This window comes from Tritonibacter litoralis, from assembly GCF_009496005.1.
In the GTDB taxonomy this organism is placed as follows: domain Bacteria; phylum Pseudomonadota; class Alphaproteobacteria; order Rhodobacterales; family Rhodobacteraceae; genus Epibacterium; species Epibacterium litoralis.
Genome location: NZ_WIBF01000016.1, coordinates 1 through 54,758, shown reverse-complemented (window position 1 = coordinate 54,758; position 54,758 = coordinate 1). Strand labels below are relative to the sequence as shown.

Below are 54,758 nucleotides of genomic sequence, written 5' to 3'. Positions count from 1 at the left end.
GTCCAACGATGTCCATCTCTCCGGATTGCGTGCGCCTTGGCGTAAGCCCCGCCCACGGTCCGACATCCTTCGACCGCGCAAAGCGGGTCGGATCATCAATCGCAGATTTGACTGTCAGGGCGACGATCGGACCGACACCTGGCATCGTTATCATCAAACGGCAAACATCGTCGTGTTTTGCCAGACCCGCGATTTTGGCATCCAAGTCAGCCAACTCGGCGCGCAACTGGGAACGCGCGCGCAGAAGAGCCTCAGTCGACGCCGACAGGATTTCATTCTGCTCAACCAGTTCCCTCACCCGGGCCTCGTACCTAATCCGGGTGACATGCCCCAGCTTCATGCCAAAGTTTCGCAGAACACCCCGCATCGAAAGCTCAAGGTTGATGATGGCCTGCTGAACTGACTTGCGCGCCGTCAGCAACGCGCGGATTTCCTGGGAGGACACAGATTTGCGGTGCACGGGCCTGTACCATCCCATTTGAAGCAAGCGCGCAATGCCCTGGGCATCGCGCCTATCGGTCTTGATCGGCATGGCTTTCAAGGCTGCCTTCACCAATCGTGTTTCCATCATGACCACGTCAAAGCCAGCTTCTTCCATTCCCTTGCTCAGCCATTGGGACAAAGGTCCGGCTTCGAGCCCGATCGCATCGATCGAATATGACAATGACGCTATTGCACGTACCAATGCCTCAGGCTCGCTCTCCGCCTGTAATTCTTCAACGATCCTCCCCTGTGGCCCCAGCACACAAATCGCAGTGCTTGCCAGAGATACATCCAATCCGATAAATACATTCATGTCGTTGCCCTTCTATTCTTAGGAATTGAGGCGCATGGAAACATACGACCTCGTAGACGCGCTGCAGGCGCATCAAGGGCAACGGCACTTCAGATCATGCTGACAAACAAGCGAAACGTGCTCGATTCGCCGAAAGCCCCATTACGGCATCTTTGCCTTTTGAGTGGGCAGCGGGCCTTAGGAGGCTGAGAAATAGGTCTTGAGGCTACCCCTCGCCTACCAGTCGCGCGCCATCATGATGGTCAGCACACGCATGGTGGTGGTAGAATTGTCCGGGGCCTCGGCCCCGTAGCGGAAGTCGGAATCCGCCTCGTAGAGATCGATTTTCCAGAACACGGTCTCGCCCCGGATCTCGACCGCCCCGAAATCATGCCATCCTTCGGGATCATTCTCGGGCTCGAAGGTCTCGAACATGCCCGTGGCCTTCACCGCCTCGGCCATGAAGCCGTCACCAGCCTCCATAATCGAGCGGGTGACATGCATGCGGCCCTGGATCGGCTGCGCAGGTGCCACTCCGAGGCAAGCCAGCTTGCGGAAGGCGTCATTCTGGGCGGCAATAACAACGCTGTCGGGGCGGTCTATCTGAGGCTGTGCGGTGGTGGTCATGGGTTTATCCTTTGAGAGGTTTGAAACACCCTTCCCAAAGCCCACTTTTCCTTTACCGGCGCGTGTCCCCTCAAGCGGCCCGGTTGGCCTCCCCTGCCCTACCCGCCTCCGACCGCGCGATCAGGTAGTCGCAGGCACGCTGCGCATCAGCGGCGTGCTTGAAGATCGCGCCCTTGTCAGAGCGCAGAACCCGTAGCCAGTTGTAGAGATACGCTGCGTTCATCTCGAGCGTATGCGCTGTGAATCCGAGCATCTGGCCAAGGAACACCGAGGTCAGCTCTGCGACTTATCCTGACAGTCAAGCTCGAAATATGCCTTGTCAGTGACCGCAGACATTCGTGCGAGCTGCGGCTAATGCCCGGAAAGAGCCCAAAGTTCCAAATGCTGCGGTTTACATGGAAGTCGGCTTCACGCGCTCAATCTCGAAGGTCACATGTATTCAGATGGTCATTCACGATGCCGACTGCCTGCATCCAAGCATAGACAATGGTTGGCCCGCAAAACCGGAAGCCTTTGGTTTTCAGGTCTTTGGAAATGCGTGTAGAGAGAGGCGTTGATGTCGGTATGTCCTGGGTTCGGTCCCAGGAACTGATCAAGGGTTCTCCCTCTACATAATTCCAGCACCATTGGGAAAAATCTTCGATCTGAAGGTAGGCGCGGGCATTGCCTATCGTGGCGGCAATTTTCCCACGGTGTCTCACTATCCCATCGTTTGTCAGCAGGCGTTCAATTTCAACGTCTCCCCACGACGCAATGACCTCTGGATCAAATTGGCAAAACGCCTCTCGAAAATTCTCACGCTTCTTCAGAATCGTAATCCAACTAAGACCCGCCTGAAATCCTTCAAGAACGAGCATTTCCCACAGGGCGCGGCTGTCTCTGACAGGTACGCCCCACTCAGTATCGTGATAATCAACCTCAATCTGTTCAGTGCTGACCCAATCGCATCGCACGATAGTGTTTTTTGTATCCTCTGCCATTATGCACTCTCTGGCAGGGAAAGGAACTCGATGGAAACGCTGGTGGGATCGATCAGTTCCGTCAGGGCCAGAAAGGACGGGCGCGCGGCCATCAGATCATTGGATGCAACACCCTGTTCGTGTGTCTCCCAGTGATAGAGGTCAACCCAATACCCCTCATCATCAATGTACAATGTCTGGCTGATGAAGCCGGGGAGTGTTTCAAGGTCGGACAAAATGCCGTTTACGGCAGAGACCATTTCATCATTTGAAACTGTTGGCTTTGCCTTCCATTTTACAACTTCGACAACGTGTTTGCTCTCCATTATCGCGTCCCTTCATATGTTTGTTTGCCCAAGGTCACCGCTTCTTAGCTTTTCTAGATGTTCTTGATTAGAGATAATTTCTGAACCATTGTCGCGAAACATGAACAGTAGATTCTACGCTCAAGCTGAAGTTCTCGTTGAGGTCGTCCGGCAAGGCTCGATGACAGCGGCGGCGGCGGCGCTTCGGCTTTCCAAGTCAAATGTCAGTCAAAAAATTGCAGAAATTGAGAATGATCTCGACGCTGTGCTCTTGAAGCGCAATACGCGTGCGATTGAGCTGACGCCCGCGGGTAAAAGAGTATTCGATCTCTGCGTGAAGGCCGTGGATGCACTACAACTCGCTAGGGGAGAAGTGGAACACGAACTTCAAAGTGCAGTCCCTCAGGGAGTGGTGTGTCTTTCTGGTTCTAACCTTTACCTGTCTGAATTCATCATGCCGTTGCTTCCAAGCTTGCGTGAAAACCTTCCATTGGTTCGTATCGATCTGGTTGGAGGTGATCACATTGTAGATCAGCGCGCCGAAGCGGTCGACCTTCGTATCAGGGTGGGAACCGTGGATACCGATGGTGTAAAAGTTTACCCGCTTGCACCATTGGAACGCGTGTTATGTTTGCACAGAGACTTTCTGCGTGATGCAAAAGTACCCACCGACCCGAGCGGCTTATCTGGTGTCCCACTTATTCTGCGCTCACAAGAAAACCCTGAATGGGTGCTCCGAAACAATGGCAAGTCAACAAAGCAGAGTGTCACCAACCCTGTATTGCGGGTGAACAGTTATGAATTGTGCGTTTCCGCTGTTCGCTCTGGTTTGGGGGCCGCAGTGCTGGCCAAGGCTATTGTACAGAAAGATATGGATGATGGAAGCGTCGTTGAACTACTGCCCAGTTGGAAGATCGATCCAATTCCGGTTTCACTGGTTGTGCCAGTTTCCAAGCTGCGCAGGCCAGAAGTGTTAGCGGTTTCTCGGTACATCGTTAGTAGATTTCACAGAGGTCGTGATTTCTGAATGCAGCCATTGGAAAACCGTTTGGGAAAGTCCGTTTCGTCCCGCAGTGCGGGAGTTCGTGACCGCCCTGGCGAACGGCCGGTTAGCCAACGTACATGAAAACTCTCATTGCTCCGAAAACTCCCTGATCACATCGCGAATACGCTCCCGCTCTGCCTTTAACGCGGATCGCTGTGCGCCCGATAATCGCTTCTCTTTCAGAAGTAGTTTGGCGTCAGCCTCCGCCCTCTTCCAAGCCGGAAGATGCCGGGCCCGGATACAGGCGTTGGGACACTTTGTCGGCTGGCAGAGCGCAGTTTGCGGCTTGCTCTGGTCGGTGGCCGCCTTGAGACAAAGGGCCATCGTGGGATCGAAGAAACAATCTGCCAAAACGCCAATGTGAAACGTGCGGGCAAGATCGCCCAGCATCGTCCGCAGCCGTCCCCGATCGGCGATACGCGCGGGAAGCGAGTCAAGTTCGTTGACTGTTTCCTCGAACGAGACCGTCAGACGGGCCGCCGCCGGGCCACCGAACGTGTCACCGACCCGGTGTGCGTCGAAATATTCCAGGATGTCATCCAGTTGGCCGTACCGATGCTCTTGATCGACCTGTCGCATAAATCCGGACGGGCTCGATCCCGCATATCCTTCGAAGGCGGCGACCGAGGCGTGCTTGTACTGGATCATGCCAGCGATCGTGCCAAAGGGCCGGTTGGCGATGTGCCACGCGAGAGTGCGGCGAAACTGGCGGGTGGTGATCTTGAACACCTTGTCCATGTGCGTCGTCGGGATCGACTCGACCGGATCGTTACTCGCCAATTCGGCATTGATATGGTCTCGGAAAGCGTTGAGGGAGCGCACGATCTCCGTCGACAGATGGGTCTTGCCCGCAGCCTTCACGTCGAGAACGGGCCAGAGCGTGTCGATGCCGTGCGCGACGCAGGCGTCCTTCGAGAGCCGTTCGAGGACACCGATCACCTCGGCGACTGGCTCTATCGTGATCCAATCTGCCGGAACCCCCGCCGCGCGCTTCCATTTGTACGCCGTCGAGCGCACCCGGTATCGCTCGATTAGCCCGTCCTCGCTGCGCTTGATGTCCAGACAGCCGGGGCGCATCGCCTGGACTTCGCAATCGCGCATGCCGGTCAGATAGGCGCAGAGGATGTATCCCGCTGCCTGCAACATACGCTCTTCGCGCTTCACCGCCAGATGATCGAAGCCCGAACGCCACGGCCGTTCGGTATCCGGGTCGCAAGAGACGGGCGTGTCGAAGCCGCCCCGTTCGACCCCGTGTTCAGCCATGTGGCGTTCGACCATCTGCCTCGCAGATTTCCGCATCCTGAGATGGCTTCCGGGGCTCATCCGCACATCAACACCCGCAACAAGATTCAGCAGATGCCAGTTAATCGGTGGGCTGTCCGCACTGTCGCGCGTCGCTCCGTTCGTCGGCTGCGCCCAGATCGGCACCCCGCGGCCTTCCCGCGCTCTTGCTGCGAGCCAGCGCTCAATCCGGGCGTAGCGCAAAGCAAGTGCATCTTTCCGGGGGCGATCCCGATCCGTCTTTACAAGACGCTCGGCACGGTCTGCTATTGCAGACAACTCGGCACGCGCAGCGAAGATGTCGCCCGCGAATACCTGCACGTATTTGAACGCCCAGTTCAATAGAGGCATCAGGATCGGCTCTGGAATGCGGGCCGTCCGGTTCTCCTGCGATTTCGAAGAATACCCCACGACGGACGCAGAACTCTGCCCTGGCCAGGGCTCGAATTGCAGACCGCCGCCGGGAAGGTGCATGCGATAATGATGCAGATGCCAGATCGGCTTGAGCAGCAGGGCGTTAACCGCCGGCTGCCGTGCCTTCGAGGTCATGACGGATTTTGCGTATCGATCCAGCAGCGCCTGATCGACTCCGGCAAGATCGACCGCGCCCACTTCATCATGAACAAACTCGAAGAATGGCCGTAAGTGATTGAAAGCCTGCCGGATACTCGCGGGTGGCAGGGGAGGTGCCCAGCCTGGAATGCGGATGTTGAGCCGTGCATGGAGATATGCCCGCATAGCTGCAGCCATCGCCGGGTCTGGCAGCGTGTCGAACCTGACGGTGCAATGGCATCGCCGCGCATTCTCCCGGAACACCGCCGGGCTCAGATCCCAGTGCTCGTCATCGTATCGCGAGAGCGCCCGCCGGTCATATCCGGCACGGAGCGGCGCATGCGTCAGGACCGGCCAGTAGGATCGATTCTCGAAATCGGGCTCAGGATATGATGTTTGCACTTCGATCATTGTGTAGCCTCAGGCGGCAGATATGTCGGCGGCGGATCGACTGCGAGTGAGGCCCGTGCCGTCGCGATCACCTCCTCCGGGAACGACGGCAGCACCTGCTGCGTGATCCGCGCGTGGACATGCCCGAACTTGGCGGCCCACTCCTCCGCGCCAAGCGCAGCCCTTTGGGCAACGATGAAATCCAGAAACCCCAGGATGGCGGGCAGCTTGCGTTCCGAGATGACCGCGTTGCGACAATCGAGACAGCCCCAGAAAGGATGGCTGCATGGCGCGCCGGGACTAGAGAACGGGCTGTCATAGAAACCCGAACAACTCGCAAGCCAGACATCCTGAATGTCTGCCGACGCGACGTGACCATCCCCTTGCGGCGGGATGCAATGCCGTGTGTCCGTGTGAGAGTCATCAACCGCTGGAACCGGGTCGGTCGTCACCGCCGCACCCGGTCGTATCGCGTCCTCCAAAGCATCGACGACGGTCGCCTCGTGAAGCGGACGCAAAGACGGAATATCGGCATAGTGTCGGGCGGCGATATCGACCGAATGTCCGACCGCGAAGCGCGCCATGTGGCCGCTGGTCTTGAGATACCAGAGCGCCTTGTGCGTCTTACGTAGCCGCGAGAGCAGCAGTGTGAGGGGGTGCCCGTCGTCATCGACGATGCCGTGGCGCGCTATCCAGTGGCTCAGCGTCAATTTGGGGTGCCGAACGACCGAACGGAAACCGCAGGCATGGTAAAACACAAAGAGCGCATCGGACGACTCGAACTGTCGCGCAGTTTGGGTCATCTTCACGATGGCGCGGATCAGACCACCGGGTGTCGTCGGTCCACCGTCCCGCACGCGCATCGCCTTTTGCGCAAGCCCGTGGGCGCGGCGTTTGGTGTAGCGAAGGGTGACAGTGCCAGCCGACGCATTGCTCAGGCAGTTGGTCTTGAGAGCCTTGACGCATTCGATCTCAAGGCCGGTATCGAGACTGAGCAATGTCAGTAATGGCGGAAGGTCGTGAACCGTCAGATAGAACCGGGCATAGATACCGTCGAGAAGCGATGACGTTGGCAGACCGCGTGAATAGAGCGCGCGGTAGAGGGCGGAGCTCGCCTTGTCATTGCGCGGAAGAAAGCCGCGTCGGGCGACCGCTTCATGCAGGGCGACGGCCCTCTGCCGAATGACCGGATCGGTGTGCGCAATCAGCGTCTCGGGCAGGTGCCCATCTATTCGCCGCATCATCATTGCGACATCGGCACGGGCCGCATCGCGCAATTGCCGGGCGACAAAGGGACTGTAGGCATCACGTGATCGGGGGCGCTCGAAGGGCCGTGCGTTGGTATATCGCAATCGGTCGCGCAGGCTTTGCGACACCCGGTCGGGCTGGTCCGCGTCGATCTCGCGGAAAACGACAACGGCCTTCGACAGGATCGTGAATGCATGGACCCGGCTCTTGCCTTCGGCATCCAACCAATCCTCGAACCCGTCGATATGCGCGGCTTCGATCTGACGACACGTCGTAAGGTTGGGCGCTTCCGACGCCAGAAAGGCGAAGAAAATGCGTACTGTGTTGGCATAGGCCATCACAGTCGAACGCGCGCCAAGCGGACCGCCGACCTCGGCCAGTCTACGAATGGCCTGGGCGGCGTCAATCGCCAGCGGCCGAGGCCGCAGGTCGGTGAAATCGAGCTGGGCGGTCCCGCCTGATCGGGCCACGATACTGAACCGCAGACCAGTCACCGAACTGGGTTCATGCGCGTCGACGGTGCCATCATCGGCTGAGAAGGCGGCAACGCGGCCCTTGCGCGGTCTGGCGGTCATAGAACGTCACCATCGCTCACAAGCGCAAGAAGCCTTTCCACGGCAGTATCCACCGTATCCGCCTGCGCCGCAATCTGGTCGAGATAGACATAGGTCGTCGTGATGCTCGCATGACCGAGCAGCCGCTGCACCTGTTGCAGCGGATCGCTCAAAAGCTGGCGGTAGGCCTCCATGCCGCTGACGTCATGTGCGGTATGACCGATCTGTTGTTCGATCAGCATGGCCAGCATATGGACGGCGAACGTATGCCGGAGCTGATGGGGCGACAGCCGGATATCGAGGCCCACACCGCTACAGCGCCGGCTTGCGCGCAGAAATATCGCCTCCCAGGAATTGAACCGAACCGGCAGCCCGATCTCTGACAGCCACAGCGCGGCTGGCGCATAAGGCACGCCCGCCTTGCAAAGAACAAGCCGCTGACGTTCTTCCGGATCGAACCGGTCGATACGGGCGCTGGAACCGTCTGGCAACGTGAGCATCGTCCGATTGCCTTCGGACCACTCGACAAAAATCGGCCGTGTGGTCCTGGTCCAAACCGATCGCGCCTTGAATTTGGCGATGGCACTGGCGCGCTCGATCTCGATGTAATCCTGAAGCCGCGCGATGACGCGGCGCGGGATCAGGATCGTCCGGCCACGATTGCCTTTGGAAACCGGTGGCGGCAACTCGAATCTGATTTGTCGCGGAGACCCTTCGCCAATGTCCTCGGCATCGACTTCGCAGGCCAACAGAGATCCCGCCTCTTCGAGCCGTAGCCCAGTCGAAACCAGCAGATCGGCAAAGAGCGCATTCCGCGTACCATTGCGGTCCCGCGCACCGGGCCGCTCGTGTCCCTTTCGCGTCAGGCCCCGGAGACCGAGCCTGTTGAACAGCCGATAGGTCTCCAGTGAAGCAAAATGAGGATGGGACGGCGCGGCGGATGGCTCATAGGCCATGTTGCGTTCTGTTTGGGCCGAGCGGCGCCCAGCAATACCACGCTTCCAGACTTGCCGGTGCCGAAATGGACTGACAGCAATCAACTCCCGATCCACGCCCCACCGATAGAGCTTGTCAAGCGATGCGACGGAACGGTTCCAGGACGACGCGGAAATGCGATGAGAAGCACCGCTGCGTCGTCTTGTGCCGTGAAAGGCGACGACGTCATCATGTGACACAGACCAAACGGAAGTCGTGCGAGCCTGTTCCAGAAATCGAAGCCAGACAACAATGTCGTAACCGATGGCACGCAGCGTGTGCCGGGACCGCGTGCCGTTCAACGGAAGTTCCAGGAAAAACCGGTCGAGGTAGGGGTCATAAATTGTTCCATCGGCAAGGATCGTCGGAATGTCCCGATCAAGACCATCTACGTTGCGGGTCTCCTGAAGCCTAATATCACGTTCCACACCACTGCCCGCCCAAATAGCCCATGCCTGTGCACTTCATCCGACGGCGGTGATCAGGCCAGCCACCGCCAGCTTTGTGGTGAGCGCGGCGTCTGGCCTGACCACCCCCTGCGTTGCGCAACTGGCCTTGAAACCAGAAACGAACAGATGGTGCAGACTGTCAAGATAACGCGACGATCTCCTCGCGCGCGTAGGCCGTGTTGCCGAATTTCGAGAACCCGAAATCGCGATTGAGCCGATGCGGGGCTTTCGTGGCATGGGCCAGCTCATGCGCCCAGACCCCGTAGAAATTGCGCGGATCGTGGAACCGGGTGATGGACGGCATATAGACCTTGTCCACGGGCGGTAGGTAGTAGGCTTCCGTTCCCGTGAAGACGGTCGTGATGTCGATCGCGTCGAAAAACGCCTTCATATGCGGGATGGGCTCGGACGGCGGATGCTCGGGCGTTGGCTCCGGATCGGGGAAGAAGCTCTCGGGCAGGCCCTCGATCTGGCAGGCATTGAACACGCGGTAGGATTTCTGGAAGCGGAACACGCGGGCCTCCTCTGAGTGGTCATCGCTCTCCGCGTGCTCATCCTCGCCGCCGGCGTCTTTCCGGCTTTGGCCGTAGTAGACGACGACAGAGGACTTCTCGCCCTTGCGAACCTTCGCGTCCAACGCATTGGCCTGCGGCAGCGTCATCCAGAATGGCGAGCTGTGGCCCGCCATCACGGTGCGCATGGTCAGCAGGAAGTTGTTCACTCCTTGGTAGGGTTCACCGCCCACGCGCAGGGGGCGCGAGCTGCCGCCTGCCGTCCAGGGCTTGCGCCATGGCAGGACGCCGCGCTCGATGATGCGGATGATTTCGTTCGTGATGACCTCGGAGGCATCGAATTTGGGCGTGCGGGAACGGGCCATCGCGGGCGTCCTTTCGAGTGTTGGTGAGAGGGAATGGTGATCAGGTTGACTGGCGGGGGCGCGGATCGTTGGCGATCCTCGCACCGAGGGCTTAGACCATGTCGATGTAGGTGGTCAGCGAGACAGACTGGCCGGCACCTGAGTGGTCAGCGTCGACCGATCCGCCTCGCGCTACTCGCGGCAGGCTCGCGAAGGCGATGACGTCACTGATGGGTCGGATATCGATGAACGGGGTCCCTCGAGCGACCGCAAGCGCGGCCAAGGGAAAGCGCTCGATCGGCGCGAAACTCGACACGGTGGTCCAACCGAGATGGAGGAATGGCCCACCCTCCCCGCAGATCACACGCGCGTTTGGTAATGACGCCGCCTGCTTCAGATAGCCGAGATCACGCAGGACGGTCTGGCGTTCGAGCCGCTGTGCCAGCGCCGTCTGGCCAGCTCGGCGCAGCTCTCTATGTCGCCACCAGGAGGCGGCGGTTGCGCGGAGCACGCGCAAGACACCTGTTTGCATGGGAATGCCCTTCATCCGGAACGGCAGACCGGAACCCGGCCCGGACCCATCTGAGGGACCCCAAAGGCCCTCATCCGTCAGTCACAAAACCCGAAGAACACTTTCACTTTTCCCGGCCCCACCAGCCCGGGAAAAGAACTTCAGGGGCCGGCACGGCCCCAGTTTTCTTCATTGCACGCAGAAACTCCGGATCGGCAACGAACATCGGCAATGCCAGACCTAAGAGTTCCATTTTTAGAATTTATATCAATGAATAATGGCAAATCTCAGATCGGCAATTTTTTCTGGCGACTGTCTGACATATCCTGGCGGTGCTTGTCCTGAGCACCGGATGCGACAAGCCTCTTCACTTCGCTGACAGGGAATAGCTGGTACTACGTCCACCAGCGTCATCTTTCTCAAGTGCTCCCAAGTCGATCAGGTCCAGGATGTCGCGATATGCGGTGTCCTGCGAACACTTCTCGATCTTCGCATATTTCGACGTCGTGAGTTTTCCTTCGAACCCATCCAGGAGGCGGTTAAGCATGTCCCGCTGGCGGTCGTTTATGTTGGCCGTTCCGTATTTCTCCCAGAACCGCGCCTTTTGAAACACGGCCTCCAGAATGATCTCTGCGCCATCAAAAGCACGGTCGAGGCAATTGAGGAACCAATTGAGCCAGGCGGTGACATCAAGCCCGCCCTTCTGCGTCGTCTCGAGCATATCATAATAGGCGCTCCGCTCCTGCCGGATTTGGGTCGACATGCTGTAAAACCGCTGTGAACTGCGTTCGGATCGAGCCAACGCCATATCCGCGATCGCACGCGCAATGCGCCCGTTGCCATCGTCGAAGGGGTGGATCGTGACGAACCACAGATGTGCAATTGCGGCATGAACAACTGGATCCGTGTCAGGGACCTGATTGAACCAGGTCAGAAACCGCCCCATCTCTGTATCAAGCCGTGCTGCTCCCGGCGCCTCAAAATGCACGCGTTCACGACCCATAGGTCCTGATACAACTTCCATAGGGCCTTCACGCCACTGCCCCACGGTGATCCGGGTCATTCCGCTTCGCCCGGTTGGGAAAAGGGCGGCATGCCAGCCGAACAATCGCTCTGCGTCCAGTGGTTGGTCATACGCTTGCGTCGCGTCCAGCATCATCTCGACGACCCCATCGACATGGCGATCAGACGGGATCAGCCCGCCGATTTCGAGCCCCAGCCGTTTTGCGATAGACGACCGAACCTGATCTTTGTCGAGCGTCTCGCCTTCGATCTCGCTGCTCTTGACGACATCACTGGTGAGAGTTCGCAACATCGCTTCGTTTCGAAGATCAAAGCCAAGGCCTTCCATGCGTCCCAAGAGCTTGCCTTGTCGGTGGCGGACAGCGGCAAGTTGTGAAGACAGCTTGGCCTTGTCCCAAGAAAACTGCGGCCAGTCAGTGATTTCGTGAATGTAGGTCATATTTTGCGCATTCCTTGCGGAGATTATACCGCATAATCTCGTCAAGACAACAATAACTGCCGCAAAATCTGCGGAGAATACAGGCGGCAATCTCCGCATGCCCCACCTGGAACTCTGAACGTGGAAAAACTGCGTCCCCATCCCATCATGCCGCCTGCCCGCTCAATCGACCATAGAAGCTGCGCTCGAGATGCAGCTCCCCTGCCCCGGCTTTCTCGACCATCCCACGCAGATATCCGCCCGGTGACGCCACTTCGCCGGCGCAATGCTTGTCGAACGTGAGAACCAGCGCCGCAGTCGCGATTTGTGGCCCAAGTCGGTCCTGCGCAATGTTCCAGGCGTGCTCTGAGACGCCGATCATCGGCCTCAACTGCCCTGCAACACGGTGCAGATCGCCCCAATCCTTCAGATATCCGCCCATATTGCGCGCCCAGGACGCAAACTCAGGACAGGCTTGCATGACTGTCGGCAGATCCAAGGCGGCCCCGCGTTTCTTGCGCGTTTCAGCCACCCAATCTTCCAACTCCCTATCAATTAGCTCCTCCGGTGGCGCATTGGGCACCACGCCCGCCGCTTGCTCAGTTTCTGAGCGATTACAGGTTACAGGATTAAGTTGTGTTGTAATTAGTATGTGAGGTTCGGAAATGACCTCCTTGGGGTCCATTTTTTGAGTCTTCTGAAGTACTTGCTCGGTGGCTTCTGCGGTGTTTTCCACAACCTCATCCGCTCGAACTGCCTTGAGGTACGTGGCCTCTACACGTTCCTGGAGCTCTTTGAACCACGCCAAGAGTCGTTCCAGTGCCTCAGAGGCCGTGTTCCTGCGCGGAAGGCAATCCAAAAGATCCTCGAAAAGGCCTGTGAGCTGCGTCCACGGGCCTCTCAGCGCGCCGCTGAGCGCAGCCTCGATCCGCGCCCGGATCATCCGGCGGGACACAGTGATCTGCCGCTTCAGGCGCTGACAGTGCGCGCGCTCGGCCTGCAGCTCAGCGTGTAGCTGCTGAAACTCTTCTACGCGAGCGGACAGCGGCGACAAATCAAAGCCGTAGGCCTCAATGATACGGCCCTCTGCGTCCCTGTGGCCCCAACGCTTGCCATTGGGGCTGTCTTTGAAGGCGATTACACCGCTCTCGGCCAGGCGACGGGCATGGCGCTTGAGCGCAGAGAGTGAAAAGCCCGTCTGCTCCATCAGATAGGCATTGGAGGCCCAGACGATCGGGCGCTGACCCTCTTCCCAATCTTGCGCCTGCGTGAAGGCCCCAAGCGTATCGAGGAGCATCATATCCCCTGCCTTGAGGCCGATATGCGCACCTACGCGTTTCACGGCGACAAAGGCCTGTGTTTTGGGCACGGCTGCTCTTTCACCAGCCTGTGCGTGCTGTTCAGCGACGGCGAGTCCGGCTGTCGCCTTCCGCCACCCCGTGGGTTGGTTGATATTGGACATACCTTCACCGTTCTGAGGCATGACTGTCCCAGTCACTCCATGCGGAGCATCATTGAATTTCGTCATTTTTTAGCTAGGCACAGAAAACCTGTTCGCCCGAAGACGTTTTTCGTTGTTTAGCGATTCGCGGGCTGCTAGGATTGTGGTGTGAAAACAAATCGCGCCTTGTGCGCAGCAGCCCTCGGGACTTCGGTTTCGAGGGTTTTCTTTTTGGTGCCGTTCTCCTTTTTGCTCGTTGCCTCTATCTTGGCGGTTAACAGCTGTTAACCGCCGCTATCCTTCGTGGCTCTCTGATTGGAACCGATCGAAGGAATCCTGAATGAGCTGGTCCAGATTCTGATCCAGCCAATCCGCGAATCTCGTGTTCTCCCCTGCCCGCTTGACGGTGACTGAGAGCCCAGATTTACCGCTTTTGATCTGCACACCGGGAACGGGCGAGCGCTCCTCGACAGATCGTTCTTGCTTACCTCGCTTGCCAATTTCCTTGAGAACGAGGTCCAGCCGTCCGTCGGAGTCGAGATCACCAGATTGACCAAGAACACCCATAACACCCTCCTCCGAGAGTTGTACTTTCTCAAACGCCGTTGCGAGTGTGGTCCATTTCGGGCGCCCTGCCCCTGGAGCTGCGCCAATGGCTTCACCGACAGCCAAGGGTACTAGCCGATTGATACGCTCAAGCTGCGAAAGAGTGTTCTTGCTGATAGCCAAAGCCTGACACGCCTCCGCACGTGAGTAGCCTTGCTCCAGGATCGCGTGCGCGAACCGGACACGTTCATAATAGCTCAGCTCCGCACGGCCGGCATTTTCGAGGCCTTTCGCCATCAATGCATCAGTATCATCGAGCGTCCGGATCAGAGCCCGCACTGGTATCCCCAAGTGGCGGCAGGCAAGTATTCGTCTCTGACCGTAGATGATCTCAAAATGCCCATCACGATCCTTCGAAGGACGTAGAAGGACGGGGACTTGCTGCCCGGCATCAGCGATGCTGGTTGCGAGATCCTTGATCGATTCATTCGGTGCGGCGCTGTTAACAGCTGTTAACTCGATATCCAGCCGGTCCTTGGGTCCCCAAGCCAAGATAAGATTTGTATCGATATCCTGGATGCCGCCGAGACCCGCACGAACAGAGCCGATAGTTCCCTTCGGCAATGTTCGATGAGCTCTATCAGAAGCCCCATCTTTCGACGTCTCAGTCGCCGCAGTAATCGCAGCCATGATGCCGGTTTTGTTTTTACCCATAGCCATGATTACCGCCCCCAAGCCTGTTGAAGCATTCCCGCAATCTCAGCACCAACCGCATCCATGCTGTTCTTTGCGCGATCATAGGTCGATCTGGTCATCTCGGATCGCGCAACCTCGTAGATCGACATCTTGAGCATCGATGCGTCGCCAATAGCCGTACTACGCAGTCCGGTCGCCCCAACAACACGATCCTGAAAAAGAGCGCGCATAAGGCTCACGATCTGCTGACTGGGGATATCGCTCGGATCGTCCCGCGTAATGAGGAAGGAGAAAAAATCATGATCGAGTTTGACGCCCGTGTCCTCGATCACACCAAGATAAGCAGAAGTCATTTCGACAAACTGCTGGGTGGAAGCAAGGTCGAGCATGCTCGGCGTCATCGGCACGATGACCGAAGTCGCAGCGTAGAGGCCGGTCAAAGTCAAGAATCCGAGAGCTGGTGGGCTGTCGATAACCACCACGTCGTAGTCACCCTCAACGGACTGGATCGCCAGGCTGAGCTTCTCAAAGAATGCAACGCCACGACCTGCATTGACCGCAGTTTCTGTTTCAAACTCGCTTAGAACAAGCCGGGCAGGAGCCAAATGAAGGCTAGGGAAATAGGTTTCTACGACGGCCTCGGACATCGGCACCGGGTCTTCATAGCGAAGTGCGTCGTAAATCGACGCCCCTTCAAACTCCAGTTCAGTCTGAATCCCGCAAAAACCCGTGAGGCTCCCTTGCGGATCCAGGTCAATCGCCAAGACCCGGTAACCGTTCAATGCAAGGTAGTGACACAGATGAATCGCAGAGGTGGACTTCGCAGATCCACCTTTGAAGTTCATCAACTGAATAACCTGAAGCTTGTCGCCCTCGCGACGGCCGGGAAGGTATTTGCCGGCCTTACGAGAGCTAGCCTCCAAAAAATGGCGGGCTTGAAGGATCTCTTCACCGGAATAAAAGCGCCGTCCGTTCTTGATTACTTCCGGCTCCGGCAAGGACCCGTCGCTATGGCACTTGCGCAAGAATTGCCCGGTCACCCCTAGAAGATCGGCAGTCTCTGTAGCGCTGAATAGTCTCAAATTCTTGCGTTGATCGGGCGCGTAGGCTTGCTGAAGATGCGTCGTGAGCGCGGTGTGTAGACGCGCTGCTATCTGGCTTGTAAGCTCGGATTGAGACGCCGCTTCGATTGGTGCCGTCTGGAACATGGTTGCTATTTCTCTGCTCGAACGCGCTTATTTGCGCAACTTGACTCTAATGGCCGTGATTCACCATGTTAAGTCAAGGATTTTATCCACAAATTGTGCTGTCGGACCAAAGGGCTACTAGGGAAGCCACGCACCCTCTAGAGTTAACAGCTGTTAACAGCACCCACGAACTAGTGGTACAGCAAGACATCTGTCGTCGATTGGGCGTTGCTCCCAACCGATCCAATTACGGTCCCTCGACCGAAAAATAGGCTGGCGAGAAAGACAATGCATATAGGCGGATTGAAACCAAGCACCGACAGATCTACCGCGGAACAAGGGCCCTAATGGGCCATATGTCGAAGTTACATTGATGCTCAAGAGCCGAAGTTAAACGCCGAAATCACATTCGCATCGCATCAACAAGGTTGGTTAAGACCCTGACGTCTGGCGCGTCAACGGTGCCCAGCAGGGTAGGGGGGCAGCACCGTTGCTTTCCCGGCAGGAACAATAATCGACGTAGAGCACCGCGTAGATAGAACCAGCTCGACTACACCTCGCCGGACCTCAAGACCTGCTAGTTGAGCCCTCGTTGTTTAGGACGGATGAGTGGCGATCCGTGGCAATTTAAGTTCCCGAGTTTGTCCTTAGAACGAACGGTCGGCACTCCCTACAGCCGATGCGCTCGCTCGGCCGCTTCGAAAAAGCGCTGCAAATGAAGAGCGGATACCGTGCTTGCCGCCGCCCAAACTACGGCTCAATGACGCAACTCCTTTACCAGCTTTCTGGGGGCAGGTTGCGCCCAGTTTCGCTGTCCAGATGATCCACGTTGAACATCGATGGCAGTTGCCTTGCGAAGCTCAAAGGTGCAGGAACACCCGCCGACGAAATACTAGGGCAGCGGCCCGGATCAATGTCCAGGTCCTGATCGAAGCGCTTATCAATTGCCGGAGGCAAGCGGGTTCAGCTGTGACGACACCGGAGCTTTTCTCGCGGGCATCCAGTCCTTGTGCATGGTCGAGGATCTGACGATCCAAACTCATCAGGTGGGTCGCGCCATAACGGAGAAGTTTCAGTTCTCGGTCTATGACGCGGTGATCGTGGCTGCCGCGCTGATCGCCGGATGCACGACACTGTGGTGCGAAGACATGCACGACGGATTACTCGTGGAAGAGCAGTTGCGCATCATCAATCCATTCTCCTAACCGCAAAATGGGCGGCAACCTCGCAATCGTTCCATCGGATGGAAGAATTGCAAGGTTGTGATTATTTCGCGGGCTTCAGCAAACCCAACTTCTCCGCCCGTTCAAGCAGCATCCTCACGGACGACGGCTGCCAACTTGTCCGTCCGCGTGGTGTGCGCTCACGCATCGATTCCAGCCGATCGCAGATCGCCACTAGCGTGATGTCCGGGTCCGCGCCCTTGATGGCAGCGACGATCGCGGGCAGGCGGTCGTCGGTTTCGCGACGTCCGGCGCGGTCCAGAACCTCGGCGGGCAGGAACCCGTCGCGCACATAGGCTTTCACTGCGCGCAGAAGGCGGCTTTGCGTCCAGTGGCGGTCGTAGGGCAGGGGGCCATTGATGATCCGCAGCACATCTTCCCAGGCCATATCGGGTCGAAGTCGTCGGACATGTGGTACCCAGTCCTGCGCGGTCTCGTTCAGCCGCTCCATGTAGCCGTCTTGCCGCGCGAGCCGCACCTTGCGTAGCGCCGCTGGATCGCGGGCGCGTAGGCCCGGGTTCCCGCCGACCCGGCCCTTAGTACGGGCACTCGCCAGCCCCGCCTTGGTACGTTCGCGGATCAGCGCCCGCTCAAACTCGGCCGCGGCGCCCAGAACCTGCAGCGTGAACTTGCCTTGTGGCGATGCCGTGTCGATGGGGTCCTGGAGAGAACGGAAGAAAGCCCCTTTGGCCTCCAGACGTTCGATCACCTCCAGCAAGTGCGACAGAGACCGTGCAAGCCGGTCTATCCGAACGACAACCAGCGTGTCGCCGCTCTGGACGCGTTCGAGCACGCGGGCAAGTACTGGCCGCGCACGATTGCCGCCTGAGGCGTGTTCTTTAAAGATCTCTACGCAACCGGCAGATTGAAGGGCCTCAGACTGGGGCAGGGGGGTCTGATCCTCTGTGGAAACTCGCGCGTAGCCTATCAAGGGCATCAAATCATGCTTTTTGCAGTTTTACATATCACTAATAAACGACTGATTGAAAACAATGTTTAGTCTTTAGGGTGCCGCTAAATTACACATCAAGACCGTGCAAACTGCCAACGCGGGGAAAGCGTAGCAACTTTTTGTCAGCGTGCCTTTCTTCGGATCAACAAACAAATCGCGTCGGCGCACTAATGGTGCGAGGCTGCGCCTTTTGCCATCATGAGGTGGTGCTCCTGGTGATGCGCCCCGATGGTCATCAGGCCAAAAAAGCCAAGTCCCTGAATCTGCGCGGCATCGCCATCGACATTGAGCGCCACCCCATCGTCGAGATCCTCCTTCACAACGTCCCAGCCGGTTTCAGCCGCGAGAAAGGGCGCATGGGCGGGCACCATGGCGCGGATGGCCTCGAGAACACGGGGGGTGCCCCGAATCTCGAACCGGGCCCCTTCCGGCCGCAGGGTGCGGGTGACCACGGCCTCCTGGGTCAGAAGGTCCATATCGACCAGATGGCGGCGCAATCCGTCGATATCGACCCGCTCCCAATCCGTCTCGGGATCGGCTTGAAGGATCGCAACGATTTCCGCCAGGGCGGCAAAGGCCGATTGCCCGGTTTCCTGTGGTCCACCCATGTCATGGCCAGTCGCGGAATGGGCATGCTGCGCGGCCACGGGTGCGGCCATCACTATGGCAAGGAGGAGGGGAATGAGACGCATGGACGGGTCCTTCAATGCGGTGCTGTCATCTTTACGCTAGCAGGGGCGGATGCATCGCAATATGATTTCAATCATATGTTGCCAAACCCCTATGATCTTATCCCGAGCTCAGCCCTGCGCCCAGTTTCCGGCGCGATTGGCGATGTGGTGTTTCATCAAGGTGACCCCACCCATGGTCTCTATGTCGTGCAAACCGGACGCGTGCATCTCGAGCGGGTCGGCCGAAATGGCGAGCGGTTCATCATTCACCGTGCTCAAGCCGGGACAAGCTTTGCCGAAGCTTCGGTGTTTTCAGAGGTCTATCATTGCGATGCGGTCTGTGTTGAGGCCGGAGCGCTGACCCGGATCGACAAGGCTGCCGTCTTGGCCGCCTTTGCCGACCCGGCATTTGCCCGCGCCTATGGCCGTCAGGCCGCTCAACAGATACAGGCGCAGCGACAGATGCTCGAGATTGTCGGCATTCGGCGCGCAGAGGACCGGGTAATGGCGGGGTTGGTCGCGGGCCTGCTCGACGGCTCCGTCGTCGAGTTCGCCGCCCGGTTACAGCTGAGCCATGAGGCGACCTACAGGGCGCTGCGAAAGCTCGTGCAGGACGGGCGGGTCACAAACCCGGCCCGCGGGATTTATCACCTGCGCCCGTGACCCGATCAGCTGTGGCTCGCGAAGACCGAGGTCACCCCGTCGGAGCCGACAAGCAAGGTATCAAAAGTGTCACCTGCCCCGGGACCGCCCATGCCGGGCGAACTCATCGGCATGCCGGGAACCGTCAACCCGCGCGCCATCGGTTGCTCTGCCAGCAGCCGCGTGATGTCAGCGGCAGGCACGTGGCCCTCGATGAAATAGTCGCCCACGACCGCTGTATGGCATCCAGCAAGCTCTGGTGCGATTTGCAACCGCTCTTTGAACGCCCAAAGTTGATCCTGATCGACGTCCTGCGCCTCGACTGCGAACCCAGCCTGCCGGACATGATCGACCCAGGCGGAGCAGCATCCACAGGTTGGCGTTTTGAGCACCTTCAGAAGGGGTGCCGTGTCAGCGGCAACGGGTATTGCCAGGGTGGCAGCCGCGCCTGTCATCAAAAATGTGCGTCGTTTCATTGGAAGGTCCTCTAGGAGTTGTCAGGGAGTTTAGCGTCTTGCAACGCGCTGTCGAGCGGGTCTGCACGGGCGGGATGCGTGTGAGAGGTCATCTCAGCTTTTCGTTCGATGGGTTTGCTGCGCGCGCAGCACTGCAAAAAGCGCAGACAGAGCGGTGGCACCGCCAAGGGCAAGCGCGGTCCAGGTGGCATTGCGGACATCGCCGTTCATTGCGGCGCTGCCGAGGTGCGCCAACAAGAAACTGGCCGGAACGATCCCCGCCAGTGTGGCCAAGGCGAAGCGCCACAGATGCAGCGGACTGAGACCCGCGGCGTAGCTGATCAGATCGAAGGATAGAAACGGCAGCAGCCGACTGGCAAAGACAATAAGTGTCAGCGTGTTTTGTGACCCTAAAAGGCCCGGTGTCTTTTTCATCCCGAATTGGCGTTCGACAAAAGGGCGTCCCAGACTTCGGGCGAGCAGGAATGCGGCGATCGCCCCGACCTCTGCGCCGAGAACCACAAGGATCGTCCCGAAAGTGTGACCATAAGCGGCACCGGCAGCCAGCGCGATTGGGGCTGAGGGCAGAGGGCTTGCCACGATGGCCAAACTCATCAGCGCAACGACCAGAAGCGGACCGAAAATCCCTGCGGCATCGATCCAGACCTGCAATTTGTCACGGTCCGGCCAACCGAAGGATCCATCAAAGAGGCCGAATCCGAGCAGAAAAACAGCCAGGGCAAGGACAATCACAATAGGGAGTATTCGTCTCAGCACAGTTCAACACTGACGAGATCAAACAGGTAAGCGGCGGACAAGGCATCCAGATGACCAGATATCAACCGCGCAGAGCGCCCCATAGGGTACGCTAAGGTCCAACCCACATATGGGGACGCGGTATTGAAAAAGAGTTCCATCATAAAGGCCCACATAGACCTTCCAGCAACTAGAGGGTCAACAGGCCCTGAGCCAATTGATACATTTTGCGACAAAGGAAGTTCGGGTCTTTCCCGAAAGATCAACCTATTCTGCCTCTTATGACGCGTGATTTTCATTCGACGGCCGTGATGCCGAAAAAACCCCAGTCTCCCGGGGCGGACCGCTGATGTCATCTCAAGCGCATATCCTGGTGGTTGATGATCACGCTGAAATTCGTTGCTCGGTGACGCGCTATCTTGAGAAAAACGGGCTGCGCGCCACAGGCGTCAGCGACACAAAAGAGATGGATGCACAGCTTGCCCGGAACGCCATCGATCTCATCGTACTCGACATCATGATGCCGGGGGAGGATGGAATTGCGGCATGCGCCAGATTGCGACAGGAGCGCCAGACGATCCCGATCCTGATGCTGACGGCTCTCGGCGAGGATGACGACCGTATCATGGGGCTCGACACCGGGGCCGACGATTATCTTTCCAAACCCTTCAATCCGCGCGAACTGCTGGCGAGGATCAACGCGATCCTGCGACGCGCTGGTGACGCGGTGCCGCCGCATGGCGGGTCTTTTGCGGGCAAGACAGCCTGGTTTGCGGATATCAAATTCGACCACGATGCCCGCCACGTCGTGACGCCCGATGGGGGGACCACGGCGCTGACCACGGCCGAAGCCAAGCTCCTGACAGTGTTTCTCGAACGCCCCCGGATGGTCATCAGCCGAGACGATCTTCTCGCTTTGAGTGCCGGTCGTATGGCGGGACCGCTGGACCGGACGATCGACAATCAGGTGTCGCGACTGCGCCGCAAGATCGAACCTGATGTCCTGCGCCCGCGCATCATCTCGACGGTGCGCAACGGCGGCTATTGTCTGAACGCCGATGTGGAGATCGAGGCGTGATGCGGATGGGGTTTCGCACTCAGATCGCGCTCTTGGTGGTGTCGGTCTTGTTTGTCGCGCAAAGCGTGGGTCTGTGGCTCTTTGTCGATGAGCGTTCGCTGGCCGTGCAGGCCGCCATCGGCAGTGAAGCGGCCGGGCGGGCGGCCAATGTGGCACGGCTGATCGAGGAAGCCCCGCTGGATCTGCATGACGAGATCGTAGCAGCGGCCACTTCTCCCTTGGTGCGCTTTGCGTTGAGCGACACGCCCGAAGTGACCCATACGCATCATGACCAGAACGGGGCCATCGAGGCACGGGTTCGCGCGCTCCTGAACGATGGATACAGCCGGGACATCCGGGTCGAAGTGCATGAGATCGAACAGGGGCTGCTGCCCTTGCCGAACCTGTCGCCGGAAATGGCCGAGATGCATGCCGAAATGATGCAAGGCACTCTGGCTGCAATCGAAATGGAACTCTCGATCGCCATTGAGGGCGGGCGGTGGCTCAATGTCGGCACGCGGTTCGAACGCCCGCCGATCCAGTGGTCCTGGGCATCCACGCTCTCTTTCGCCCTCACCGTCGCCGTGCTGCTGCTTGCCATCTTCTGGTTTCTGCTGACACGCCTGACCCGCCCCCTGAACGATCTTGCCCGGGCCGCGGAGGTTTTGGGGCGCGGCGGCGGGCATGAGCCGATCGCGCCGACGGGCCCGCGCGAAGTCCGGGACCTGTCGGCCGCCTTCAATGACATGCAGGCGCGGCTAGCGCGCTTTGTGTCCGACCGCACGCAGATGCTGGCAGCGCTGGCCCATGATCTCAGATCACCGCTCACAGCGCTGCGCGTGCGCGCCGAGCTGGTCGACGATCCCGAAACCAAAGAAGGGATCTCCGCGTCGCTCGACGAGATGCAGGACATGGTGGAAGCCACGCTCGCCTACGCACGCGGTGTCGGGCGGGATGAAGCGCTGGAGGAGGTCGACATCAGCACATATCTGCTGACGCTTCATGGCGAGACCCGTGACGCGCTTGACCTGGTGGCCGGGCCGGACGCCCGGCTGCAGATCAAGCCAAAGGCGCTGCGGCGCGCCTTGCGCAATCTCATCGACAATGCGCTGCGCTATGGGCGTGATCCTGCACTCTCGTGGGAGATGACCGATGACAGCATCGACATCATCATCGACGATCAGGGGCCGGGCATCCCGGAGGCTGATATTGATGACGTGTTTCAGCCGTTTCTGCGGCTTGAGCAATCGCGCTCCCTGGAAACCGGCGGTCATGGCTTGGGGCTTTCGATCGCGCGCAGCATCGTGCTGCAACATGGAGGATCGATCGCGCTGTCGAACCGCGCCGAGGGCGGTCTCCGGGCGCGCGTCTCTCTGCCCATCGCGCGTCCTGAGACATCCGTATCCCGGAGTTCAGACGCTCTCGCGACAGACGGGTTTGCCCGCCGCCAAGCAGGCTGACCCAGACCGTTTCGCAGTTCGTGTCTCTCACCATTGATACATAACCTTACAATTTTCCGGGGCTGATCGCATTCCGCCACTTCCCAGAGTTCGATAGAAAACAAAGCGTTCGAGATGCAAAAAGGGCAGTCCCATGAAGGCACGAAACCAATCGACAATCTCACGTCGCTACTTTGGTACTGCGCTCAGTACCGCAATACTGTTCGCGCCGTCTATACTTCGCGCTGAGGCACAAGCGCCCGTACGTCGAAATACGTCTGGTTTCCGTACCCACAATTGGCAGGAGCACTTCGACAAGTTGGGGCGTGGCATCATCATCGCCGACACAACCTCTAAAGCACTGCAGCATTGGACAGCGGACGGTGAAATGCGCATGTATCCAACTTCAGTCCCGTTGACTGAGGATTTGACCCGTCTGGGCTACACCGAAGTTGTGGAGAAGCGTGAAAACCCAAGTTGGGCGCCAACTCCATCGATGCGCGAGCGGAATCCCGAATGGCCAGCTAGGATCCCTGGGGGCGACCCGGCCAATCCGCTCGGGACGCGAGCGCTTTATCTGTCGTGGCAATATTATCGCATCCACGGCACTCAAGATACGCGCAAGATCGGACGGCGATCATCAAACGGCTGTATCGGGCTTTACAACAATCACATTGAGGAGGTGTTCGACAGGGTGCCGGTTGGCACGCAGGTCAAATTGATCTGATGGGGCGATACAGCGTCATTGCACTGGCGATCGTGGCGCTTCTGGCCGTCGGCTTTTTGTGGACAGGGCAGGGCGACGACGCTGCAGAGCGAGCTTCCGGCGACGTCAGTGCGGGCGGCGCACCGATGGTCGAGGTTGTTCTGCCAGAAACTCTCTCGACCAACGCACAGGTCGGCAAATTGGCTTACGAGGCCAAATGCGCAGTGTGTCATGGTACGAATGCCGCTGGTCAGGACGGTGTTGCCCCACCATTGGTGCACAAGATCTATGAACCCAGCCATCATGGAGACGGTGCTTTCCTGCTGGCGGCGAAGAATGGCGTTCGGGCACACCACTGGCGCTTTGGAAACATGCCTCCTGTGGAGGGCGTGACGGACGGGGATGGAAAGATGATCGTCGCTTATGTCCGTGAATTGCAGCGGGCGAACGGGATAAACTGAGTGAGCAACCAAGTGAAGGATAGTCGCGTGAAGCAAATATTGGGAATTGCCGTTTTTTTGGCCATGATCGGAACGAACGCTCTGGCGCATTCGGAAAAAGAAAGCATGACACCTGCCGATGGCGCGGTCCTGGACAACGTGCCCGAGACACTCGAGATGCGGTTCAACGACGGGATGCGTTTGACGAAAGTCGAAATGACCCATGCGGACACCCATGTCGAAACGCTCGACCTCGGCGCACAATCTGGCTTCGTGAAAGAATTCTCCTTGCCGCTCGTGCCGATGGGGTCCGGTCTCTACCAGATCGAGTGGCGCGGGCTGGGCGTCGATGGTCATCCCATGACCGGCAGTTTCTCCTTCGAGGTGAAGTGAGGCGTGCCGGATCTCTGGGGCCTGGCCGCGATTGCCACCAAGTTCTTCCTCTATCTCGGGGTCCTCGCGAGCGGAGGCCTTATCCTCTGTCGCCTTGTTCTCGCCGACCAGATGTCGGCACTCGATCGCGCAGCGCGCATTTGGGCCATTGGCTTTGCCGCACTGGCGGTGGCTATGGCCGCTCTGGGATTTGCCGTCCGGGGTGCCGTGCTCATGGATGACGTCTCCGGCATGGTCGATCCGTCCATTCTGGCACTTCTATGGCAGACCCCACCCGGAGAGGCTTTGCTGTTCCGGCTCCTCGGTCTCGGGACACTTGTTCTCGGCGCTGCGATCGGCGGGCGTTGGCTATGGGTCGCTGCGGTCGGCGGCGCTGTCGCGATCTGGAGCTTTTGCGAGATCGGTCATGTGGCGAGCCAGGATCGGCTGTGGTTTCAGAGTGTCTTGTTTGCGCATCTCATTGCCGCGGCATTCTGGATTGGCATCTTCCTTCCACTCAGCCGCCTCTCGCGGTCCGCGTACACTTTGGGTGACGCCGCAGCCCTCGGTCATCGCTTTGGCCAGATCGCCGCTGTCGCCGTTCCGCTCCTCGTCGTTGCCGGCGCGATCATGACCTGGCGCCTGGTGGGATCCGTCTCAGCCCTGTTCGGAACCGGCTACGGTCTGTGGCTTTTGGCAAAGCTTGCCGCTGTGGCATTGCTGTTGGCTTTGGCAGCACTCAATAAGGTGCGTCTCGTACCGGCTCTTCAACGGGGTGATCCCGGCGTCGGCCCGCAACTGTCAAAGTCGATTTCCTTGGAATGGCTCTGCGTTGGCGTCATTCTATTCGCAACAGCCATCTTCACTTCAGTTCTTACGGTGCCCACATGAGCCTGACAAAACGTGACTTTCTCAAAATGAGTGCCGCCGGTTTGGCGGTGTTGCCGCAGGCCCTGTCCGCACAGACGACATTGGCGACGCTGAGAGCCAGCGTCACCGATCTCCAATTGCTGCCGGAGCAATATGGAAAGACGACGGTTTGGGGCTTCGAAGGGCAAGCCCCAGGCCCGGAAATCAGAATTGCGCAAGGGGCGCGGCTAACCCGGCGGATCGTCAATGACCTGCCAGCGCCGACGTCGGTTCACTGGCATGGCATTCGCATTGAGAACGCCATGGATGGCGTGGCGGGCCTGACGCAGGATGTGATCCTTCCGGGAGAGAGCTTTGAATATGACTTCGTGGCCCCCGACGCCGGTACCTATTGGTACCATTCTCATAACCGGTCGTTTGAGCAGGTCGCCCGTGGACTGCACGGAGCGCTGATCGTGGAAGAGCCCGACGCGCTCGACATCGATCATGAGGAGGTCCTTATCCTCGATGATTGGTTGATCGATCCCGAGACCGCACAGATTCCGGACACCTTCGGGGCCATGCATGATCTCAGTCATGCAGGCCGGCTCGGGAACTACATCACCACGAATGGGCGCTATAACCTGTCGCGCGACGTGGCGCGGCACGACCGGCTGAGGCTGAGACTGATCAACGCTGCCAATGCACGGGTGTTTCAACTGGGGCTGGACGGGCTCGACGGCTGGATTGTTGCCTTGGACGGCATGCCTTTGGGTCAGCCACAGAAGATTGACGGGACTTTTCTTCTCGCCCCCGCCCAACGCATCGATCTGATTGTCGATGTCGTCGCAGAGGTGGGTGGCGCCGGTCATATCGTACAGTTCGACCGTGACGAGAGTTTCTCTCAAGTGGCCTTCGAGGTGCGATCAGATGGCACGCGCGCGCGCCGCGCAGCGCCGCTGGCATTGCCACCGAATCCTGTTCCTGTGCCGAATCTGGCCGAAGCGAGAGACATCGCTTTGCGCATGGAAGGTGGGGCCATGGGTGGCATGCGAGGCGCGATGATGGGCGGTCGGATGTCATCGATGCGCGACATGATGCAAGCCGGGCAATTCTGGGCCTTCAACGGATCGGTTGGGGGCATGGACGGCTCTCCATTGGCATCTCTTTCACGGGGCGAAACGGTCCGGATCAAGATCACCAACGACACCTCCTTCCCGCACGCGATGCACCTGCATGGCATGCATTTCCACGAGATTGCAGCTGACGGAAGCCTCGGAGCTCTGAGAGACACCACGCTGCTTCAGCGCGGCGAGGTTCGGGACATTGCCTTTGTCGCGGACAATCCCGGCAAATGGCTGCTGCATTGCCACATGCTCTCGCACGCGGCCTCGGGCATGATGACCTGGGTCGATGTGGCGTGACCCGGGCTACGCTCTCCCTGGGCATTGGACTGCTGCTTCTCCTCGGGGCAGGGATCTATGTCTGGACCGGCGCAGCTGCCGAGGCCGAGCGCGGCGTCATGCCCGAAGACATCGACATTGTCGCCGGAAAAGCGCTCTATGCCGAGACCTGTGCGGCCTGCCACGGTGCCAATCTCGAGGGTCAGCCGGACTGGCGTAGCCCGGGCGAAGACGGGCGATTGCCCGCGCCGCCGCATGACGAGACCGGGCATACCTGGCACCACGGGGACCAGCTTCTGTTTGACTACACCAAGCTCGGGGGACGCGCTGTCATGGCGGCGCAGGGCATGGACTTCGACAGCGGGATGCCCGGCTTCGGGGATCAACTGAGCGATCAGGAAATCTGGAACATCCTGGGGTACATCAAATCAACCTGGCCCGAACGGATTCAGGACATGCAAGCTGTGCGGACGGAAGGCGAGACGCGCAGCAGGGAGAATTAGAATGCAAATCACCAAGGTGATGGCGATACTCGCCATAGTGACACTGCCACTGGCCGCGCAGGCTGACACGCTGAGTGAGGACAGGGTGAAAGAGCTGGTGCTCGAGGCCATTCGCGAGAACCCCGAGATTGTGCTCGAGGCGGTTCAGATCATCGAACAACGCGAACAGCAGCGCCAGGCGGCAGCGGCGGCAAGCGTGTTGTCTGACAACCGGGATGTTCTGGAGAACGATCCGAACGCGCCGGTCCTCGGCAACCCGGATGGCGATGTGACCGTGGTCGAGTTCTTCGACTACAACTGTCCCTATTGCCGCCGCGTGAAACCAGAGATCGAAGCGCTGCTCGCCGAAGATCCGAACGTCAAACTGGTCTACCGGGAGTGGCCGATCCTCGGCGAGGGGTCGGTCTTTGCTGCCCGCGCCGCGCTGGCCGCGCGCGAACAGGGCAAGTACGAGGAATTCCACTGGGCCTTGATGGGGATGCAGGGCCGCGCGGAAGAGGCGAGCGTCATCCGCGTGGCCGAAGAGGTCGGGCTCGATATCGCCCAACTCCGTCGCGACATGCAGGCGCCTGAGATTGACGACCATATCTCTGCATCGATGGAGATGAGCCGCGACCTTGGCTTTAACGGGACGCCGTCCTTCGTGATCGGCGATGCGCTGGTTCCAGGTGTCATCGACGCGGACCAGATGATCCGGCTGACGGAAGAAGCCCGCGCGGCCAAGCAATAGGATCAGACCGGGTGTGTGCTGTAGCCAGCCGCCTCGATCGCCTTTGCGACAGCGCTACCGGTCTGGCGTGTCTCCACAGCGACCGTTCGGGCGGTGAGGTCAGGGGTAACCTGCGCCGCCGGGTCGAGCGCGAGAATTTCTCGGGTGATAGCGGCCGTGCAATGACCGCAACTCATGTCCGGGACATGGAATTTCATGGATGACCCTCCTTGGTTAGGAGAGGCTTAGGGTTTCCAGCAGGTGGAAGGTCAAGCGTCTGTCGCCTGGGGCTCCGCGCGTTTTTCGGGGGATATCGCATCCGACGGCTGGCGGGTCCCGTGACAGGATTTTCCCATGAAAAGGAACATCACCCCATGAGCCGCGAGACACAGCAGGATTGGGGCCAGCACACCGAGGCTGGTGGAGAGCCCCGAGATGGTCCCACCGCCTGCGAAGAAGACGAGCAGGGGCAGAACCATGACCGCGCAGCAGATCCACATCCCGGCATGCATGATTTTGGTTCCGGTTCCGTGATTTTGTGTCTTTTGGGCGTGCATGGTTGGACCTCCGAGCCCTCTGATATCTGACAAGCGGGCGGGCCAGCAAGTTTACATTCCGATACATTTCATTTGGAAACAGCTGGTTACAGACAGGTTATGCTCCCTTCACACGGGTGGCTGAAGGTTTTTGTGAATTGCCCTTGAGCTTCCAGTGACTGGAAGCCCTATATTCGCCTTGAAGCTCGAATTGAGGTGAACCGCCATGACCGAAAGACACCAGAAAACGCTGAGCATAGAGGGCATGACCTGTGCCTCCTGCGTGGGCCGTGTTGAAAAGGCTTTGTCTGGGTTGGAGGGTGTGGCCGGCGTCACCGTCAATCTTGCCTATGAAACTGCGCGCCTGTCTGTCGAGACGCCAGCTCATCTGACCAAGGCTGCGGAAACGTTGAAAACACTGGGCTATCCGGCCCGGACGGCGAAGATCACCCTGAACATCGCGTCCATGTCTTGTGCGTCCTGCGTGGGACGGGTGGACAAGGCGCTTGCCGACCTTCCCGGTGTGGTGTCGGTCACTGTGAATCTGGCCGCCGAGACGGCGATGGTCGAGTATCTCGAAGGGACAGTATCGCCCGGGGACCTCATGGCGGCCTCCGCGGCCATCGGCTACCCGGCGGAGATTGCAGAAGCAAACGCCAGCCAATCCCGGGTGGAACGCAAGGCGGAAGAGGCGGACGGACTGCGGCGCAATGTCCTGCTTGCAGCGGTGCTCACCCTCCCGGTCTTCATCCTCGAGATGGGCGCGCATCTTGTACCTGCCTTTCACATGGTGATCGAGCGCAGCATCGGGACGCAGACCTCCTGGATCATTCAGTTCCTTCTCACGACGATCGTCCTGTTCGCGCCGGGGCGTCATTTCTACACGAAAGGCTTCCCAGCACTCTTTCGGGGTGCGCCTGACATGAACAGTCTCGTGGCTGTCGGCACGGGGGCCGCATGGGTCTATTCCGTGGTTGCCACCTTCTTGCCAGCGCTTCTGCCCGAAGGCGTGCGTGCGGTCTATTTCGAGGCTGCGGCCGTGATCGTCGTTCTCATCCTGGTCGGACGCTGGCTGGAGGCGCGTGCGAAAGGTCGTACCGGAGCCGCCATCCAAGCGCTTCTGGGTCTGCAGGTGCGCACCGCCCGTGTCATTCGGAACGGAGCAGCAGAGGAGGTGGATGTCGATGCCTTGGCTGTCGGCGACGTGATCCTTGTGCGCCCGGGAGAGCGGATCCCGGTGGATGGCGCGGTGACCGAGGGGTCCAGCAACGTCGATGAAAGCATGATCACGGGCGAACCGGTCCCCGTTGCGAAATCCGCGGGGGCAAACGTCACGGGCGGCACCGTCAACGGGACCGGAAGCTTGACCTTCCAAGCGGTACGGGTCGGGGCGGACACAACGCTCGCGCAGATCATCCGCATGGTCGAGGAAGCGCAGGGGGCCAAACTGCCCATCCAGGGCCTCGTGGATCGTGTGACGCTGTGGTTCGTCCCGGCTGTCATGGTCTTGTCGGCATTGACGGTTCTTGTGTGGCTGACCGTCGGGCCTGACCCCGCGCTTACCTTTGCACTGGTGGCCGGTGTGTCCGTTCTGATCATTGCCTGTCCCTGCGCAATGGGGTTGGCCACGCCGACATCGATCATGGTGGGCACCGGCCGCGCGGCGGAAATGGGGGTGCTCTTTCGCAAGGGTGATGCGCTTCAAGCGCTGTCAGAGGTCGATGTCGTCGCGCTCGACAAGACCGGGACCGTCACCGAAGGCCAGCCGACCCTTACCGATGTGATCGTGGCATACGGCTTCGATCGGAAGCGCGTTCTCGGCCTGATTGCCTCCGTCGAAGCACAGTCCGAACACCCGATTGCCGAGGCCATTCTCCGCGGCGCGCAAAGCGACGGTGTTGCTGTGCCTTCTGCGACGGGCTTTCGGTCTGTCACGGGTTACGGTGTTGCCGCGACAGTCGAGGGCCAAGAGGTCTTGGTCGGTGCGGATCGTTACATGCGCCGCGAAGGGATCGAGATCGCCGCGCTGATGGATAGGGAAAAGGATCTTGCAAGCCGCGGTCGGACCGCGCTCTATGCGGCCATAGACGGCGAACTGGCGGCGGTGATCGCTGTCGCGGACCCTGTGAAGCGCGCGAGCCAGGAGGCCATTGCCGCCCTGCATGATCGCGGTTTCAAAGTTGCGATGATTACCGGCGACAAACAGGAAACCGCCGAGGCCATCGCGCGCGAGACCGGGATCGATCACGTGATTGCCGGGGTCCTGCCCGACGGCAAGGTGGCCGCGCTCGATGATTTGCGAGCCGGGGACCGAAAGATCGCGTTCGTGGGCGACGGGATCAACGACGCGCCGGCCCTGGCGCACGCCGATGTCGGCATTGCCATCGGCACAGGCACCGATGTTGCCATCGAATCCGCGGATGTTGTGCTGATGTCAGGGGACCTGCGCGGTGTGGTGAATGCTGTCGAGGTCTCGAAACGGACCATGACGAACATCCGCCAGAACCTGGTCTGGGCCTTTGGCTACAATGTCGCGCTGATCCCGGTTGCCGCAGGCGTTCTTTACCCGGCCTTCGGGCTGCTTCTGTCGCCGGTCTTTGCGGCGGGTGCCATGGCCCTGTCCTCGGTTTCGGTTCTGACAAACGCCCTGCGTCTGCGCCGCATCGCCCCCGCGATGCGCGAAGAGGCGAAATCCCCTGCGCCGCGGATCGAAACGCAATCGCAACCTGCTGAATAGGAGGGCAAGGACATGAATATTGGGGAAGTTGCGGACCGGTCCGGCATTCCACCAAAAACCATCCGCTACTACGAGGATATCGGCCTGATCAGGCCACAAAGAAGCGACAACGGATACCGCGCGTTTCGGGAAACCGACCTCCATAAACTGGCCTTTCTCGGTCGTGCCCGGGCGCTCGATCGAGGATTGCCGTGTCCTTCTGAGCCTTTACGAGGACGAAACGCGGGAGAGTGCTCAGGTGAAGGCCATCGCCGAAGAGCATCTGTCGGCCATCGATGACAAGATCGCGCAGCTTCGGGAGATGCGGGAAACACTGTCGCACCTCGTCGATGCCTGCCACGGTGATCATCGCCCGGATTGCCCGATCTTGGGAGAATTGGCAGGCGCGACGGAGTAACACGAAAAAAATAGCTTGGATTGGGAACCTTCCAGCGCTGGAACTTTGTTCGCTTGGTGAAGGAGAGGAATTCCGATGTCAGAATCTACAATCGAAACCCAGCATTCCCACGAGGAGGCCAAAGCCAAATCGCAGGACCACGCGAAATCCTCCTATGGTCGCTTCTTTGCGATGGTTGGCACCTCCACCGCCTTGATGTTCGGGTTGATGTACCTGAACACCTACGCATTCGAGCATGTCTATTGGAGTGAGACGCGCTTTTACATGACCTTTGTGATGGGCGCGACAATGGCAATTGTCATGTTGACCTTCATGCTTGGCATGTACCGAAACACAACCGTCAACATTGCAATCTTTGCCGGGTCGGCAGTTCTGTTCGCCGGTGCCCTGTGGCTGGTTCGAAGCCAGGTAACCGTACAGGACGAAAGCTGGATGAGCGCAATGATCCCCCACCATTCCATCGCGATCATGACCAGTGAACGGGCGGAAATCACAGATCCACGGGTTGCCGCACTGGCAACCGAGATTGTGCATGCTCAAAACCGCGAAATCTCGGAGATGCGCTATTTGCTTGCCGATATTGCGACCAACAGTGAAGCTGGGTCCGACTGGCCGCTGGGTGCGTCTGCAGGCCCCGCCAGCGTCGACAGCTTGACACAGGCGGTCTCTACACCGGTCATTGCAGGTATTCGGCCAGCACCTCTTTCAACCGATGAAATCGCCCGGGCTCTCGGGTCAAGTGTCGCCTGTACCTTCGTGCGGGCCGTCAACTCCGATCCCATTCTGGCCACCGACGGCAGCGGGCAGGGCGTGACGAAAATCTCTGGCTCGCTGGTGATGTTCGACGCCGAGGGCGACATCTCCAACGGCGGCGTACTTGGCACCGATGGGGGTCGATTGACCATCACGCCGGGCGAGGGAGATTCTGCTGAAGGCGCGACACTGCTGTTCCAACTGAGCGGTGATCCGGCGCTGGCCGTGGGCTTCATGGGCTACTGGACCTGCAAAACCTGACCGATCGGAGGGCACATTATGCCGAAGGACAATTCCCAATCGACCAGAGAGGCGGACCTGTACCGCATGGTGATGGACGACCACCTTTGCCCCTACGGTCTGAAATCAAAGGATCTGTTGGAGCGCGAAGGTTACGAGGTCGAGGATCACCATCTGACGTCGCGAGCCGAAACCGATGCTTTCCTGGAGGAACACGGGGTCGAGACAACCCCACAGACCTTTATGGATGGCGAGCGGATCGGCGGTTATGAAGCCCTGCGCAAGCACTTCAGACAAGATGTGCCCGAGGAGGACGACACTTCCTATCAGCCTGTCGTCGCGATTTTTTCAATGGCGTTTCTGATGGCGCTTGGCCTCAGCTGGGCCAGTTTCGGATCCCTTTTCACGCTGCGCACCTTCGAGTGGTTCATTGCGATCTCGATGTGCTTTCTGGCGGTCCAGAAACTTCAGGATATCGAGAGCTTCTCCACCATGTTCCTGAACTACGATCTGCTCGCCCAACGCTGGGTGCGCTACGGTTATGTCTACCCGTTCGGCGAGGCCATTGCGGGTGTTCTCATGGTCGCGGGCGCTTTGGTCTGGATCAGCGCGCCGATAGCGCTCTTTATCGGCACGATCGGCGCGGTGTCCGTCTTCAAGGCCGTCTACATCGATAAACGGGAGCTCAAATGCGCCTGCGTTGGCGGGGCGTCGAACGTGCCTCTGGGGTTCGTCTCGCTCACGGAGAACTTGATGATGATCTTCATGGGCCTCTGGATGCCCGCGCGGGCGTTCGGATGGTTTTGAAGCGGATGTAACACTTGCATCCCATTTCTAATCCGAAGCGATGCTGCGGGTCGCGGCAGCGTCCAACGCGTCGAGAACCGAAGCCGGGGTCAGCACTTCTGACAGCGCGATGCCCGAAGGGGCACCGGGACCGAATACAATATTGAACGGGATTCCATAGCGATTGTGCCGCTCAAGAAACCGCGAGATGGTATCGTCTGGGCGGGTCCAGTCCGCTTGCATGGCAATCACCGTCCCATCCCGCAAGCGGTCCAGCACAGGACTTCTGTCAAGCACCAGGGATTTGTTGGCTTTGCATGTCAGGCACCAGTCAGCCGTGACATCCACGAACACGACACGTCCTTCGGAAACATGCCGGGCGATGTTCTGAACTTCGAAGGCTTGCCAATGTGATGGCGCATTCGCCGTCGCGTCCGGACGCTCGGGCGATGCGATCAGGCCGGCGCTCAGGACCGCACCCAGAAAGGAGATCGTCAGGAACACGCGGCGCAACATCGGCTTTGGCCACTGCACATAGGCGCCCAAGACCAGGGCTGCCGTTGCTGCAAACACCCCCGCGGCCGCAAGCGCGCCCGCCACGCCGACCAGAACGAACAGGAGCCAGATTGCCGTCGCCAACAAAAGACAGCCGAGACCGGCTCTGACAAAGAGCATCCAGCGGCCCGGCCGGGGCAGAAGATGGACCCATTCGGGGCGTGCGGCGATCACCAGATAGGGGAGGGCCAATCCAAGGCCGAGGGCCGTGAAAATCACGGCAACGTCCAGGGGTGTCCCTGCGAGGGCGAAGGTGATCGCAGTCCCGAGGAAGGGTGCGGAGCAAGGCGTTGCAAGGACAGCAGCGAGGAAACCTGTGCCGAAATCCGCCGCGTATCCAGATCCTGCGCTGCCGGCTCCCAAGCGGTCCTGCACGGCCTGCGGCAAGGCTATTTCAAAAGCACCGAAGAGGTTTGCCGCGAAGATTACGATCACGACAAACATGAGACTCACGAAAATGGGGTTCTGAAACTGCATGCCCCAGCCGATCGAGACTCCAACCCATTGGAGCGCCAGCAAGACCGCCGCTAGACCCCAAACGAATGTCAGAACACCGAAGGCGGACACCAGAAATCCTTTGCGGGTGATGTCCCGCGATTGGCCGGATGCTTTGAGCACGGAGGCGAGCTTGATCGACAGAACTGGCAAAACGCAGGGCATCACATTCAGGATCAATCCTCCCAGAAAAGCAATGCCAGCCACGGCAATCAGCTTGAGAAGACCTGCCTGCGCACCAGCAATGACGTAGGGAGGGGCAGGGGCCTCCGTGGTGAGCAATACGGGGGACGTCACCGCGCGCGCCGTATCCGTGATCGTGATCAAAGGGGCTGGATGTTCCTCGGACCAGGCATTGATCGGGATTTGCGCCCAGAGTTCCGTTCGGTCTTGGTTGAGGCGGATATCCGGCTTCCCGAAAGTGACGAGCGGGCCGAACTCCGGAAAGACATCAACGTCCCGGAATGCGCGTGTGCTCCGTGCGGTCACAGTCAGCGCGGATGCTTGATCGTCAATGGCCGCACTAGAGATCCGGATGTCGCTATCTTCAGGACCCAGCGGAACGCGGTCGACAAACCTGGCGATAATATCGGCCGAACCCGTGTCGATTCCAACGCCCTCGGGCAGCGCCAGTGACAAAGCGAAATCGTGGGGCACGCAAACGTCTGAACAAGTGAGCAAGGAAACCCGAGCGCGCAAGTTGAGCGCTTCACCCGCTGTCTCCAAGGTCGCGCGGAGCGGCAGGGCAACCTCATTGGTGTAGCCGAAATTCTCGATCCCGAAGGCCTCATAGCGCTCCGGTGCGGGCCAGAGAATGTCCACGGAGTTTAGATTCGAGGACCCGGTCCAATCGAGGGCAGGGGCCAGTCCAACCTCTCCAGGTGTGCGCCAATATCCCTTCCATCCCTCCCCAAATTCCAGGGCCAATCCAAGCGAGATGGAGGCGGCGTCAGGGGCAATTCCATCCTCTGCCGAAATCAGCCGCGCTGTAACGGCGGGGTTGGAAAACACCTCTGATTCTGCGGCTGAGGCGGGCTGACCTAAAAAGCCACCGAACCAAATGACAGTCAGGAGCAGCATCCACCTGCCGATATGAAAGCGCTCTCGCATGCTCAGCGCAAAGGAGCAGGCAAATGGGTGAGCGCCATGCGAAGATCGGTTGTTGGCAAACCGCGGGCAATCCAACCTGGACCTCTCCGCGAGCCAAGCATGCCTTCCGAGACGTCGATGAAACCCGCATATCCGGCCCGTGTGAGGGCGGCCAACAGCCGGGCGCTGCGGCCCCCGGTTGCGCAAATCAGAGCGACAGGCCTTGTGTCGGAGAGGTCCCGCGCCGCAAAGAGCCGCTCCTCGAAGCGGTCTTCATGCATGCTGATTGGCCAGGCCCCTTCCGCGAGGCCTGTGTCCTGCCACTCCGGGCGGGATCTGACATCGATCAAGGAGATGTCGCCATCTGCCAGTGCGGCAGCCGCCTCAGGCGCAGACCAGACCGTCCGGGTCGCAGCCGCAGACAGTCCCGGGGCGAGGGTCAAAGCCGATGACAAAAGCAGGAAACGCCGTCTATGCATCTTGCACCCAGAGTGCGCCGCCCACGGCAGATCGCGAGAAAGACCGCGCCGACACCGCATTATGCTGACCGACAGGCAATATCCCAGCCCTCCTCGCGTTCGAGATCGATGATTTGGCGGATCATCTTATCGCTGATCTGGCCTTGGACGACCGTGCGGCCGATCACCAGCGCCGGTGTCCCTACAAAGGCAAATACACGAGCAAGGGCCGCGCTGTTTTCGAGTTCTCGCGCAATATCGACGCTGTTCATATCGGCGATCAACTGTGCGCCGTCGACACCGAGATCATCAGACAAGCGGACGAGATACTCCTCTGATGCCTGAAACGGGGTCGTCATCAATCGCTCATGGAACGTGACATAGGCCCCTTGTCGTTTTGCCGCCAAAGCGGCCTTGGCCGCCAGGTTCGAACTGTCCCCAAGCAGCGGAAGCTCGTGCCATGCGACGGCAACCTGGTCGTGCATGTCCTCTGCCATGCCCGCCAGGCGCTTGGTCTGCACCCGGCAGAAGGGACAATAGTAGTCTGAGAAAGAGGCCATCGGAACGATCGATGCCGTGGCGTCAATATTGCCATAAAGTGCATCACACAGGTCTGCAGACACTCTCTTCAACGCCGCAGCTTTCTGCGCTGTTACATCGGCGCTCTCCGTAGTGCCCAAACCCACAAAGGGGTCAAACCCGCCAGATGTTTCGCCGGCAACGTATTTGCGAAATCCCACAGGAGAAGTAAGGGGCTCTAGTTCCAGTTTCTCTGGCAAAAGAGATGGTATCGTACGTAGAGCGGCGTAGCCCGCGACGATTCCACCGATCGTCAAAAGTGTTGATCGCTTCTTGGAATCCATGATCGGCCTGAAATTGGGACAACAACGGCGTCCAGCAATACTGCTGCGTCACATATGGGGTCAACTTTACAAACTGATACATTTCTTCTCGTGGAATCATGATTTTAGGGAGGTATGCGTTGATGCTGAAAAGCAATCGCTCGCTGACCCGGTGTTGCGTATGCTCTTGGTCTTTGAGGGGACGATGATTTGGGCATTTCAGGTAAGCAACTTGGTCTGGTCGCGGCTGCGGGGTCGGCAGTGTTGCTTCTGGCTGCCTTCGTATTTCAGGCTTTGGGCTATGCCCCCTGTGCAATGTGTCTCTGGCAACGATATCCTCATGGGGTTGCGATCGGTGTCGGTCTGCTGTTGCTCATCGGCCTGCCCGTTTTGCCGCTCTTGGTTGTCGGTGCTGCTTCAGCGGCAACGACCGCGGCCCTCGGCATCTTCCACACCGGCGTCGAACGGGATTGGTGGGAAGGGCCGACCTCTTGCACAGGCTCCGGCCTTGATATGTCGAACCTGTCGGGTGCTGATCTTCTTCCGTCCGCGGCAAGCGGGCCGTCGAAGTTGGTGATGTGTGACGAAGTTGCTTGGGAATTTCTGACCCTATCGATGGCAAGTTGGAACGCGCTTTGGAGCGCCGCACTTGCGGGCATTTGGCTGGTCGCCCTTGCGCAACAAATGCGCCAACCCCGCTCGAAAAGTCCCTATTCGGCGACCTAGCCTTGCAGATGCGCGATGAGTTCCGCGACAAGTGTCAATGATACCACTGACAGCAGGAGCGCTAGTAGAGCGAACGCTGCAGCGCCGGTTTTCTGCGGAAAGAGACCGATAAGTGGGCGCAGGCTCGCCGACTGGTTGATCGCTGACACATACAAAGGCAACGCACCCACCATCGTGGCATAGAGATAGACACCGGAAATGTTTTCGAAAAACGCAGAGCGCGACAGTGTCGGTGCGACCACCCTTAACGCGGTCGCGCGGCTGCCGCTGAACGAACCAAACCAATCAGCGGAGAAAACGTAGATTAGGGCGTGGAGGCCGAGGAAGAGCGCAACCCGGACTGTCAGATCTAGCAACAGAAAAACAGCTGGATCTCGATGGCTGACAATGGATCGCTGCGCGAGGGCGAAAAGAAAGAAGCTCACGTAGTTCACGGCAAAGACAACTGGCAGACCATTGGTGACAACCTGCCGAATAAATCGCCCAAGAGTGGGGCCGCCCGCCGCCAACGCCGGCGCGAAACCGGGAGCAAGCAACACATAGAGTAAAAGAACCGGGGCCAAAGCAGCGAGGCTGAACAACAAAACGTTTTGTAAAAACAGAGCGCCGGGCATCTTTAAGGAGAAATATCTTTCCATGATACTAAGCTGCCATGCGGATCATGTTCAGTCGACAGGCACTCGGCCTGGCGCCACTGACGAGGCGATATGTGATGCCGCCATACAGATAATACCGATGCGAAAATATTGGCATTTAGGTAAGAAACGTCGGACAAAACTTCTGTTGCGGTTGCGGTTGCGGTTGCGGTTTGAAAAGTCCGCTATCGGCGTCAGTGATCCCTGCTGCAGAAATCATGATCGGCAAGAGACGCAAGCACATAACAGTCTTCCGAAATCCCGTGTCCATCACAGCCCTTGGTTATGCGCGAAAGCTCCTTTTCCAATAGCTTAAGTCGCTTGATTTTCTCACGCACATCCACAAGTTGAGAGGTGGCAATTTCTGTTGCGGCCTCGCAAGATTGGTCCGGGTGCTCTTGTAGCTCAATGAGCGATGAGATCGCCTCAATCGAGAAACCCAGGTCGCGTGCATGGCGGATGAAACTCAGCCGTTCCAACCCCGCTTTGTCGTAGCGCCTTTGATTGCCGCTCGTGCGCTCGGCTTCGGCCAGAAGCCCCATTTCCTCATAGTAGCGTATCGTTGGAACTTTGACCTTTGTGCGCTTTGAAAGCTCGCCGATAGAAAACATTAAGAAACCTCTTGAACCTCTAGTCACTAGAGATTGTAGATAAGGTGGGACACAGACTCAAGAGGCCGTCATGACCGACCAATACATGTCCCCGACACCCCTTCTGGATTTCGAAGCGACACCCATTCAGCGCCTTATCGCTGACCGGGGCTGGCTGAGCCTTTCACAGACTGACCGGATCGGCGCTGTGTATGACTTCGTGCGAAACGAAATTCTCTTCGGCTACAACTCCGATCATGCTTTGCCAGCATCTAGGGTGTTGGCTGACGGCTACGGGCAGTGCAACACCAAGGGCACTTTGCTCATGGCGCTCCTGCGCGCCGTTGGTGTGCCGTGCCGCTTTCATGGCTTCACCATCGACAAGCGGCTGCAGCGCGGCGTGGTGCCGGAACTGGTCTATCCGCTTGCCCCCCGCAACATCATCCACTCGTGGGTCGAAGTCTTTCATGATGGTCAGTGGTTGAACCTTGAGGGCTTCATTCTGGATGCCCCTGTCCTCGCGGCTCTCCAAGGTGCCTTTCCTGAGCGCCAATCTCTCTGCGCCTACGGTGCGGGCACAGATTGCCTGCAGGACCCGAACGTCGAATGGCGAGAGGCCAGCACTTACATCCAAAAGACCGGCATCAACCACGACTTCGGCACCTTTGACGATCCTGATACCTTCTATGCAACCCGTCGTCAGCTGACTGGCGTGAAGGGCATCCTCTACCGCGTGCTCGTTCGGCACTGGATGAACCACCGCGTCAAGATGATGCGCAATGGTCATGTGCCGAAGATTCCCGGAGGCGAGGCAAACCTCGTTCCAACGCAAACAACCCATGAAATGCAAGGAGCGATCTGATGGCCGGTTGCTGTGGACATGCCGCCAAGTTTGACGGCGTATCGGACGACTACAAACGGCGGCTCTGGATCGTCATTGCCCTGAACGCCACGATGTTCGCTGTTGAAATGACGGCGGGCCACTTGGCCAAGTCGCAGGCTTTGCAAGCCGATGCACTCGACTTCGCGGGTGATGCGATGACCTATGGCATTTCACTGGCCGTGATTGGTACCTCGCTTCGCGCCCGCACCAACGCCGCGCTATTCAAGGGGTTTAGTCTATTACTCATGGGGTTGTGGGTACTCGGATCGACCGTCTACCGCGTCTTCTATGTCGGGGTTCCTACAGCTGAGATTATGGGCGCTGTTGGCTTTCTGGCTTTGCTCACGAACCTTGCCAGTGTGTTCTTGCTGGTGCGCTACAAAGACGGTGACGCAAACGTGCGGTCTGTCTGGCTATGCTCGCGCAATGACGCCATCGGCAACGTCGCAGTCATGTTCGCAGCCTTGGGCGTCTGGGGGACCGCAACAGGTTGGCCTGACCTGATCGTCGCAACAATCATGGCTGGACTGTTCCTGTCGTCCGCTTTCCAGATCGTGCGGCAAGCCCTCGCAGAGCGGCGAGAAATAGTCGACTACCAGCATGTGGAGGCATGATGCAGGGCTTTCTCATTATTCTGGGTCTTGGGGTTGCTGCTATGACCCTTGCAGGAATCCTCTGGTCGATTGCTTTTCCTGATCGGCGGATATGGCCGCCAGAACGCTACATGACACTCACGCCTTTCCTTGTCTGGGTGCCAACATTCACACTGTTCGGGGTTCTCATCCTGCTTGGTGTCTGGGGCTGGGCTGATCTGGCCATACCGAGTTGGGCGCGGTTTGGCGTCGGCCTGCCACTCATCATGATCGGCAACGTCGTCGTATGGATGGAAGTCTCACATTTTGGGGTGCAGCAGACGGGTGGAGCCAAGGGTACCCTACGCACCGAGGGCATGTACCGCTACTCTCGGAACCCGCAGTATATGGCTGACATTGTCATAGTATGTGGCTGGATGATCTTATCAGCAGCGCCTTGGGCCATGGTCGTCGGACTGGCTGGAATAGTGGTGCTTATTACCGCGCCATTTTCTGAGGAACCTTGGCTGAAGGATCAATACGGCATCGCGTTCGAGAACTACTCCGCAAAGGTGCGGCGGTTCGTCTGAGTTAATGCTATCACCGCCAAAGCTGACTTTCTCCGCATGACGGGGTATCGGAAATAAAGGCCCAATTTGAACCGTCGCTGCGAGCAAATTGGTCAGCGGGTTTGCGTCAATAGTAGTAAAACTCAGTTCTTTTAACATAAACTTCATTATGCGTATTTATACTTTGTGTTGCGAAAGTATATTATCGTATGTATGCTGGACTCCGGTCATGGAGGTTCCTCAGAATGCGCCATTTACTCAAAAAACTCCTCCCCTCGGTCGCAGTCGCTTTGACCGTGACAGGTTCTTCGCTACCGATACCCGCCCGCGCGCAGACATACCCGATCGATTGCGCGATCCTCCTGTGCCTGTCTGGCGGCTGGCCTGCTTCCGTCCCTTGCGCCCGAGCCCGCGCCGAATTTATCCGGCGGATTACACCTTGGCCGGTCGAACCACCGCTGCAAATCTGGCGCTGTCCCATGGGCGCCTCCTACGAGAACGATCGGTTACAAAACGACGCTGGCCACATCTTTGAAGCCTTGTACCGAACCGACAGCCGTCGACCGCTTCAATCCTTGCCAGTAGATAATCTCGTTCCCACAGACTTCACCCTTCGGCTTGTTCAGGACCGCGCGGACATCGATATCAGCGGGCTAGAGTTCAATTTCGTGCGGTCCATCCGCGTCTTCGATGTACGGTATGCACGACAGCACGAGTCCGGGCGCGATGGGGATTGTAACCGAAGCGCGACCGTGGTCCTCGGCACCTACGGGACCCAAGGCGATTTCTCATGGCAGCGATCTTCCATAACTGCCCTGCCCGAGGCCCATGTGGGACTTGAACGTTGGGGCCAGAATTGCCCGGGTATCTATCACCGATCTGTCTTCGTCGATTGGCGTGACTATGAGGGCAACTACGGCTTCGAACAGGTGAACTACTAGCGCTGACAAAGACAGCTTTGCCATCATGCTGCGAGAATTTTAGCGTGCTGAGTTGTTCAAATACCGGCCCTTCGCTGCTTTCGGTGCGTTTGTCCGGAGAGCGGACTTTGCCGTCATTGAGTTTCTGACCTTTGCTGACGCAGCATGAATTTGCACTTGCAGCGGACTTAATTCCGCGACGCAGCACATGTCACCGGAGCGGACATTGAAGAGACGAAGAGGGATCCGAAACCGGACCTTCGCCGTCGTCAGATCGGACAATCCAGACTTGTGCCAGCGCAGCGGATGCGGATGCAGATGCAGAATGTCGAAACGGACGTGGGCAGTTGCGGCGACGAAGATACTGTAACGCGGCGAATTCTCTCTATCGGTCATTCATGCCACGCCGATGTGCGACTCCCACCTGGACCCTTCGCGGCCTCTTCCGTATCCGGCTCAATGGCTCTGTGGAATTGAGCGCCGCATCTGCGCATTTTGACCGCCCAAGGCCAAATCCTTATCCAGGCTATTTGCCGAAATCACCCGCGGCAAGGCGATAGACGTCGCGAAAGGCGTCGCCGGTCTTCGTGTTCGGATACGCGGCGGGATCACGGTGAAGGGGGATTCTCAGTTCCACTTCTCCGCCCGCATCGGACTCCACCTGCGCGTCAAGCTCTTTGAACAGATGCAGCATCTTGCGATTGTCCTCGTGAACAAGGGCAACGAAATGCGTAATCCCGTCTGACGCCGCATGACGAGCAAGCGCGCCGATCAGGATGCAACCGAGGCCAAGACCCTGATAGTCGTCGACCACCGTAACGGCGATCTCCGCCGCATCGCGCCGATCCGACAGCCGGACATAGCGCGCAATCCCTACCGGTTGTGCCGGTTCGGCGTCGATTTCCAGCGCGCCCATGGCGACGTGATCGTCGCCATGGCTTGTCGTGAAGAGGTCCAGATCGCGGTCGCTGAGCCGGCTCTTGGGAGCGAGAAACCGGAAGTAGCGTGAGGTCTGCGACACATGCTCGAAACCTATCTCCAGAAGGTGCCTGTCTTCAGGCAGCACCGGGCGGATGAGAACCCGCGCGCCGTCGCGCAGAGTCGTTTCAAACTTATCCTTGACCATGGTGCCCTCACGCAATCTTGCCCGGTCGAGCGAAAGACCGGCGAACCGCGTGGGCGATGACGGCTTCCTCATCGGTTTCGATGCGGTAAAGATCGACATTGCTGTCGAAAGTTAGGGAAGCCGTGTCTCCACGCGTGTTGGCGTCGTCGGGCATTGATTGGCCTATATGCCCGGTACGCCGCAGTCATTCGCATCCAGTTCAAGAACCGGATCATTCGGACCGCATTCTTCACCACTGACAGGATAATGTCCGGGTTCGGTACATCCGGCGAGGACGAGTGCCAGTGTTACAAGTGTGATCTGAGTTAGTCTTTTCATGGCTTTGCCTTTCCCTGGTTAGTTGCCGTGTTTTAAGTTGTCGAAATCCACCTTAATTTGGCGCACTCATCGGATTGCTGGTTGTTTGTTCTCCGGATCAATCAGGTGGACTCAATGAACTGTGGCCATGGTTACCCGGAACCGCTTTAGAGCGACGAGGAAAAACACTGCGCTCAGCGCGACCATGACAACCATGTTTGGCCAAACGATTTCCAATCCGGCGCCGCGATAGAGAATGGCCTGCGAGAAGGCGACGAAATGGGTCGACGGCGCCAGTTGCATCACGTTCTGAAGCCAGACCGGCATGCTTTCCATCGGGGTCGTGCTGCCGGACAACAGGTTCATGATGACGAGAACCGGGAGCGACAACAGGCCGAACTGCGGCATCGACGTCGTGAACGTCGCTAGAAGAATGCCAAGCCCAGTGACGGAGACGAGATAAAGCACCGCGCCGAATATAAAGAGCGGTATCGACCCCGCGATCGGAACGGCAAGTATGGTCTGCACGACAATCCAGAGCGACAGGATGGCGGCGACGACAATCGCAAGGCCGTTGGCCCAGATCTTTGCGACCATGATCTCGGACGGGGTGACGGGCATCACCAGCAAATGCTCGATCGTGCCGTGTTCGCGCTCGCGTATCAGCGCCGCTCCGGTCAACAGCACCGACAGGATGGTGATGTTGTTGATGATCTGCATAACGGAGGAAAACCAGACGGAATTCAGGTTCGGGTTGAACTTCGAGGTGACGACCAGATCAATCGGCAGCGTCGTTGCGGCATCATCTCCGGAAACGAACTTGGCGACTTCGGTGCGGATGATGTGCTGAAGGAACACCGACCCGTTGCCGGCCTGCGCCATCGCGGTGGCATCGACGTTGATCTGCACCTGGGGTTTGCGGTTGTTCAGCACGTCAGCCTCGAATGCCGGCGGAAACGACAACACGAATACGAACTGGCCGCTGTCCATGACACGTTCGACCTCGTTCGCTGCGATTTCCTGCGGCGGATTGAATTCGGGCGGCAGGATCGCACCCAGAATGCGCCCGGTCAGCGCCGAACGGTCCTGATCGACATAGGCGACAGACGCGTTCGAGACTTCGAGCTTGGCGCCGGTTGCCACTGAATAGACCGCAAAGCTGAACACATAGACGATCAGCAGGATCAGAACCGGATCGGCGCGCAGGCTGCTGAGTTCCTTGAGCCCAAGCCGGAAGACATTGGCGAGCCATTGCGTCATGTCATTTCTCCTGCTTGCTCAGGGCAAGGACTGACACGGCGATGAACAGGACGGCGAAACCCGCCAGCGCCGCGTGGTTGTGCCAGAGCTGATCAAACCCGAGGCTTTTGGTGAATGTCCCCACGCTGATCTGTTGATACCAGGCCGAAGGAAAGGCCAACCCGATCAGTCGTCCGCCACCCGAAAGCGACGAAACCGGAATCAGAAGGCCCGAGAAGTTGACCGCCGGGATAATCGAAATGACCGCGGCGGCAAAGGTTGCGGCAACCTGTGTGCGCGTGAATGTCGAGATCAGAACGCCAAAGCCCGTGGTTGCCAGAACATAGAGCAGCGTGCCGACGAAAAGCGCCGCGACCGAGCCTTTGAGCGGCACGCTGAAGACGCCATAGGACACGGCGATCAGCGTGGCAAAACTGAGCATTGCGATGACGACATAGGGCAGTTGCTTACCCAGAATGAACTCGGTCCGGGTGACAGGCGTGGATCGGAAATTGGCGATCGAACCGGTTTCCTTTTCCCGCACGACGCCCATTGCCGCCATCATGGACGGGATCAGCACCAGCATCAACATGATGACCGAGGGGATCATCGCAAAGACGCTCTTGAAGGCCTGATTGTAGCGGAACCGGGTTTCGACAGAGGCCGCCGACGGATCGAACGGACGGCCATAAAGCCGTTCTGTCTGATCGGACATGTAGGATACGGCAAGCCCCTGCAGATACCCGCGTGTGGTCTCGGCCCGGAACGGCATCGCGCCGTCGACGGCAATCCGGACTTCGGGCCTGTCACCGCGCAACAGAGATTTGCCGAACCCGGGCGGCACCTCGATCGCGACGGCCAGTTCAGAGCTTCGCATCCGGGCGTCCAGCTCGGCCGTACTGCCTGCTGCCGGTCTTTCGGCGAAGTAACGCGAGCCGGAAAAGCTCTCCAGCAGTTCACGGCTTTCCGCGCTCTGGTCACGATCAAACACCGCGTAGGTAAGATTTTGCACATCAAGCGAGATGCCATAACCGAATGTCAGCATCAGAATGATCGGGCCCAGGAACGCAAAGGTCAGCCGCATGCGGTCGCGCAGGATCTCGATCGACTCGCGCCGCGCAAAGGCCCAAAGCCGGGCGATGTCGAACGGGGGATGTGGGTCTTGCTGCCGCCCCGGCAAGGCCGTGGCCGGTGTCTGGGATGGCGCGTCGCCCGCATCGTTGCCAGCGCCACCTCCCGCTTCGCGCAGATATCCGACAAACGCTTCTTCGAGGTCGTCAGTGCCTTTGCTTCGGGCGAGCTCGTCGGGCGTTCCGATCGCAAGAACGTTGCCCGCGTGCATAAGCGATATCCGGTCGCAGCGTTCGGCCTCGTTCATGAAATGGGTCGAGACAAAGATCGTCACGCCGTCATCGCGCGACAGCTTGATCAGGTGCTGCCAGAACCCGTCCCGCGCGACCGGATCGACGCCCGAAGTCGGCTCGTCGAGGATCAGGATCTCGGGCGCGTGAATCATTGCCACCGCAAGCTGCAGGCGCTGGCGGATGCCCAGAGGCAGCCCGTCCGGCCGCTTGTCCGCGTCCTCAGCCAGATCGAAGGTGGCGAGCATTTCCGCGATCCGACCGGCGCGCGTCTCGATTGGCAACTGATAGAGCTGGGCGTGAAGCTCCAGATTTTGCCGGACCGTCAGTTCGCCATAAAGCGAAAACGCTTGCGACATGTAGCCCACGCGTTGACGGGTCGCCATGTCGTCCGGGTCCAGCGCCTCGCCAAACAGCAGCGCCTTGCCTTCGCTGGCCTTTTGCAGCCCGGTCAGCATTTTCATCGTCGTCGTTTTGCCGCAGCCGTTGGAGCCGAGAAATCCGAAGATCTCTCCCGGCTCGATCTGGAACTCGACATGATCGACGGCGGTGAAATCGCCGAAACGGCAGGTCAGCCCCTGTGCTTCGATGGCGGGTAGGCCGCTGACACTCTGGCGCGGCGGCACCACGATATCATGGTGGCCTTGACGCTCGGCCTCGGGCAGCAGGGCGATGAAGGCTTTTTCCAGGGTTGGTTGTTCGGCGGCGGTGCGAATTTCGTCGGGCGACCCGGTAGAGATGACCTTTCCCGCATTCATCGCAGTCAGCCAGTCGAAACGTTCCGCTTCCTCCATGTAGGCGGTGGCGACGATGACGCTCATCGTCGGTCGCTCTTCGCGGATGTGGTCGATCAGATCCCAGAACTGTTGCCGTGACAGCGGATCGACGCCGGTGGTGGGTTCGTCAAGGATCACCAGGTCGGGATCATGGATCAGGGCCGAGCAGAGCGAGAGCTTCTGCTTCATCCCTCCCGACAGCTTCCCGGCCGGCCGGTCCGGGAACGGATCAAGCCCGGTTGCTTTCAACAGATCGCTGATACGCGCCCGGCGCTCTGCCTCCGGCTGACCGAACAGGCGGCCGAAGAAATCGAGGTTTTCGGTGACCGACAGGGTGGGGTAAAGGTTCCGGCCCAGACCCTGAGGCATATAGGCGATGCGGTGGTTGCACGCCCTGAGATGGTCACGCGCGGTGATATCGCCGCCCAGCACGGTGGCGCCGCCGGTCTGCAGTTTTCGCACCCCCGCGATCAGCGCCAGCAGAGTCGATTTGCCGACGCCGTCCGGGCCGATCAGCCCCGCCATGCAGCCCGCCGGGATATCCAGCGTGACGTCGGACAGGGCGGACGTGGGGCCATAGCGGTGGGTGACCGCCGACAGGCTGGCGACGGGTGCGCGTGTCATTGCGGCAGCTTCACCGACAGCGTGTCGGGCCAGGGGACAGTGTCGTCGGTGCGGACATAGCCCACTCCGGCAACACCCGCCTTGGTCTGTTCCTGATATTCCTCCAGCAAATCCTCGGGGATCGTCAGCTTGACGCGGAACATCAGCTGGTCGCGCTCATCCGCGGTTTCCACCGATTTCGGCGTGAATTGGGCCGTGCTGGCGACAAAGGTGACGGTTGCCGGGATCACGTAATCCGGGATCGGATCAAGGACGATCCGCGCCTCGGACCCGATGGCAAGCAGCCCGGCGTCGCGGGCGGGCAGAAAGACGGTCATGTAAACATCCGTCAGGTCGGTCAGGGTCACGACCCTGCCGCCAGCGCCCACCACTTCGCCGGCCTTGGCAAGGATGTATTGCACGCGGCCTTCGCGCGGTGCGACCAGATCGGCATCGTTGCGGACGCTCTGCAACCGCTCGACCGAGGCATTTGCCGCGGCAATGGTGGCATCCGCCAGGTCAATGCCGGCCCGGGCGGCGGCGACGCCTGCCTCTGCGGTGGTCAGGACGGTCTTTCTGTTTTCGAGTTGTTCCTGCGTCGCATGACCGTTTGCCGCAAGCCTTTCGGTCCGGGCATGTTCCGCCCTTGCAAATTCCGCTTCCGACAGGCGCTGGTTCAGTAGCGCCTCGGCCTGCAGTTTCTGCTGCTCGGCCTGCGCGACGGCGGCCTGAGCCTGATGCAATTGGGCCTCGATCTCGACCGCGTCCATGGTTGCGACCAGATCGCCCGCGCTGATCCACTGGCCCTCGGACACCAGAACCTCTGCGATACGCCCCGGCAGCTTGGCCGCGATATCGATACGCTCGGCTTCGATCCGCCCGTTTGAGCCAGTGATACCGGCAGGGAGTCCGGCGGATTGGCTGCTCAACCAGAAGAAATAGGCCCCTCCCGATAAGGCGACGAGGACGGCGGCGATTGTGCCATAGCGCTTCCACTGCATTGGTGTTCTCCTGATCATGGGGCCTGCGAAGGGCCGGCCGGCCTTGAATACCTAGTATTGCCGCAATGCAGCGTAAAGATACGCCGCGTTGCAGAATCAACATAACGAGTATGCCCGATTGGCGGCTGCGCCGCTATGCTTGCGTTCCTATGTTTTCATCGACGCCACGACGCTTATGCCAGTTTTGATCCGAGCGATTTGATCAAGGTCAACGAACCCCGGGCGGGTGTAGGCAATAAGGTGCAATCCATTTGGAAGGAGCTCGCGTGATGGGTCATGCAATACCGAAAGCTGCCAATGTTTCCGAAGGCCTGGACGAAAGCGTCGGATCGGACAGAAATTCACCGGCCCGATCTGTTTCACCGGATTTGTCGAAGAACGCGACCGGAAGGGACCGGGTAACCGGCAACGACGCGCCGGCTTTTCTGGACCGGGCCCTGAAAGCCAGAATGGCGAAGTTTACGAAAGGGCTTTCGCCCGCGGCGCTTGCGGGTGCCTACATGGATTGGCTGGCGCATCTGACGACATCCCCGGGCAAACAGATTGAAATATCCGAAAAAGCGTTTCGCAAATGGCTGCGGCTTTCGCAATATGCCGCGACCTGCGCCATCACCAGCGACGAGACAGCCCTGTGCATCGAACCTCTGGCCCAAGACCGCCGGTTCCGGGGCGAGGCCTGGCAGAAATGGCCCTACAACCTGATCTACCAGTCTTTCCTGCTCAATCAGCAATGGTGGTACAACGTGACCACCGGCGTGCGCGGTGTCACCAGGCAGCACGAAAATGTCATGGAATTTGCCACCCGGCAAATTCTCGACATGTATTCACCGTCGAATTTTCTGGCGACCAACCCCGAGATGCAGGCCAGAACCCGCGAAGAAGGCGGGCAGAACCTTGTCCGGGGGTTTCAGGCCTGGTGCGACGATCTGGAGCGGCTGCAAACCGGCAAGCCCCCCGCCGGGGCCGAAAAATTCCGGCCCGGCCACGAGGTCGCCGCGACGCCGGGCAAGGTGGTCTATCGCAATCATCTGATCGAGCTGATCCAGTATGCGCCGACCACCGCCAAGGTCAGACCCGAACCCATTCTGATCGTGCCGGCCTGGATCATGAAATATTACATCCTCGATCTGTCGCCGGAAAACTCGATGGTGAAGTTCCTGGTCGACCAGGGCTATACGGTCTTCATGATCTCGTGGCGCAACCCGGGCGCCGAGGATCGCGATCTGGGGATGGACGAATATCGCGAGATGGGCGTCATGGATGCGGTGCGCGCGGTGCAGGGCATCGTGCCCAAGCAGAAGATCCACGGCGTCGGCTATTGCCTTGGCGGCACACTTTTGTCGATTGCCGCCGCAGCGGCCAGCCGCGACGGTGCAGACCCGTTTGCGTCGCTCAGCTATTTCGCCTCGCAGATCGATTTTACCGAACCGGGCGAATTGCAGCTTTTCATCAACGAAAGCCAGTTGACCTTCCTTGAAGACATGATGTGGGATCAGGGCTATCTGGACACAACCCAGATGTCCGGCGCGTTCCAGATGATCGGATCGGCCGATCTGATCTGGTCGCGCATCCAGCGCTCTTATCTGATGGGCGACGAACCGGCGATGTTCGACCTTCTGGCGTGGAATGCCGATGGCACCCGGATGCCCTTTCGGATGCATTCAGAATACTTGCGGTCGCTCTATCTGAACAATGAATTGACCGAAGGCAGTTTCATCGTCGAAGGCCGTCCGATTTCCGTGACCGACATCCGCGTTCCGGTGTTTTCCGTGGGAACCGTAAAGGACCACGTTGCACCTTGGCCATCGGTCTACAAGATGCATCTCTATCTCGATACCGATCTGACCTTCGTGCTGACCAGCGGCGGACACAATGCCGGCATCGTATCGGAGCCCGGCCACAAGAACCGCAGCTATCAGATTGCCACGACACGCCATGATGACCGCTATGTCGATCCCGAAAGCTGGGCGGCACAAACTCCGAAGAAGGATGGCTCGTGGTGGCTGGAATGGGTGTCCTGGCTTGGGGAACGGTCGGGGAAACCCGTGGTGCCACCGACCATGGGCAATGCCCTTGCCGTCGCGCCGGGGACCTACGTTCACCAGAAATAGGCGCGCACTGCGCAACGAAGGAAAAACAGAGATGGGCATGCTTGACGGAAAGCGCGGTCTCGTGATCGGGATCGCCAACGAAAACTCCATAGCCGCCGGATGCGCGCAGGCGTTCGCGCGTGAAGGTGCGGAACTTGCCGTTACTTACCTCAACGACAAGGCGCGGCAGTTCGTGGAACCGGTTGCCGAGACGCTGAACGCTGAAATCTTCATGCCGCTCGATGTCACCATCGACGCCGATATGGATGCGTTGTTCGGCGCGATTGCCGCCGAGTGGGGGCAGCTTGATTTCCTGCTGCACTCTGTCGCCTATTGTCCAAAGGAAGATCTGCACGGCAAGGTCGTCGATTGTTCGCGCGAGGGCTTCGGCGCGGCGATGGACATATCGGTTCACTCGTTCATGCGGCTCGCGCGCAGGGCGCGACCGCTTATGAAAACTGGCGGCTGCCTGCTGACGGTCAGCTATTACGGCGCCGAAAAGGTCGTCGACCACTACAACGTGATGGGACCGGTGAAGGCGGCGCTGGAGGCCAGCGTGAAATACATGGCGGCTGAGCTCGGGCCGGAAGGCATCCGCGTCAATGCGCTGTCGCCGGGGCCGTTGATGACGCGCGCGGCCTCTGGCATCGCGCATTTCGACACTCTCATCGACGAAGCGCGGGCGCGCGCGCCCCAGCAACGGTTGGTGACGATCGAGGATGTCGGCAACATGGCCGCCGGGCTGGTGAGCGAGTCCGCACGCAATGTGACCGGCAACATCTCGTACGTCGACGCCGGATATCACGTCATGTCCTGAACCAAAGGAGAGCAGCCATGACCATAAAGACTATCACCTGGACGCCGGACACCAGCTATCCTGCTGGCAAGGGCGCAACTGAACAACGGTTCACCGCAACCGTTGGCCTCGACAAGCTTGAAATCGACACCCATCCCTGGGGCGAGGCCGATCTGAAGATCAAAGACAAGCTGGTTGCCCATGTCGATGGCGACCATTCCGGCGGTGACGCTTTCCGCGACATCGAGACGATCGTCGAAGAAATCGAGGCTGACAGGAAAACCGAGCCAACATGAGTCAGGGACGGCTCGCTTTCCGGCCCGACGCAAAGGAACAGCCCGATGCAATACATCGAAAACAAGACGTTCGACGAAATCGAGGTTGGCGACCGCGCCGAGTTGACCCGCAAGCTGAAGTCCGAGGATATCGAGCTTTTCGCGGTGATGTCGGGCGACGTGAACCCGGCCCATGTCGACGAGGAATACGCGCGGTCTGACATATTTCATGAAGTCATCGCGCACGGCATGTGGGGTGGCGCGCTGATTTCGGCAGTTCTGGGCACCGAACTGCCCGGACCCGGCACGATCTACCTCAACCAGAACCTGAGCTTTCGCCGCCCCGTGGGGTTGGGCGATACCGTCACGGTCCGCGTGACCGTGGTGTCGAAGGATGCCGAAACCAAGCGGCTGAAGCTTGACTGTCTTTGCGTCAATCAGGACGGCGAGACCGCAATCAAGGGGCAGGCCGAAGTCATCGCGCCGTCCGAGAAAGTCCGCCGCCCCCGCGTGGTCTTGCCCGAAGTACATCTGCATGAACGCGGCGCGCGCTATCGCGACCTGATTGCGGCGACGCATGATCTGGCACCGGTGCGCACGGCTGTCGTTCATCCTTGTGGCGAACTGTCTTTGAGGGGGGCACTGGAGGCCGCAGGCCAGGGGTTGATCGTTCCAATCCTCGTGGCACCCAAGGCAAAGCTGGAAGCCGTCGCCAGTGAATGCGGCTGCAGTCTAGACGGGATCGAGATCGTGGATGTCCCGCACAGCCACGCCGCCGCCGAACGCGCGGTCGAGCTGGTTCGCAGTGGCAAGGCCGACGCGCTGATGAAAGGCAAGCTTCATACCGACGAGTTGATGGCCCCCGTAGTTGACCGCGACACGGGCCTGCGCACCGAACGCCGGATGAGCCACATCTTTGCGCTCGACGTGCCGCATTATCTCAAGCCGCTCTTCGTGACCGATGCCGCGATCAACATCTTTCCCGATCTCGAGACCAAGCGCGATATCGTGCAAAACGCCATCGATCTGACCCAGGCGCTCGGGGTCGTGCGGCCCAAGGTCGCGATCCTGTCGGCAGTGGAAACGATTTATCCAAAAATCCCGTCGACCATCGAGGCCGCCGCATTGTGCAAGATGTGGGACCGCGGCCAGATCACGGGCGGAGTGCTTGACGGCCCCTTGGCCTTCGACAACGCAGTGTCGAAATCGGCGGCGGCAGCCAAGGGCATCGTCTCCGACGTGGCAGGCGACGCCGATATCCTCGTCGTGCCCGATCTCGAGGCGGGCAACATGATCGCCAAGCAGCTGATTCACCTTGCCGGCGCCGAGGCCGCGGGGATCGTCCTTGGTGCGCGCGCGCCGATCATCCTCACCAGCCGGGCCGACGGCGTGATGTCGCGGCTCGCCTCGTCGGCAATGGCCCAGCTTTACATCCACCATGCAAAAAAGGTCGTGTCATGAGCGACGTGGTACTGGTTCTCAATGCCGGCTCGTCGAGCATCAAATTCGCCGTCTACCCGAGTGGTGCAAACGCTGTTCCTCTGATCCGCGGCAAAGTGGCTGGTGTCGGGCGCGATCCTGTCTTCTCGGCAATCCGCGCGGACGGTACCGCAATTGACATGAGCATGCTGACGAACATCGACGTCGCAGCCGATCATGAAACGTTGGTGTCGCTTCTGCTGGATTGGCTGGAACAGCATCGCGGGGACAGAAGACTTGTCGCCGTCGGGCACAGAGTCGTTCACGGTGGACGCGGATTCTCCAGGCCCGTTGTCGTCGATGACGCGGTTCTGAGCCAGCTGGAACACCTGATACAGCTCGCACCGCTGCATCAGCCGCACAACCTTGCTGCCATCCGCGCAATATCGCGGTTGCAGCCGACATTACCTCAGGTCGCTTGCTTCGACACGAGCTTTCACCGGACCCAGGACCGGCTTGCTCAACTGTTCGCCCTGCCGCGGGATATGAGTGACGAAGGAATACTCCGCTATGGCTTTCACGGGCTGTCCTATGAGTGTATCGCCAGCATTCTGCCCGATCATCTTGGGGAAAGGGCCGAGGGAAGGGTGATCGTCGCCCATCTCGGCAACGGCGCCAGTATGTGCGCGATGAAGAACCGGCAAAGTGTCGCGACAAGCATGGGGTTTACGGCGCTTGACGGGCTGTTGATGGGGCGACGCTGTGGCGCGCTGGATGCGGGCGTCGTTCTGTACCTTATGCAAAGCAAGGGGATGAACGCGACCGAGATCGAAACGCTACTCTATCGGCGCTCCGGCCTTCTTGGTGTCTCGGCGATCAGCAACAACATGCGGGATCTGGAACAAAGCGATGATCCTCGAGCCCGCGAGGCAATTGAGTTGTTTTGTTTCCGTGCGGCGAGCGTTCTTGGCGGCCTGGTCACGGCGCTCGGTGGGCTTGACGCGATCGTTTTCACGGCAGGAATTGGTGAGAATTCAGCGCAAGTTCGCAGGTTGATTTGTGACCGGCTTGTGCATCTGGGTGTTGATCTGGATCCACGCTGCAATGACGGCAACTCGCTTCGTATTAGTTCCGTACGGTCTTCCGTTGATGTGCTCGTTTTGCCAACCGATGAAGAAGCCGTCATAGCCAACGCCACGAACGAAACGGTCGCGCTCAGGTAGACGAGCAATTGGCTTCTTGCCCAGAATACACGGCCACAACCTCCCCGGGGAAGTATGTGGCGAACTTCTGCGCCTGGACTTTTTGGGGCCAGTCGCGAATAGCGGAAAACCCGCGCTGTGGAAGTTCGTGATTTCAGATTTGCTGCGGCCAGCGTGAACGACCAGTTTTCCTGCTGCGCGGCAGCAAATCTTTTTACGCTTTTGCGGCATTATTCCTGCTGCGAGCGCGCGCAGCGAGAAATTGGCACTTCTGGTGTGGGCTCCTTCGAGACCTTCGCTGCCATCAGCTCAAATGGCCGGTACGCTCGCAGACCCTTTCCATCAATATGAACTGGCGGCTGCGTGAGAATCCTATCCACTGTCACTTTTTCGAATCCGCGTGAGCGCATCGAAGTCGATTTCTTGCTTCTGTTCGTCACTTATATCCGGCCGGGTTTCCGATACCGGCTGGGGCCCTTGGACGTCCCACATCACCGCATGTGAGCCTGTACTCCAACGATAAACCCAACCAACAACACTGCACCCATCGGTCCCGATCAGATTGGCGATCGCGACGCCCTCACACCTATCATCGTTCACTGTTTGCTGACTTCCTGCACTGTGGCGCTGCGAATTGCGGCGTGGGGTTGCAGAGCGTTCACTACGACCGCGCGCCGGACTTCGTTGATTTTGGCTAACTGGTCCTCGATGAGGGAATGATCATCGGACCGGGAAAATGGGTTCCCGTGTTCTCAACAATTCATTTGGTTCAAAT

At 59.1% G+C, this 54,758-nt stretch carries 54 protein-coding genes and 3 pseudogenes; 27 read left to right on the top strand and 30 right to left on the bottom strand.

Annotation, left to right across the window (positions count from 1 at the left end; genetic code table 11):
* From GFB49_RS18960 to GFB49_RS18940, 5 genes and pseudogenes are all read right to left on the bottom strand, one after another.
* Positions 1-796 (bottom strand): IS110 family RNA-guided transposase (locus GFB49_RS18960; RefSeq protein ID WP_153217582.1); only part of this gene is annotated, 796 nt, incomplete at its 3' end.
* A 216-nt stretch (positions 797-1,012) separates the two neighbouring features.
* Entirely contained in the window at positions 1,013-1,402 is a 390-nt protein-coding gene (locus GFB49_RS18955; protein WP_153217580.1) for a DUF3768 domain-containing protein, read from the bottom strand.
* Positions 1,403-1,472: 70 nt separating this feature from the next.
* Positions 1,473-1,688, bottom strand: a pseudogene (locus GFB49_RS18950) (zincin-like metallopeptidase domain-containing protein); the annotation flags it as partial.
* A gap of 130 nt (positions 1,689-1,818) precedes the next feature.
* On the bottom strand, positions 1,819-2,382 hold the full coding sequence (locus GFB49_RS18945) for a DNA-3-methyladenine glycosylase I (protein ID WP_068246780.1): 564 nt from the start codon (positions 2,380-2,382) through the stop codon (positions 1,819-1,821).
* Positions 2,382-2,687 (bottom strand): hypothetical protein, encoded by a 306-nt coding sequence (locus GFB49_RS18940; protein WP_068246777.1) that lies wholly within the window; start codon positions 2,685-2,687, stop codon positions 2,382-2,384. Before GFB49_RS18940 ends, GFB49_RS18945 begins: the two co-directional genes overlap by 1 nt.
* 100 nt (positions 2,688-2,787) lie before the next feature.
* Between GFB49_RS18940 and GFB49_RS18935 the strand changes: the two genes are divergently transcribed.
* Positions 2,788-3,693 (top strand): LysR family transcriptional regulator, encoded by a 906-nt coding sequence (locus GFB49_RS18935; RefSeq protein WP_082705188.1) that lies wholly within the window; start codon positions 2,788-2,790, stop codon positions 3,691-3,693.
* A gap of 105 nt (positions 3,694-3,798) precedes the next feature.
* Here the strand turns inward: GFB49_RS18935 and GFB49_RS18930 are convergent, their stop codons facing one another.
* The 9 genes and pseudogenes from GFB49_RS18930 to repA all read right to left on the bottom strand — a co-directional run bounded on the left by GFB49_RS18930 (position 3,799) and on the right by repA (position 15,859).
* Complete coding sequence (locus tag GFB49_RS18930) at positions 3,799-5,955, bottom strand: integrase (RefSeq protein ID WP_153217578.1); 2,157 nt, start codon at positions 5,953-5,955, stop codon at positions 3,799-3,801.
* Positions 5,952-7,757, bottom strand: coding sequence for a hypothetical protein (locus GFB49_RS18925; RefSeq protein ID WP_153217576.1), 1,806 nt, complete (start codon positions 7,755-7,757; stop codon positions 5,952-5,954). Before GFB49_RS18925 ends, GFB49_RS18930 begins: the two co-directional genes overlap by 4 nt.
* Positions 7,754-9,139 carry a tyrosine-type recombinase/integrase gene (locus tag GFB49_RS18920; protein WP_021100879.1) on the bottom strand — a complete coding sequence of 462 codons (1,386 nt, stop codon included), beginning with the start codon at positions 9,137-9,139 and terminating at the stop codon, positions 7,754-7,756. Before GFB49_RS18920 ends, GFB49_RS18925 begins: the two co-directional genes overlap by 4 nt.
* Before the next feature lie 169 nt (positions 9,140-9,308).
* A pseudogene (locus tag GFB49_RS18915) lies at positions 9,309-10,037 on the bottom strand (ArdC family protein); the annotation flags it as partial.
* Positions 10,038-10,128: 91 nt separating this feature from the next.
* Positions 10,129-10,548: a hypothetical protein gene (locus GFB49_RS18910; protein WP_343032640.1), complete on the bottom strand. Its 420-nt coding sequence runs from the start codon at positions 10,546-10,548 to the stop codon at positions 10,129-10,131.
* A gap of 346 nt (positions 10,549-10,894) precedes the next feature.
* Positions 10,895-11,989 (bottom strand): Fic family protein, encoded by a 1,095-nt coding sequence (locus GFB49_RS18905; RefSeq protein ID WP_110796953.1) that lies wholly within the window; start codon positions 11,987-11,989, stop codon positions 10,895-10,897.
* A gap of 145 nt (positions 11,990-12,134) precedes the next feature.
* Complete coding sequence (repC, locus tag GFB49_RS18900; protein WP_153217572.1) at positions 12,135-13,430, bottom strand: plasmid replication protein RepC; 1,296 nt, start codon at positions 13,428-13,430, stop codon at positions 12,135-12,137.
* A gap of 273 nt (positions 13,431-13,703) precedes the next feature.
* Positions 13,704-14,675, bottom strand: coding sequence for a plasmid partitioning protein RepB (gene repB / locus GFB49_RS18895; RefSeq protein ID WP_246149800.1), 972 nt, complete (start codon positions 14,673-14,675; stop codon positions 13,704-13,706).
* Between the two features lie 2 nt (positions 14,676-14,677).
* A complete protein-coding gene (repA, locus tag GFB49_RS18890; RefSeq protein ID WP_153217568.1) occupies positions 14,678-15,859 on the bottom strand; it encodes a plasmid partitioning protein RepA in 1,182 nt (393 codons plus the stop codon).
* A 923-nt stretch (positions 15,860-16,782) separates the two neighbouring features.
* On the opposite strand from repA, the gene GFB49_RS18885 reads away from it, so the two are divergent.
* On the top strand, positions 16,783-17,043 hold the full coding sequence (locus GFB49_RS18885) for a PIN domain-containing protein (RefSeq protein WP_194269407.1): 261 nt from the start codon (positions 16,783-16,785) through the stop codon (positions 17,041-17,043).
* A 61-nt stretch (positions 17,044-17,104) separates the two neighbouring features.
* Here the strand turns inward: GFB49_RS18885 and GFB49_RS18880 are convergent, their stop codons facing one another.
* On the bottom strand, positions 17,105-17,998 hold the full coding sequence (locus tag GFB49_RS18880) for a recombinase family protein (RefSeq protein WP_153217566.1): 894 nt from the start codon (positions 17,996-17,998) through the stop codon (positions 17,105-17,107).
* A 182-nt stretch (positions 17,999-18,180) separates the two neighbouring features.
* A complete protein-coding gene (locus GFB49_RS18875) occupies positions 18,181-18,705 on the bottom strand; it encodes a hypothetical protein (protein WP_153217565.1) in 525 nt (174 codons plus the stop codon).
* Positions 18,706-18,780: 75 nt separating this feature from the next.
* Between GFB49_RS18875 and GFB49_RS18870 the strand changes: the two genes are divergently transcribed.
* On the top strand, positions 18,781-19,347 hold the full coding sequence (locus GFB49_RS18870) for a Crp/Fnr family transcriptional regulator (protein ID WP_153217562.1): 567 nt from the start codon (positions 18,781-18,783) through the stop codon (positions 19,345-19,347).
* A gap of 5 nt (positions 19,348-19,352) precedes the next feature.
* On the opposite strand, the gene GFB49_RS18865 is transcribed toward GFB49_RS18870, so the two are convergent.
* On the bottom strand, positions 19,353-19,802 hold the full coding sequence (locus GFB49_RS18865) for a DUF411 domain-containing protein (RefSeq protein WP_153217560.1): 450 nt from the start codon (positions 19,800-19,802) through the stop codon (positions 19,353-19,355).
* Positions 19,803-19,895: 93 nt separating this feature from the next.
* On the bottom strand, positions 19,896-20,453 hold the full coding sequence (locus tag GFB49_RS18860; protein ID WP_425505247.1) for a TVP38/TMEM64 family protein: 558 nt from the start codon (positions 20,451-20,453) through the stop codon (positions 19,896-19,898).
* A 433-nt stretch (positions 20,454-20,886) separates the two neighbouring features.
* On the opposite strand from GFB49_RS18860, the gene GFB49_RS18855 reads away from it, so the two are divergent.
* The 9 genes from GFB49_RS18855 (at position 20,887) to GFB49_RS18815 (ending at position 28,036) form a co-directional block, all read left to right on the top strand.
* Positions 20,887-21,615, top strand: coding sequence for a response regulator (locus GFB49_RS18855; protein WP_153217558.1), 729 nt, complete (start codon positions 20,887-20,889; stop codon positions 21,613-21,615).
* A 5-nt stretch (positions 21,616-21,620) separates the two neighbouring features.
* Positions 21,621-23,054, top strand: coding sequence for an ATP-binding protein (locus tag GFB49_RS18850; protein WP_425505246.1), 1,434 nt, complete (start codon positions 21,621-21,623; stop codon positions 23,052-23,054).
* Between the two features lie 133 nt (positions 23,055-23,187).
* Positions 23,188-23,760: a L,D-transpeptidase gene (locus tag GFB49_RS18845; RefSeq protein WP_153217553.1), complete on the top strand. Its 573-nt coding sequence runs from the start codon at positions 23,188-23,190 to the stop codon at positions 23,758-23,760.
* The gene (locus tag GFB49_RS18840; RefSeq protein ID WP_153217551.1) at positions 23,760-24,200 is read left to right on the top strand and encodes a c-type cytochrome; all 441 of its coding nucleotides are present in this window, start codon (positions 23,760-23,762) and stop codon (positions 24,198-24,200) included. Before GFB49_RS18845 ends, GFB49_RS18840 begins: the two co-directional genes overlap by 1 nt.
* Positions 24,201-24,572 (top strand): copper resistance CopC family protein, encoded by a 372-nt coding sequence (locus GFB49_RS18835; RefSeq protein ID WP_343032639.1) that lies wholly within the window; start codon positions 24,201-24,203, stop codon positions 24,570-24,572.
* 3 nt (positions 24,573-24,575) lie between these two features.
* Complete coding sequence (locus GFB49_RS18830) at positions 24,576-25,442, top strand: copper resistance D family protein (RefSeq protein ID WP_343032638.1); 867 nt, start codon at positions 24,576-24,578, stop codon at positions 25,440-25,442.
* Positions 25,439-26,824, top strand: a complete 1,386-nt coding sequence (locus tag GFB49_RS18825; protein WP_153217549.1) for a multicopper oxidase family protein — start codon at positions 25,439-25,441, stop codon at positions 26,822-26,824. Before GFB49_RS18830 ends, GFB49_RS18825 begins: the two co-directional genes overlap by 4 nt.
* A 98-nt stretch (positions 26,825-26,922) precedes the next feature.
* Positions 26,923-27,306 (top strand): c-type cytochrome, encoded by a 384-nt coding sequence (locus GFB49_RS18820; RefSeq protein WP_153217547.1) that lies wholly within the window; start codon positions 26,923-26,925, stop codon positions 27,304-27,306.
* Position 27,307: 1 nt separating this feature from the next.
* The gene (locus GFB49_RS18815; protein ID WP_153217545.1) at positions 27,308-28,036 is read left to right on the top strand and encodes a DsbA family protein; all 729 of its coding nucleotides are present in this window, start codon (positions 27,308-27,310) and stop codon (positions 28,034-28,036) included.
* A 2-nt stretch (positions 28,037-28,038) separates the two neighbouring features.
* Here the strand turns inward: GFB49_RS18815 and GFB49_RS18810 are convergent, their stop codons facing one another.
* Positions 28,039-28,233 carry a heavy-metal-associated domain-containing protein gene (locus GFB49_RS18810; RefSeq protein WP_153217543.1) on the bottom strand — a complete coding sequence of 65 codons (195 nt, stop codon included), beginning with the start codon at positions 28,231-28,233 and terminating at the stop codon, positions 28,039-28,041.
* A gap of 156 nt (positions 28,234-28,389) precedes the next feature.
* Between GFB49_RS18810 and GFB49_RS18805 the strand changes: the two genes are divergently transcribed.
* The 5 genes and pseudogenes from GFB49_RS18805 to GFB49_RS18785 all read left to right on the top strand — a co-directional run bounded on the left by GFB49_RS18805 (position 28,390) and on the right by GFB49_RS18785 (position 33,485).
* Positions 28,390-28,602, top strand: a complete 213-nt coding sequence (locus GFB49_RS18805; protein WP_143570315.1) for a hypothetical protein — start codon at positions 28,390-28,392, stop codon at positions 28,600-28,602.
* 175 nt (positions 28,603-28,777) lie between these two features.
* Positions 28,778-31,288: a heavy metal translocating P-type ATPase gene (locus GFB49_RS18800; RefSeq protein ID WP_153217541.1), complete on the top strand. Its 2,511-nt coding sequence runs from the start codon at positions 28,778-28,780 to the stop codon at positions 31,286-31,288.
* Between the two features lie 12 nt (positions 31,289-31,300).
* A pseudogene (locus tag GFB49_RS18795) lies at positions 31,301-31,685 on the top strand (MerR family DNA-binding transcriptional regulator).
* Between the two features lie 75 nt (positions 31,686-31,760).
* Entirely contained in the window at positions 31,761-32,699 is a 939-nt protein-coding gene (locus GFB49_RS18790) for a DUF305 domain-containing protein (RefSeq protein WP_153217539.1), read from the top strand.
* A gap of 18 nt (positions 32,700-32,717) precedes the next feature.
* A complete protein-coding gene (locus GFB49_RS18785; RefSeq protein ID WP_153217537.1) occupies positions 32,718-33,485 on the top strand; it encodes a MauE/DoxX family redox-associated membrane protein in 768 nt (255 codons plus the stop codon).
* A 27-nt stretch (positions 33,486-33,512) separates the two neighbouring features.
* Here GFB49_RS18785 and GFB49_RS18780 read toward each other — a convergent pair whose 3' ends face one another.
* From GFB49_RS18780 to GFB49_RS18770, 3 genes are read right to left on the bottom strand one after another with little or no spacing between them, the layout of a single operon-like run.
* Positions 33,513-35,594 carry a protein-disulfide reductase DsbD family protein gene (locus GFB49_RS18780; RefSeq protein ID WP_246149799.1) on the bottom strand — a complete coding sequence of 694 codons (2,082 nt, stop codon included), beginning with the start codon at positions 35,592-35,594 and terminating at the stop codon, positions 33,513-33,515.
* A 32-nt stretch (positions 35,595-35,626) separates the two neighbouring features.
* On the bottom strand, positions 35,627-36,082 hold the full coding sequence (locus GFB49_RS18775; RefSeq protein WP_153217533.1) for a rhodanese-like domain-containing protein: 456 nt from the start codon (positions 36,080-36,082) through the stop codon (positions 35,627-35,629).
* 59 nt (positions 36,083-36,141) lie between these two features.
* Complete coding sequence (locus GFB49_RS18770; RefSeq protein ID WP_153217530.1) at positions 36,142-36,924, bottom strand: DsbA family protein; 783 nt, start codon at positions 36,922-36,924, stop codon at positions 36,142-36,144.
* Between the two features lie 195 nt (positions 36,925-37,119).
* On the opposite strand from GFB49_RS18770, the gene GFB49_RS18765 reads away from it, so the two are divergent.
* Positions 37,120-37,629 (top strand): disulfide bond formation protein B, encoded by a 510-nt coding sequence (locus GFB49_RS18765; RefSeq protein WP_425505248.1) that lies wholly within the window; start codon positions 37,120-37,122, stop codon positions 37,627-37,629.
* Here GFB49_RS18765 and GFB49_RS18760 read toward each other — a convergent pair.
* Complete coding sequence (locus tag GFB49_RS18760) at positions 37,626-38,267, bottom strand: hypothetical protein (protein WP_153217527.1); 642 nt, start codon at positions 38,265-38,267, stop codon at positions 37,626-37,628. The genes GFB49_RS18765 and GFB49_RS18760 overlap by 4 nt on opposite strands.
* Positions 38,268-38,458: 191 nt before the next feature.
* Entirely contained in the window at positions 38,459-38,875 is a 417-nt protein-coding gene (locus GFB49_RS18755) for a MerR family transcriptional regulator (protein WP_153217525.1), read from the bottom strand.
* A gap of 70 nt (positions 38,876-38,945) precedes the next feature.
* Here GFB49_RS18755 and GFB49_RS18750 point away from each other — a divergent pair, with 70 nt between their 5' ends.
* The 4 genes from GFB49_RS18750 to GFB49_RS18735 all read left to right on the top strand — a co-directional run bounded on the left by GFB49_RS18750 (position 38,946) and on the right by GFB49_RS18735 (position 41,819).
* Positions 38,946-39,716 (top strand): transglutaminase-like domain-containing protein, encoded by a 771-nt coding sequence (locus tag GFB49_RS18750; RefSeq protein WP_153217522.1) that lies wholly within the window; start codon positions 38,946-38,948, stop codon positions 39,714-39,716.
* Entirely contained in the window at positions 39,716-40,351 is a 636-nt protein-coding gene (locus tag GFB49_RS18745) for a cation efflux transmembrane domain-containing protein (RefSeq protein ID WP_153217520.1), read from the top strand. The genes GFB49_RS18750 and GFB49_RS18745 overlap by 1 nt, the downstream gene beginning before the upstream one ends.
* Positions 40,351-40,899 (top strand): methyltransferase family protein, encoded by a 549-nt coding sequence (locus GFB49_RS18740; protein WP_194269406.1) that lies wholly within the window; start codon positions 40,351-40,353, stop codon positions 40,897-40,899. Before GFB49_RS18745 ends, GFB49_RS18740 begins: the two co-directional genes overlap by 1 nt.
* Positions 40,900-41,123: 224 nt before the next feature.
* Positions 41,124-41,819, top strand: coding sequence for a hypothetical protein (locus GFB49_RS18735; RefSeq protein WP_246149798.1), 696 nt, complete (start codon positions 41,124-41,126; stop codon positions 41,817-41,819).
* A 39-nt stretch (positions 41,820-41,858) separates the two neighbouring features.
* Here the strand turns inward: GFB49_RS18735 and GFB49_RS18730 are convergent, their stop codons facing one another.
* The 6 genes from GFB49_RS18730 to GFB49_RS18710 all read right to left on the bottom strand — a co-directional run bounded on the left by GFB49_RS18730 (position 41,859) and on the right by GFB49_RS18710 (position 48,201).
* Positions 41,859-42,194 carry a hypothetical protein gene (locus tag GFB49_RS18730; RefSeq protein WP_153217516.1) on the bottom strand — a complete coding sequence of 112 codons (336 nt, stop codon included), beginning with the start codon at positions 42,192-42,194 and terminating at the stop codon, positions 41,859-41,861.
* A gap of 130 nt (positions 42,195-42,324) precedes the next feature.
* A complete protein-coding gene (locus tag GFB49_RS18725) occupies positions 42,325-42,924 on the bottom strand; it encodes a GNAT family N-acetyltransferase (RefSeq protein ID WP_194269405.1) in 600 nt (199 codons plus the stop codon).
* Between the two features lie 7 nt (positions 42,925-42,931).
* Positions 42,932-43,078, bottom strand: a complete 147-nt coding sequence (locus tag GFB49_RS21065) for a hypothetical protein (protein WP_194269404.1) — start codon at positions 43,076-43,078, stop codon at positions 42,932-42,934.
* 275 nt (positions 43,079-43,353) lie between these two features.
* The gene (locus GFB49_RS18720) at positions 43,354-44,481 is read right to left on the bottom strand and encodes an ABC transporter permease (protein ID WP_153217512.1); all 1,128 of its coding nucleotides are present in this window, start codon (positions 44,479-44,481) and stop codon (positions 43,354-43,356) included.
* A 1-nt stretch (position 44,482) separates the two neighbouring features.
* Positions 44,483-47,221 carry a ribosome-associated ATPase/putative transporter RbbA gene (gene rbbA / locus GFB49_RS18715; RefSeq protein WP_153217510.1) on the bottom strand — a complete coding sequence of 913 codons (2,739 nt, stop codon included), beginning with the start codon at positions 47,219-47,221 and terminating at the stop codon, positions 44,483-44,485.
* Positions 47,218-48,201 (bottom strand): HlyD family secretion protein, encoded by a 984-nt coding sequence (locus tag GFB49_RS18710; RefSeq protein WP_194269403.1) that lies wholly within the window; start codon positions 48,199-48,201, stop codon positions 47,218-47,220. The genes rbbA and GFB49_RS18710 overlap by 4 nt, the downstream gene beginning before the upstream one ends.
* A 368-nt stretch (positions 48,202-48,569) precedes the next feature.
* Here GFB49_RS18710 and GFB49_RS18705 point away from each other — a divergent pair, with 368 nt between their 5' ends.
* The 5 genes from GFB49_RS18705 to GFB49_RS18685 are packed head-to-tail and all read left to right on the top strand — an operon-like array spanning position 48,570 to position 54,004.
* A complete protein-coding gene (locus GFB49_RS18705; RefSeq protein ID WP_343032641.1) occupies positions 48,570-50,312 on the top strand; it encodes a PHA/PHB synthase family protein in 1,743 nt (580 codons plus the stop codon).
* Between the two features lie 37 nt (positions 50,313-50,349).
* Complete coding sequence (gene fabI, locus GFB49_RS18700) at positions 50,350-51,108, top strand: enoyl-ACP reductase FabI (RefSeq protein WP_214644986.1); 759 nt, start codon at positions 50,350-50,352, stop codon at positions 51,106-51,108.
* Between the two features lie 17 nt (positions 51,109-51,125).
* Positions 51,126-51,383 carry a hypothetical protein gene (locus tag GFB49_RS18695; RefSeq protein WP_153217503.1) on the top strand — a complete coding sequence of 86 codons (258 nt, stop codon included), beginning with the start codon at positions 51,126-51,128 and terminating at the stop codon, positions 51,381-51,383.
* A 45-nt stretch (positions 51,384-51,428) separates the two neighbouring features.
* Positions 51,429-52,823, top strand: coding sequence for a bifunctional enoyl-CoA hydratase/phosphate acetyltransferase (locus GFB49_RS18690; protein ID WP_153217501.1), 1,395 nt, complete (start codon positions 51,429-51,431; stop codon positions 52,821-52,823).
* Positions 52,820-54,004, top strand: a complete 1,185-nt coding sequence (locus GFB49_RS18685) for an acetate/propionate family kinase (RefSeq protein WP_153217499.1) — start codon at positions 52,820-52,822, stop codon at positions 54,002-54,004. Before GFB49_RS18690 ends, GFB49_RS18685 begins: the two co-directional genes overlap by 4 nt.
* Positions 54,005-54,758: the final 754 nt, after the last annotated feature.

What these genes read in the sequence shown, in the direction of transcription:
- GFB49_RS18955 (WP_153217580.1), bottom strand. Translation starts at nt 1,402, where the DNA reads ATGACCACCACCGCACAGCCTCAGATAGACCGCCCCGACAGCGTTGTT.
- GFB49_RS18945 (WP_068246780.1), bottom strand. Translation starts at nt 2,382, where the DNA reads ATGGCAGAGGATACAAAAAACACTATCGTGCGATGCGATTGGGTCAGC.
- GFB49_RS18940 (WP_068246777.1), bottom strand. Translation starts at nt 2,687, where the DNA reads ATGGAGAGCAAACACGTTGTCGAAGTTGTAAAATGGAAGGCAAAGCCA.
- GFB49_RS18935 (WP_082705188.1), top strand. Translation starts at nt 2,788, where the DNA reads ATGAACAGTAGATTCTACGCTCAAGCTGAAGTTCTCGTTGAGGTCGTC.
- GFB49_RS18930 (WP_153217578.1), bottom strand. Translation starts at nt 5,955, where the DNA reads ATGATCGAAGTGCAAACATCATATCCTGAGCCCGATTTCGAGAATCGA.
- GFB49_RS18925 (WP_153217576.1), bottom strand. Translation starts at nt 7,757, where the DNA reads ATGACCGCCAGACCGCGCAAGGGCCGCGTTGCCGCCTTCTCAGCCGAT.
- GFB49_RS18910 (WP_343032640.1), bottom strand. Translation starts at nt 10,548, where the DNA reads ATGCAAACAGGTGTCTTGCGCGTGCTCCGCGCAACCGCCGCCTCCTGG.
- GFB49_RS18905 (WP_110796953.1), bottom strand. Translation starts at nt 11,989, where the DNA reads ATGACCTACATTCACGAAATCACTGACTGGCCGCAGTTTTCTTGGGAC.
- repC (WP_153217572.1), bottom strand. Translation starts at nt 13,430, where the DNA reads ATGTCCAATATCAACCAACCCACGGGGTGGCGGAAGGCGACAGCCGGA.
- repB (WP_246149800.1), bottom strand. Translation starts at nt 14,675, where the DNA reads ATGGCTATGGGTAAAAACAAAACCGGCATCATGGCTGCGATTACTGCG.
- repA (WP_153217568.1), bottom strand. Translation starts at nt 15,859, where the DNA reads ATGTTCCAGACGGCACCAATCGAAGCGGCGTCTCAATCCGAGCTTACA.
- GFB49_RS18880 (WP_153217566.1), bottom strand. Translation starts at nt 17,998, where the DNA reads ATGCCCTTGATAGGCTACGCGCGAGTTTCCACAGAGGATCAGACCCCC.
- GFB49_RS18875 (WP_153217565.1), bottom strand. Translation starts at nt 18,705, where the DNA reads ATGCGTCTCATTCCCCTCCTCCTTGCCATAGTGATGGCCGCACCCGTG.
- GFB49_RS18870 (WP_153217562.1), top strand. Translation starts at nt 18,781, where the DNA reads ATGTTGCCAAACCCCTATGATCTTATCCCGAGCTCAGCCCTGCGCCCA.
- GFB49_RS18865 (WP_153217560.1), bottom strand. Translation starts at nt 19,802, where the DNA reads ATGAAACGACGCACATTTTTGATGACAGGCGCGGCTGCCACCCTGGCA.
- GFB49_RS18855 (WP_153217558.1), top strand. Translation starts at nt 20,887, where the DNA reads ATGTCATCTCAAGCGCATATCCTGGTGGTTGATGATCACGCTGAAATT.
- GFB49_RS18850 (WP_425505246.1), top strand. Translation starts at nt 21,621, where the DNA reads ATGGGGTTTCGCACTCAGATCGCGCTCTTGGTGGTGTCGGTCTTGTTT.
- GFB49_RS18845 (WP_153217553.1), top strand. Translation starts at nt 23,188, where the DNA reads ATGAAGGCACGAAACCAATCGACAATCTCACGTCGCTACTTTGGTACT.
- GFB49_RS18840 (WP_153217551.1), top strand. Translation starts at nt 23,760, where the DNA reads ATGGGGCGATACAGCGTCATTGCACTGGCGATCGTGGCGCTTCTGGCC.
- GFB49_RS18825 (WP_153217549.1), top strand. Translation starts at nt 25,439, where the DNA reads ATGAGCCTGACAAAACGTGACTTTCTCAAAATGAGTGCCGCCGGTTTG.
- GFB49_RS18820 (WP_153217547.1), top strand. Translation starts at nt 26,923, where the DNA reads ATGCCCGAAGACATCGACATTGTCGCCGGAAAAGCGCTCTATGCCGAG.
- GFB49_RS18815 (WP_153217545.1), top strand. Translation starts at nt 27,308, where the DNA reads ATGCAAATCACCAAGGTGATGGCGATACTCGCCATAGTGACACTGCCA.
- GFB49_RS18810 (WP_153217543.1), bottom strand. Translation starts at nt 28,233, where the DNA reads ATGAAATTCCATGTCCCGGACATGAGTTGCGGTCATTGCACGGCCGCT.
- GFB49_RS18805 (WP_143570315.1), top strand. Translation starts at nt 28,390, where the DNA reads ATGAGCCGCGAGACACAGCAGGATTGGGGCCAGCACACCGAGGCTGGT.
- GFB49_RS18800 (WP_153217541.1), top strand. Translation starts at nt 28,778, where the DNA reads ATGACCGAAAGACACCAGAAAACGCTGAGCATAGAGGGCATGACCTGT.
- GFB49_RS18790 (WP_153217539.1), top strand. Translation starts at nt 31,761, where the DNA reads ATGTCAGAATCTACAATCGAAACCCAGCATTCCCACGAGGAGGCCAAA.
- GFB49_RS18785 (WP_153217537.1), top strand. Translation starts at nt 32,718, where the DNA reads ATGCCGAAGGACAATTCCCAATCGACCAGAGAGGCGGACCTGTACCGC.
- GFB49_RS18780 (WP_246149799.1), bottom strand. Translation starts at nt 35,594, where the DNA reads ATGCTGCTCCTGACTGTCATTTGGTTCGGTGGCTTTTTAGGTCAGCCC.
- GFB49_RS18775 (WP_153217533.1), bottom strand. Translation starts at nt 36,082, where the DNA reads ATGCATAGACGGCGTTTCCTGCTTTTGTCATCGGCTTTGACCCTCGCC.
- GFB49_RS18770 (WP_153217530.1), bottom strand. Translation starts at nt 36,924, where the DNA reads ATGGATTCCAAGAAGCGATCAACACTTTTGACGATCGGTGGAATCGTC.
- GFB49_RS18760 (WP_153217527.1), bottom strand. Translation starts at nt 38,267, where the DNA reads ATGGAAAGATATTTCTCCTTAAAGATGCCCGGCGCTCTGTTTTTACAA.
- GFB49_RS18755 (WP_153217525.1), bottom strand. Translation starts at nt 38,875, where the DNA reads ATGTTTTCTATCGGCGAGCTTTCAAAGCGCACAAAGGTCAAAGTTCCA.
- GFB49_RS18750 (WP_153217522.1), top strand. Translation starts at nt 38,946, where the DNA reads ATGACCGACCAATACATGTCCCCGACACCCCTTCTGGATTTCGAAGCG.
- GFB49_RS18745 (WP_153217520.1), top strand. Translation starts at nt 39,716, where the DNA reads ATGGCCGGTTGCTGTGGACATGCCGCCAAGTTTGACGGCGTATCGGAC.
- GFB49_RS18740 (WP_194269406.1), top strand. Translation starts at nt 40,351, where the DNA reads ATGCAGGGCTTTCTCATTATTCTGGGTCTTGGGGTTGCTGCTATGACC.
- GFB49_RS18735 (WP_246149798.1), top strand. Translation starts at nt 41,124, where the DNA reads ATGCGCCATTTACTCAAAAAACTCCTCCCCTCGGTCGCAGTCGCTTTG.
- GFB49_RS18730 (WP_153217516.1), bottom strand. Translation starts at nt 42,194, where the DNA reads ATGACCGATAGAGAGAATTCGCCGCGTTACAGTATCTTCGTCGCCGCA.
- GFB49_RS18725 (WP_194269405.1), bottom strand. Translation starts at nt 42,924, where the DNA reads ATGGTCAAGGATAAGTTTGAAACGACTCTGCGCGACGGCGCGCGGGTT.
- GFB49_RS21065 (WP_194269404.1), bottom strand. Translation starts at nt 43,078, where the DNA reads ATGCCCGACGACGCCAACACGCGTGGAGACACGGCTTCCCTAACTTTC.
- GFB49_RS18720 (WP_153217512.1), bottom strand. Translation starts at nt 44,481, where the DNA reads ATGACGCAATGGCTCGCCAATGTCTTCCGGCTTGGGCTCAAGGAACTC.
- rbbA (WP_153217510.1), bottom strand. Translation starts at nt 47,221, where the DNA reads ATGACACGCGCACCCGTCGCCAGCCTGTCGGCGGTCACCCACCGCTAT.
- GFB49_RS18710 (WP_194269403.1), bottom strand. Translation starts at nt 48,201, where the DNA reads ATGCAGTGGAAGCGCTATGGCACAATCGCCGCCGTCCTCGTCGCCTTA.
- fabI (WP_214644986.1), top strand. Translation starts at nt 50,350, where the DNA reads ATGCTTGACGGAAAGCGCGGTCTCGTGATCGGGATCGCCAACGAAAAC.
- GFB49_RS18695 (WP_153217503.1), top strand. Translation starts at nt 51,126, where the DNA reads ATGACCATAAAGACTATCACCTGGACGCCGGACACCAGCTATCCTGCT.
- GFB49_RS18690 (WP_153217501.1), top strand. Translation starts at nt 51,429, where the DNA reads ATGCAATACATCGAAAACAAGACGTTCGACGAAATCGAGGTTGGCGAC.
- GFB49_RS18685 (WP_153217499.1), top strand. Translation starts at nt 52,820, where the DNA reads ATGAGCGACGTGGTACTGGTTCTCAATGCCGGCTCGTCGAGCATCAAA.